Here is a 48745-nt window from a genome sequence, read left to right as displayed (position 1 = left end):
ATCAGCATGAAGCAGCCGGTGCCGTAGGTGTTCTTGGCCATGCCAGCGGTAAAGCAGGCCTGGCCGAAGAGCGCGCTTTGCTGGTCGCCCGCCACGCCGCCGATGGCGATGGCGCCGCCCAGCAGCGGCGCGTCGGTGGCGCCGAAGCCGCTGGCCGATGGCAGCACCTCGGGCATCAGCGCGCGCGGGATGCGCAAAAGCTGCAGCAGATCGTCGTCCCACTGGTTGGTGTGCACGTTGAACAGCATGGTGCGGCTGGCGTTGCTCACGTCGGTGACATGGCGGCGGCCGCCGGTCAGCTGCCAGATGAGCCAGCTGTCCACGGTGCCGAAGGCCAGCTCGCCGGCCTCAGCCGCGTCGCGCGCGCCGGGCACGTTGTCCAGCAGCCACTGCAGCTTGGTGGCCGAGAAGTACGCGTCGATCAGCAGGCCCGTCTTGGCCTGGATGGCGGCCGCGTGGCCCTGGCTTCGCAGCTGCGCGCAGGCGGGCTCGGCGCGCCGGTCCTGCCAGACGATGGCGTGGTGCACGGGCTGGCCGGTGCGGCGGTTCCACAGCACGGTGGTTTCGCGCTGGTTGGTGATGCCCAGGGCGCGCACGTCCCGCGCGGTGATGCCGGCCTGGCGCAGCGCGTCCTGCGCGGTGGCGAGCTGCGTGCGCCAGATTTCGCGCGGGTCGTGCTCCACCCAGCCGGGGCGGGGGTAGAGCTGCGCCAGCTCGCGCTGCGCCTGGGCCACGATGCGGCCGCGTTCGTCGAACACGATGCTGCGCGAGCTGGAGGTGCCTTGGTCGAGGGCGAGCAGGTAAGTCATGGCGGGCAAGCATAGGCCAAGTGGCTGGCGGTGTAGGCGTGGACAATACCCGCCATGACTGCCGATATCCCCACCCCTCTTGTCACTTCGCGTGCGCAGTTGCTGCAGCAGCTGGCGCGCCCGGTCGTTCATGACCTTGCGGTCATCGGCGGCGGTGCCACCGGCCTGGGCGTGGCGCTGGATGCGGCGGCGCGCGGGTTTTCGGTAGTGCTGCTGGAGTCGCACGACTTTGCCAAGGGCACATCATCGCGCGCCACCAAACTGGTGCACGGCGGCGTGCGCTACCTGGCGCAGGGCAACATCGCGCTGGTGCGCGAGGCGCTGCACGAACGCACCACGCTGCTGCGCAACGCGCCGCACCTGGCGCAGCCGCTCGCGTTCGTCATGCCTTCCTACAAGGTGTGGGAGACGCCGTTCTACGGCACGGGCCTGAAGATGTACGACGCCCTGGCGGGCCAGGCCGGGCTGGGGCATACGGAATTTCTGGGACGCATGGAAACCCTGCGCTGCCTGCCCACGGCGGTGGCAGAGGGCCTTAAAGGCGGCGTCAAATACTGGGACGGCCAGTTTGACGATGCCCGGCTGGCGCTGGCGCTGGCACGCACGGCGGCCCGCCTGGGCGCGCTGGTCATCAACTATTGCCCCGTGAGCGGCCTGCTCTATGACGCAGGCAAGGTGGCGGGTGTGGTGTGCGCTGATGCCGAGACCGGCACGCCCTATGAGGTGCGCGCGCGCTGCGTGGTCAACGCCACGGGTGTCTGGGTGGACGAGCTGCGCCAGCGCGACGGGCAGGACTGCGGCCAGCCGGTGCGGCCCATGGTGGCGCCCAGCCAGGGCGTGCATATCGTGGTGGATCGGGATTTTTTGCCCTCCGACCATGCGCTGATGGTGCCCAAGACAGCCGACGGGCGCGTGTTGTTCGCCGTGCCATGGCTGGGCAAGCTGATTTTGGGCACCACAGACAGCCCCCGCCAGGATCTGGCACGCGAGCCCGTGGCCCTGCGCGAAGAAGTGAGCTTTATCCTGGGCGAGTCGGCGCGCTATCTGCGCCGCGCGCCCCGGGCGGCTGACGTGCGCAGCATCTGGGTGGGCTTGCGCCCGCTGGTCAAACCCCAGGACGACGACAGCGCCAGCACCAAGAGCATCAGCCGCGAGCACACGGTGCTGACCAGCGGCAGCGGACTGGTCACGGTGACTGGCGGCAAATGGACCACCTACCGTGCCATGGCCGAGGATGTGCTGCGCCAATGCATGCATGATCGCCTGCTGCCGCACAAGCCCGCCGGCGTGACGGTGTCGCTGGCGCTGGTGGGTGCAGGCCGAATCCGGAACAACGGGGGGCTGAATGCGCCGCAGGGCCTGCACTCTTACGGAACCGAGGCACCCGTGGTCGCCAGCCTGCCGGGGGCGGACGCGGCGCTGGCGCCGGGTCTGTCCGAGGCCATGGTGCGCTTTGCCGCGCGCCACGAATATGCGCGCACGGTGGAGGATGTGCTGGCGCGCCGCGCCCGCGTGCTGTTCCTCGATGCACGCCTGGCTGCTTCGCTGGCTCCTCGCGTGGCGCAATTGCTTGCCGAGGAGCTGCCAGGCCACGACCCGCAACTGGAGCAGTTTCTGCAATTGGCCAACCAGTACGCCACCGTGCCCACGTGAGCAATGTGCTGACGTGTGCACAAACCTGTTGACGCGCGCAAATATTTTTGAGACACTTGCGGGCTTCGCGTTAATGGCGCGAAGTTTCTGCCCAGCGGGAAGCGCCGCAAATGGTTTGCGGTGTGGACGACGGGCCCAAGACTGACTGGCAGGTCGGCCACCTTGAGAAGTTTTTTTGAGGTATTCAACTGCTGGTGCAAGTTGGGAATATTGAAATGATCCAAACTGAATCTCGGTTAGACGTTGCCGACAATACCGGCGCGAAGTCCGTCCTGTGCATCAAGGTGCTGGGTGGCTCCAAGCGCCGTTATGCAAGTGTTGGCGACATCATCAAGGTGAGCGTGAAAGAAGCTGCACCCCGTGGTCGCGTCAAGAAAGGCGAGATCTACAGTGCCGTGGTTGTTCGTACGGCCAAGGGCATTCGCCGTGGCGATGGCTCGCTCGTCAAATTCGATGGCAATGCAGCAGTGTTGCTCAATGCCAAGCTGGAGCCGATCGGCACCCGCATCTTCGGCCCCGTGACGCGTGAATTGCGCACGGAGCGCTTCATGAAGATCGTGTCCCTGGCTCCTGAAGTTCTCTGAAGGACGCTCCATGAACAAGATCCGCAAGGGCGACGAAGTCATCGTGCTCACCGGGCGCGACAAGGGCAAGCGCGGCACAGTTGCGCTGCGCAAGGATGACTCTCATCTGGTCATCGAAGGCATCAACCTGGTCAAGAAGCATGTCAAGCCGAACCCCATGAAGGGTACGACGGGCGGCATTGTGGAAAAAGCCATGCCCATCCACCAATCCAACGTGGCCATCTTCAATGCCGCTACCGGCAAGGCTGATCGCGTGGGTATCAAGGTGCAGGCCGACGGTACGCGCGTTCGCGTGTTCAAGTCCAGCGGCGCCGAAATCAAGGCTGCCTAAGGAGTCCACATGGCACGACTGCAACAAATCTATCGCGACAAGATCGCTCCCGAACTGGTCAAGCAGTTCGGTTACACCTCGCCGATGCAGGTTCCGCGTCTGACCAAGATCACGCTCAACATGGGTGTGAGCGAGGCCGTGGCGGACAAGAAGGTCATGGACAATGCCGTGGCTGACCTGACCAAGATCGCCGGCCAAAAGCCTGTCGTCACCAAGGCCAAGAAGGCCATCGCCGGTTTCAAGATCCGTGAAGGCCAGGCCATCGGCTGCATGGTGACGCTGCGCGGCGCGCACATGTATGAGTTTCTGGATCGCTTCGTGACGATCGCACTGCCCCGCGTGCGTGACTTCCGTGGTATTTCCGGGCGTGCTTTTGACGGCCGTGGCAACTACAACATCGGCGTCAAAGAGCAGATCATTTTCCCTGAGATCGAGTACGACAAGGTGGATGCCTTGCGCGGCCTCAACATCAGCATCACCACGACGGCCAAGTCCGACGAAGAAGCCAAGGCGCTTCTCACGGCCTTCCGTTTCCCGTTCAAGAACTAAAGGCAGCGTATGGCTAAAGTAGCTTTGATCCAGCGCGAACTCAAGCGCGAAAAACTGGCCGCCAAGTACGCCGCCAAGTACGCGGAACTGAAGGCCATCGCAGGCGACGCCAAGCGTAGCGATGAAGAGCGTGAAGCCGCCCGTCTGGGATTGCAGAAATTGCCCCGCAATGCCAACCCCACGCGCCAGCGCAACCGTTGCGAGATCACCGGTCGTCCGCGTGGCACCTTCCGTCAATTCGGTCTGGGCCGCGCCAAGATCCGTGAACTGGCATTTGCCGGTGACATCCCCGGTGTCACCAAGGCCAGCTGGTAAGCAGGCAGGAGAGATACAACATGAGCATGAGTGATCCCATCGCTGACTTGCTGACCCGCATCCGAAACGCGCAAATGGTGTCTAAGGCCACCGTGGCAGTGCCTTCCTCCAAAGTGAAGGTTGCCATTGCACAAGTGTTGAAGGACGAGGGTTACATCGACGGCTTCGAAGTGAAGTCTGAAGATGGCAAGTCTGAACTCGTCATCACCCTGAAGTACTACGCCGGTCGTCCGGTTATCGAGCGCATCGAGCGTGTCAGCCGTCCTGGCCTGCGCGTGTACAAGGGTCGTGATTCCATTCCGCAAGTCATGAACGGCCTGGGCGTGGCAATTGTCACGACGCCCAAGGGTGTGATGACTGATCGCAAGGCGCGTGCTACCGGTGTCGGTGGTGAAGTGCTTTGCTATGTGGCTTAACGTGGCATTGAGGAGAAGACTGAAATGTCCCGTGTAGGTAAATCCCCGGTAAGCATCCCCGCAGGCGTGGATGTGTCCATCAAGGACGACCAGATCAGTGTCAAGGGTGCTGGCGGCGCGTTGTCGCTCGCGCAGAACCCGCTGGTGAAGGTGTCCAGCAACGAAGGCAAGCTGAGCTTCGAGCCGGTCAATGAATCGCGTGAAGCCAATGCCATGAGTGGCACGGTGCGCCAGTTGGTCAACAACATGGTGGTCGGTGTCAGCAAGGGCTTTGAAAAGAAGCTCACGCTCATCGGCGTGGGTTTCAAGGCGGCAGCCTCCGGCAACAAGCTGAACCTGGCCATCGGTTTTTCGCACCCCGTGAATTTTGAAATGCCCGCTGGCATCTCTGTGGCGACGCCCACTCCCACGGAAATCGTGATCAAGGGTGCTGACCGCCAGGTGGTGGGTCAGCTGGCTGCAGAGATTCGTGCCGTTCGTCCTCCCGAGCCTTACAAAGGCAAGGGCATCCGTTACTCGGATGAAAAAGTCACGATCAAAGAGACCAAGAAGAAGTAAGGAGCTGCAACATGTTGACCAAAAAAGAGCAGCGTCTTCGTCGGGCCCGTCAGACCCGTATCCGTATTGCCCAGCAAGGCATTGCGCGTCTGACGGTCAATCGTACGAATCTCCATATCTACGCCAGTGTGATCTCGGGCGATGGCAGCAAGGTGCTGGCCAGCGCTTCCACGGTCGAAGCCGACGTGCGCAAGTCGCTCGGTGGCTCCGGCAAGGGCGGCAACGCCGCTGCGGCCCAGATCATCGGCAAGCGTATCGCTGAGAAGGCGAAGGCTGCCGGTATCGAAAAGGTTGCATTTGATCGCGCAGGTTTTGCGTATCACGGCCGCGTGAAGGCCTTGGCTGACGCGGCCCGCGAAGCTGGCCTGCAGTTCTAAGCGGAGCGGATAAAAATGGCTAAATTTCAACCCAAAGTGCAAGACGAAGGTCGTGACGACGGTCTGCGCGAAAAAATGATCGCGGTCAACCGCGTGACCAAAGTCGTGAAGGGTGGCCGCATCTTGGGCTTCGCTGCACTGACGGTGGTTGGCGACGGTGATGGCCGAGTTGGCATGGGCAAGGGCAAGTCCAAGGAAGTGCCCGCAGCTGTGCAAAAAGCGATGGAAGAGGCGCGTCGCAACATGGTGAAGGTTTCGCTCAAGAGCGGCACCATTCACCACAATGTGACGGGGCACCATGGCGCTGCCGTGGTGATGATGGCACCGGCTCCCAAGGGTACCGGCATCATCGCTGGCGGTCCGATGCGTGCCGTGTTCGAGGTGATGGGCATTACCGATATCGTGGCCAAGAGCCATGGCTCGTCCAACCCCTACAACATGGTTCGCGCAACGTTTGACGCCCTGACCAATTCCACTACGCCAGCCGAAGTGGCAGCCAAGCGCGGCAAGTCGGTCGAAGACCTCTTTGCTGCCTGACAGAGAGGCGATCAATGACAACACAACAAACCATCAAGATTCAGCTGGTGCGCAGTCCTATTGGCACCAAGGAATCGCATCGCGCCACGGTTCGTGGTCTGGGACTTCGCAAGCTCAACAGCGTCAGCGAACTCAAGGACACGCCCGAGGTGCGCGGCATGATTAACAAGATCAGCTATCTGGTCAAAGTCCTCTGAGAGGTTGATGATGGAACTCAATAGCATCAAGCCCGCAGACGGCGCCAAGCACGCCAAGCGCCGCGTTGGTCGTGGCATTGGTTCTGGTCTGGGCAAGACAGCAGGCCGCGGGCACAAGGGGCAGAAGTCGCGCTCCGGCGGTTATCACAAGGTAGGTTTCGAAGGCGGTCAGATGCCTTTGCAGCGCCGTCTTCCCAAGCGCGGCTTCAAGTCGCATTTGCTGAAGTTCAATGCAGAGATCTCTCTTTCTGCGCTGGACAACCTTGGTCTGGCCGAGGTGGATGTGCTGACGCTGAAGAGCGCCGGGCTGATCAGCGAATTGGCGAAGGTGGTCAAGGTGATCAAGAGTGGCGAGATTTCCAAGGCAGTCAAGCTGTCGGGCATCTCCGCAACTGCTGGCGCTAAGGCTGCCATCGAGGCCGCCGGCGGTAGCCTGGCTTGATCTGGATCTGACGAAAGGTAACTGTGGCTACTAACGCAGCTCAACTGGCAAAAACTGGAAAGTTCGGCGATCTTCGCCGGCGTCTTGTCTTCTTGCTGCTCGCGTTGGTTGTATACCGCGTGGGGGCGCACATTCCCGTTCCGGGAATCGATCCTGCGCAGTTGCAGCAGCTGTTCAGTGGTCAGCAGGGTGGCATCCTGAATCTTTTCAACATGTTTTCGGGCGGGGCGCTTTCGCGCTTCACGGTCTTCGCTCTGGGGATCATGCCGTACATATCGGCATCGATCATCATGCAGTTGATGACCTACGTGGTTCCCACGTTCGAGCAGTTGAAAAAGGAAGGTGAAACCGGTCGCCGCAAGATCGCGCAATACACACGTTACGGAACGCTTGGCCTGGCCATATTCCAGTCGCTGGGCATCGCAGTGGCGCTGGAAAGCTCGGCGGGTCTGGTGCTGGAGCCTGGCTTTGGCTTCCGCATGACTGCGGTGTTCAGCTTGACGGCGGGCACCATGTTCCTGATGTGGCTGGGTGAGCAGATTACCGAGCGCGGGCTGGGCAACGGCATATCGATCCTGATCTTCGCAGGCATTGCCGCGGGGTTGCCGAGTTCGATTGGCGGGTTGCTGGAACTCGTGCGCACGGGTGCGATGAGCATTCTTGCAGCGATTTTCATCGTGATCGTCGTGGGGCTTGTCACCTACTTTGTGGTTTTTGTCGAGCGTGGTCAGCGCAAGATTCTTGTGAATTACGCACGCCGCCAGGTTGGCAACAAGGTGTATGGCGGGCAATCGTCCCATCTGCCGTTGAAGCTGAATATGGCTGGTGTAATTCCACCGATCTTTGCGTCGTCCATCATCTTGCTGCCTGCAACCATCGTGAACTGGTTCAGCGCCGGAGAGTCCATGCGCTGGCTGCGCGATATTTCGGCCGCGCTGACACCCGGACAGCCTGTGTACGTGATGTTCTATGCAGCCGCCATCGTGTTTTTCTGCTTCTTCTACACCGCGCTGGTTTTCAACAGCCGGGAGACGGCAGACAACCTGAAGAAGAGTGGGGCGTTCATCCCTGGTATCCGCCCTGGTGAGCACACGGCGCGCTACATCGACAAGATTCTGGTGCGCCTGACATTGGCTGGTGCCGTTTACATCACGTTTGTCTGTTTGCTGCCAGAGTTCCTGATCCTGAAGTACAACGTGCCGTTCTATTTTGGTGGCACTTCGTTGTTGATCATTGTGGTGGTCACGATGGACTTCATGGCCCAGGTGCAGAACTACATGATGTCGCAGCAGTATGAATCGCTGCTCAAGAAGGCCAACTTCAAGGCGACACCAGGTACCTGACTCCGATGACTCTCTGGTGAATGCGCTATAGTTGCGGGTTCGCCAGAGAAGCAACGGCTTTTTTGATGCCCTTCGATCCATCGCGGGCACGTTTATTGTGTTCCGTGCAGTGGGCCGGAACGATTGGACAAGTTTAGGAGAATGCAATGAGAGTTTCGGCTTCGGTGAAGAAAATTTGCCGCAACTGCAAAATCATCCGCCGCAAGGGCGTTGTGCGCGTGATCTGCACAGATCAGCGCCACAAGCAGCGCCAAGGTTGATTGGGAAATTTAGAGGACGCATATGGCTCGTATCGCTGGTATTAACATCCCGCCCCATCAGCATGCCGAGATCGGCCTGACGGCTATCTATGGTATTGGGCGCACCCGTGCTCGCAAGATTTGCGAAGCGTGCGGAATCGCGTATTCCAAGAAGGTCAAGGAACTGACCGACGCTGATCTGGAGAAGATTCGCGACCAAATCGCTCAGTTCACCATTGAAGGTGATCTGCGCCGTGAAACAACGATGAATATCAAGCGTTTGATGGACATCGGTTGCTATCGTGGTTTCCGCCATCGTCGCGGTCTGCCGATGCGTGGTCAGCGCACACGCACGAATGCACGTACCCGCAAGGGCCCGCGCAAAGGTGCAGCTGCACTGAAAAAGTAAGATTGAAAGATCAATATGGCTAAGTCTCCCGCCAATAACGCGGCGCAACGCGTGCGCAAGAAGGTTCGCAAGAACGTGTCCGATGGTATCGCCCACGTGCATGCATCCTTCAACAATACAATCATCACCATCACCGATCGCCAAGGTAACGCGCTGTCCTGGGCATCTTCGGGGGGTCAAGGCTTCAAGGGTTCGCGCAAGTCGACACCGTTTGCTGCTCAGGTGGCTTCTGAAGTGGCGGGTCGCGCCGCCATTGAACAGGGCATCAAGAACCTGGACGTCGAGATCAAGGGCCCCGGTCCGGGCCGCGAGTCCTCGGTGCGCGCCCTTGGTGCTCTGGGCATTCGCATTACATCCATCTCGGATGTGACGCCTGTGCCCCACAACGGCTGCCGCCCTCAGAAGCGTCGCCGCATCTAAATCTTTTCATAAGCCCACCGCCACCGATCGCCTTGTGCGATGGTGGCTCCCGCATTTCAATGCGGAAGAAGACAATTCAAGGAAATACAAGTGGCACGTTATCTCGGCCCCAAGGCCAAACTCTCCCGCCGCGAAGGCACGGATCTGTTCCTCAAGAGCGCACGTCGCTCGATTGCTGACAAAGCCAAGTTTGACTCCAAGCCTGGTCAGCATGGGCGCACCTCTGGCGCCCGCACGTCTGACTACGGTCTGCAACTGCGTGAAAAGCAGAAGGTCAAGCGCATGTACGGCGTGCTGGAAAAGCAGTTCCGTCGTTACTTCGAGGCAGCTGAGCGCCGCAAGGGCAACACTGGCGCCAACCTGCTGTCGCTGCTCGAATCCCGCCTGGACAATGTTGTCTATCGCATGGGTTTCGGCTCTACGCGTGCAGAAGCGCGCCAGCTGGTGTCCCACAAGGCCATCACCGTCAATGGTCAATGCGTCAACATCGCTTCGTACCTGGTGAAAGCTGGTGACGTTGTCGCCGTGCGTGAAAAGTCCAAGAAACAGGCGCGCATTGTCGAGGCTCTGCAATTGGCCCAGCAGGTGGGCATGCCCGCCTGGGTCGAGGTGAGTGCTGACAAGGTCGAAGGCGTTTTCAAGCAAGTGCCAGATCGTGACCAGTTTGGTGCAGACATCAACGAATCTCTGATCGTTGAGTTGTATTCGCGTTAATCCATAGTCGTCACCCTAGCTAATTCGTTCCTGAACCGCGGGTATCGCGGTTTAGGTGCTTCATCAGCCTTACCGGTGTAACGAGCTGGGGGCATTGAGAGGAAGTCTGCATGCAAACCAATTTGCTGAAACCCAAGGCAATCAATGTCGAACAGCTTGGTTACAACCGAGCTAAAGTCGAACTGGAGCCGTTCGAGCGTGGCTATGGCCACACGCTTGGCAACGCCATTCGGCGTGTCTTGCTCTCGTCCATGGTGGGTTACGCAGCAACCGAGGTGACCATTGCCGGTGTGTTGCACGAGTATTCGTCGATCGACGGAATCCAGGAAGATGTTGTCAACATCCTGCTGAATCTGAAGGGGGTTGTGTTCAAGCTTCACAACCGTGACGAGGTCACATTGAGCTTGCGCAAGGACGGTGAGGGTGTCGTTACGGCGCGTGATATTCAAACGCCCCACGATGTCGAGATTGTCAACCCTGACCACGTGATTGCGCACCTGTCTGCCGGTGGCAAGCTGGATATGCAGATCAAGGTGGAGAAAGGTCGCGGTTACGTGCCAGGCAACATGCGGCGCTTCGCTGACGAGGCTACAAAGTCCATTGGTCGTATCGTGCTAGATGCGTCTTTTTCTCCGGTCAAGCGCGTCAGCTACACCGTTGAAAGCGCTCGCGTAGAGCAGCGCACCGACCTGGACAAGCTGGTGTTGGAGATTGAAACCAACGGCGCCATCTCTGCTGAAGAGGCGGTGCGTGAGTCCACCAAGATCCTGATCGAGCAGCTGGCAGTGTTTGCACAGATTGATGCCGGTGGGATCCTGGAACCTCAGGCTGGCCGGCCTGGGCAGGCCAGTGGTGCCACCTTTGATCCGATCTTGCTGCGGCCGGTGGATGAGCTTGAGCTCACGGTGCGCTCTGCGAACTGCCTCAAGGCAGAGAACATCTATTACATCGGTGATCTGATCCAGCGCACCGAGAACGAACTGCTCAAGACCCCCAACCTGGGTCGCAAGTCGCTCAACGAGATCAAGGAAGTTTTGGCTTCACGCGGTCTCACGCTGGGTATGAAGCTTGAGAACTGGCCGCCGGCCGGGCTCGATAAGCGTTAAGTTTCAAGTTTCGGCTCTTCTCATGAGAGTCAGTGCCTCGGGCAGTACCTGATACGGCTGCCCGATTTAATTATTCAAAAAGGAAAGCACCATGCGCCACGGACACGGCCTTCGCAAACTCAATCGCACCAGCTCGCACCGCCTTGCGATGCTGCAAAACATGATGAACTCGCTCATCGAGCACGAGGCCATCAAGACCACTCTGCCCAAAGCCAAAGAGCTGCGCCGCGTGATCGAGCCCATGATCACCCTGGCCAAGGAAGACTCGGTGGCTAACCGTCGCCTGGCCTTCAATCGCCTGCGTGATCGCGACAGCGTTACCAAGCTGTTCAATGAACTGGGTCCGCGCTTCAAGACCCGTCCTGGTGGCTACACACGCATCCTGAAAATGGGTTTCCGTGTAGGCGACAATGCGCCGATGGCTTTCGTTGAATTGGTGGATCGTCCCGCTGAATCTCAAGCTGCTGACACAGAAGCTTAAAAATACTGTATAATTCTTCTCTTACCGCGCGATGGAGCAGTCTGGTAGCTCGTTGGGCTCATAACCCAAAGGTCGGAGGTTCAAATCCTTCTCGCGCAACCAAATATCAGGCGCAATGCTTGGAAAAAAAGCCCACGTTTGTGCAAGCCCCTCTCTTCCCGTGTTGCTTTTCGCCTCACCAGAAGTTAGGTCTTAGCCCAGGATAGGCACCCCGCAAACACCCTCTTCGGAGGGTGTTTCTCTTTGTAAAGCATCGGCTAAGATGACCCTACTAACCGGGAGCTTTACATGAAGATTGGGGTCTTGTCCGTCGCAGTTGCCGCCATGGCCCTGCTGACTGCCTGCGGTGAAAAGAACACGGATGCACCGTCACCAGTAGCCCAAACAACCGCTGCGCCGACACCTCCAACGCCTTCCCCCGAAGAGAAGGAAAAAGAGACGCTGGCCGGATGCACGGCCCGCACCATCAGCATTGAACCCCCAAGCATCGAAGCCTTGGAAGGTCTTCAAGGCCAGATGCGATGCATCGAAAACTTCCTGGACAACTACAAGAACACGGCCCACTGGCAAAAGGCGTACGCCGACCGGGCCAAGGCCATGGAAGATTCCATGGTGGTCATCAATGCACTGAACAGCCCTCCCACGGGCAACGGTGATGGCGACATGACCAACGCTCAACGGATGTTGATGGACCGTGAGAAGTTCAAAAAGCTCAAATCGGAGAACTATTACTTCGTGAAAAGAGCTATCGAGGAAATCACCATTTCAATTCACCATGCTCTATTCCGAGAGCTTCGGGAAGGTGGAATGCAAATGGGCAATCCTCAGCAAAAGATTGAAGAATCAAATCGCATGGCCAAACAAACCGGGGTTTGGGGGTCAAACGTTGATGAAGTTCGGGAAGGTGGGCAATTTGTCATAACAAGTTGGGTGGCAAATAAAACCCCTATGTTCATCATTGAAGGTTATGGTGCCACTTCTGTCATCATCAAGATTGAGGATAGATACTTTGATGACAATGGGGCATTCTCTGAGAAGTGCAGAGTCTATTTGGGCGTGACTCGAAAAAAACTCTCCTATGACTGCCCTCAATATTTGTCGGGAACCATGGGCCGGGAAGTCCTTGATGCCATGAAAGAGCTTATCAAGGAAGATATGGCATTGAAGGCAAGTCGGGCCAATTGATGATGAGTTGATGACAAAAAAACGACCCGAAGGGAGCCAGCAGGCTCCCTTTTTTCTTTGGCATTCAATGATTAGACTTGGTGCCATTGCACGGCCTGCAAAGCATTTGGCAATTGGATGCAATGGTTTTACCACCCTTGGACCAAGGAACAATGTGGTCCGCCGCCATGGCATCGAAATCAAATAGTTTGGTGCATTTAGGACAAGTTGCTGTACGGGTGCCTGCAACAATTTGCCGTTCGAAAGCTTCGGTTTTGTCTTTGTCGGTAAATGCACGAAGACTCAATGCACTTACTTTATCACCCTTGCTCAACACATATTCATAGATACCACTTTTTTTGGTGACCTCTTCATCAGCTATTAGCACCTTGATTTCTTTTTCTAAGTCTTTACTGTTATATGTATTTAAGTGATAGGTATCGTATAGACACCCCCAATCCAACCCCTGCATTTCTTTTCGATAAACGGTAAATGTACGCTCAATCCAGTCAATAATTTTTACAAAATATTGCTGCAATTCATCAGCATCTTTGTCGTGCTGGTGCTTGCCCATGTATTCTTCTATTTTTCCCTTGTTTATCCATTTCAAGACTGTTTCAAGGTATTCCTGACGAATAGCGGAGCCTTTGAGATACTTACCACCCTTCTGATACGCAACACAATTATCTTTGCTGAAATAATCTTTGGCATCGGATAGCCAAGGCCCAGTGTAAACTGCATTGCGCAACTCTTGGTCGGTCAATCGTTCCCCCGCGATGTTGATGGTACGAAACCAAGCTAATTTTTCAGAGGGTGCTCCCTCGCAGAAATAAATCATCAGGTCGTAATCCAAGATGGCATCTTGTTTGTCTTGGGGTAAATTGTGGAAATACACTTCATCGACCGAGAAATTTCCGGATATATATTCGCAGATGCTTATGGTGCGCTGCTGGCCATCCAAAACTTCATAGGTTTCGTCAATCTTATTGCCACCATCGGGTTGTGATGTATTTTTATTGACGACCCAATACATTACATTTAAAGGAAAACCATTACGCACTGTTTGAATGACCGCAATTTTCTGCGGGTCTTTATAAACGAATTCGCGCTGATATGCTGGGCGAATATCCAGTAAACCACCGTATCCCCTGACGCCCTGGTTTTTTAAGTCTTTGTATTGATTTGTAAGGTCTCGGATTTTTATTTGTTTGAGTTGAATTTTCATGTCACACTTTCTTTTTGATAATTATTCTTGCGTATGGTGCGCGAAGAGTGCCGTTGTCGGATAAGACCATACCTACAAATTTTTTATGTTGGTCATCCAGATATCTCTCTTGCCCTTGAACAAATGCATCGTCGATAACTCGCTTATCATTGGCGAGGCCTACGATTAAAAACTGCTGTGGATTGTACTTTTCCAAAAATGTGATTGGCACCCCCATTTCATCGTCATAATCCATGGGAATTTCAGCTACTTTACCCACTTCAATAGCGTTATAGTTATCGTACTTGGGGTATTCCGAGGTGCCATATTTTTTCCATAGACGTATTTTTTGCAGGCGATTGGCATGCATTAAATTGGTGTACCAACAGATGTTGCCGAACTTCTTCTCTTCACCCTGTGGGGTAGAGAATACCTTTGGTTTTGAAATACCGAGCCAAACATCATTGTTCATGATGAGGCGAAATATCTCTTTGTAGGTGATAGCATTCTGAGAGCCAATCACCAAGAATGATTTCTTCATCTTGGCAAGCAATCCAATGTATTCTCGGAAGAGAGAAAATGGAGGATTGGTGCACACAATGTCCGCCTGATGAAGCAAAGCAATACACTCTTCACTACGAAAATCTCCATCACCTTTTAATGTTGTTCGAGTGATTTGAGTATTTCCATCCTCACCCAGGATGCATTCTTCCATGTAAGCCGGGTCGGAACTGATGTCTTTGCTGTAATGGGTAGTGATGACCTTTTTTAGGCCCAGGTGTTTGAAATTAAGCGTGAAATATTTGTAGAAGCTTGACCAGTTAGGGTCATCGCAATTGCAATAGACTATTTTGCCTTTGACGTGCGTCTTGTAATGACGCAACTCATTTTCTACGTCACTCAGCTTGGTATAAAACTCATCGTTCTTTACTTTCTTGGCTGCATGTAAATTTGTATTTCGATTGACTCCCATATTTGTTTTCTTTTCATTTGGTTTAATACCAAATTGCCAGAAAACTTTTTGATGTCAATTAAATACGGGATATTTATTGAAATGTTCTTAATAAATGCTATACCTTGTATAGAAAGAACATTTATATGTCAGAGAAACAAAAATCGAAAAACGTAAAGCTTGATGAAGAGTTATCACATCAATTGGAAGTCTTGTGCAAACTGCTTCACACCAATTTTTCCAGCAAAACCAAGGAACTCTTGGTGGAGTGGAAAATCAATGAACTCGATAGACTTAAAGACAAAGCGCCTGAGTTGTACGAGGCTTACCAAGAGGGGATCAAGAACCCCGTTTCCAATACTTAATGCCTCTTCGTTTCACTCGGATTTGGTATGAAAAATGGGTGCGCTATTCAGCGGCACCCATAAAAACAGTTTCTAAGAAGCTATTGCATTCACTCAAACTTCGGTATTAACATTGGTGCTTTCAATGACACGGTAACCGCATGGCAAAAGCAAGTAAGGCATGGATTCCAAATACCTATAATGGTATTCAATACAATACATGCAAGAACCCACGGTGTGAGAGCTATGGCCTGAGCCCAGAGCAACACCCACAAGCCTATCGAATTACCTATGGGGGCAAGGCGTTGCCTTTGCTCCAATGTGTCAAATGTGGTGAGGTTCCACCCATTAAGAGCAATCAAGGGATTGATGAAGAGGTAAAGCGCCTTATTGCCCATTGCATGGGTGAAAAGCCGCTTTCTTGCTTGAATGAGGAATGCTCCAATCATGGGGTGCCAGTTGGCACCAAAAAGGCATACCGTTCATTTGGCAAGACCGCCAGCGGTACACAAAGGTATCGTTGCAATGGATGCGGTAAAACGGTATCCAAGCCCAAGGCTTCAAGTCGTCAGCGTGAGACTTACCACAACATCGACATATTCAAGATGCTCGTCAACAAAGTGCCTTTGAGCCGTATTGTTGATATGTTGGGTATTTCTTGGTCCCTGCTGTACCATCGAATCGACTACATTCATTCCCAATGTATGGCGTTTGCTGGGAATCGTGAAAGCAAACTTGCCACCATGGACATTGAGCGGCTCAATATTTCCATTGACCGCCAAGAACACGTTATCAACTGGTCCGAGCGCAAAGACAAGAGAAATATTGTGCTCAGTGCAATCACCAGCGTAGACAATACAAGCCATTACGTCTTTGGAGTGCATCCAAATTTCGATGGCTCTGTGGATAGAGATTCCATCGAAGCATTGGCGCAAAAGAATGGTGATGCCGATTTGGCCGCTCCATTGCGTGGCACCACACGCTATTGGACACAAGCGGACTACACCAATGCAGTCAATAATAAGGCGTTCAAATTGTTGGGCTCTGGTGACCTAATGTCCAGAGTCAAGACCAAATACGCAAAATTAGAACGCCGTGAAGACGTTGAAAATTTTGACGAGAAGACCAATGATGAGCAATTGCCAGACTATGGCATGCAAATTCATGCGGAATACACCATGATTGCCCACTTCTATTATTTGAAGGCATTGATGCCGATGGCAAAGAAGTGGCGTTTCTTTCTTGACCAAGAATCGGGAATTCGGGCCGCTTGCTTGGCCGTATTCAAGGATGAAGTCAAAGCACATAAGGCCGAAGCCTTTTATGTGTCCATCAATAAGAGAATGACCATTGATGAAAAGCGCCAAGCCACCGGGGCGGCAAAAGCGCTTCTGAAAGAACGTAAAGCAGACTTCCCCGGTAAAACCGATGCTGAAATCAAATTGGAGTTGTTGAAAGAAGCAATTGCCAATGTGAGTCACATTGGAAAATGGCAAGACAAATGGGTAAAGCATCCTTTGCCTGATATGTCGGAGCCTGAGAAGGCAATGTGCTGGATTACGGAACACAATACCTTTGATGAAGACCATGTGGCATGGCTCCACAACAAAGCCACCCTTCACGGGGTGGATAGCTTCTTTGAGAAGGTGCGCAGGCGCATTTCCCTGTTTGAACGGGCTATGCGTTCATCGGCCAATGATGGCCGTAGCTGGAATGGGTACAGCGCCTACAACCCGGCCATGGTGGGGAAGCTGTTGGACATCTTCCGGGTGGTCCACAACTACATCGACGTTCGGAAGAAGGATGGCGTGACCACTACGGCGGCGATGCGCCTTGGACTAGCTAACGCCCCACTGTCCTACAAGGATGTTCTGTATTTTGAATAAGAGTTCATGCCGGGGGCATGGACTCCACGAATGAGGGCCACGCGCCCATGAAAAAAGGGAGCCTGCTGGCTCCCTTTGCTTTGCCCTTCACGGCCTACTTTTTTGTAGGCTGGTTCAAGTCCTACTCATCGAGGGAAGCTTTGAAAAAAGCAACACGGGAAGAGAGGGGCTTGACGTTTGTGGGCTTTTTTGTTTTTAAAACTCGCCCGGATGCGATGTGCACCACCATTGGCGGACGCTAGCCCATCAAGCCGACGCCTATAAGGTTTCCCACCCTCACCCCCAATCCAATGGCTTGAGCCTGGCTTTGACGGGATGCGCGCGCCAGTGAAGCCTGTGCGCTGCCCGATGATCAGGTCAGCGCGCCACGCGCATCCACCCGGATGATGCGTTCCACCACACCGTTGAGCAACCCGCCGCGCACGCCGATCAGATGGTCATGCAGGTTGACGGTGGGGTCGCAGTGGCCCGGTACCAGCCAGAGCATGCGGCCCAGGGCAGGCAGGCGGGACTGGGGTCCGGCGTGGTACAGGATGCCGTGTTCGTCGCCGCCGTTGGCGTAGCGCAGCGCGAGTTCAGGCGGCAGGCCCCAGACCAGCGGCATACCAGAGTCGATGGCGTGGCTTTTGTGGCCGGCGTCGCACACGGCGTGGCTGCCCTCGCGCACCGAGATGACCTGAGTCTTGACGAACAGCGCATGCTCGAATTGAGGCTGCGCGCTCTCGCGTTCGTTGCGTGAGTAGTCCGCATCCATGAACAAAAAAGAGCCAGGCTGCAGTTCGCCATATACGCCGCTCGCGGCTTCGTGCACCAATGTGCCGGTGCCCGATCCTGTGACCAGCGGCACAGGCAGGCCCGCAGATTCGATCAGCGCACGCGTGTCGGCAACTGCCTGCACTGCGCGGGCGATGGCCTGGCGCCGATCAACCGCAGTGCGCAGGTGCTGGGCACCGCCGTGGTAGGCCTGCAGGCCCGCAAACTGCAGGCGTGGCTGCGTTGCCACGGTTTGCGCCAGTGCCAGCGCGGCAGGGCCCGGCGCCACTCCGCAGCGGCCCTGCCCGACGTCGATTTCCACAAATACGTTGATGCCGGCGTCGCTGCCCGCCACGCGCATGGCCTCGGCCAGTCGGGCAACGCCTTCGTCGCTGTCCACTGCGACGGCCAGCCGCCCGCCGCGTGCGGCCAGCTGTGCAGCCAGGCGCGCGGCGCGCAGCAGCTTGGTGGCACCCAGTACTTGGTTGCTGATGTACAGATTGACCACGCCTCCCGCGGCCAGCGCTTCGGCCTCGGACACCTTTTGCACGCAGTGTCCGCGTGCGCCGGCTCGTTCCAGACGCAGGGCAATCTCTGAGCTCTTGTGCAGCTTGGCGTGGGGGCGCCAGCGCACCTGGTGCTTGTGCGCAAACTCGGCCATGCGCTGGATGTTGCGCTCCATCGCGTCCAGGTCAATGACCAGTGCGGGGGTGTCGATCAAGTCCACCCGCTGACCAAGGGTGGCGCGCAGGTGTTCGGGCAAAAGATCAGGAATCGATTTCATCGCGGCTGGCGTTCTCCAGGTGTTGTGTATCGGCCCAACCTACAAGCGCAAGGCCGTTTCCCTCGCTCCATAGCAGGCGGTTGATGGCGGCGTTGGTCAACTGCCAGGTGCGTGGCGCCTGCAGATCCAGCCGCGTGGCCAAGCGGTACAGCACGTCCAGGACGCCGCCGTGGGCTACCAGCACGATTTGCTCGCCGAGATGGCGTGCGGCGATGGTGCCCACTGTATGTTCGATGCGATCGCGCAGCATGAGTAGCGACTCGCCGCCTGCGGGCGAAAAGTGGGGGTCGCGCTTGCGCCAGCGCAGGGCGAGATCGGGTTCATCTAGCTCTATTTGCTGAAAAGTGCGTCCCTGCAGGTGGCCAAAGCTGCGCTCGCGCAGGCCGGACGTGGGGGTGAGCGGCGCTCTTGTAGTGCGGGCCACGGCCAGGGCAGTGGCGTAGGCGCGCTGCAGGTCGCTGCTGTAGATAGCGGTGATGGGCTCGCCCGCCAGCGCCTGCCCCACCTGCCTGGCCTGCCACAGCCCGGTGTCGTTGAGCGGAATGTCCAGATGGCCCTGGATGCGTGCGTCCACGTTCCAGGCGGTTTCACCGTGGCGAATGGCAATGATGCGAGTGGCGTGCATGGTGCGCGCAGGGGTGACGGTCAGATCAGGGAGCGGGCGTTGTCCAGCACGAAGTCGCAGGCCTTTTCCTTGAGGTCGCCTTTGAGACGATCCAGGTTGAACTGCTTGCCGCCAGAGCCCGTGACGATGCCCGACAGGCCGCTCAGATAGCCCTCGTCGCGGGGTTCGGGTTGGGCTTTGCCAAGGCCCATCTTGCCCAGCAGTTGCTGCTTGACCTGTGCGGCCTTGTCGGCGTTCAGGTAATTGTTCTTCATGCAGTAGGTAATGACGCCGGCCGCGTTGCTCGGTGTGGCCGATGCCGTGAGACCCATGGCCGACAGGGAGGACAGACCCGCCCCGCTGCCCATCATGCCGCCCAAGGCGGACGAGTTGTTGCTGCCGGTGGCGCCGCGCAGGGCATCACCCAGGCCGCCAGCTTGCACGCTGATGCCGACAGCGCACAGGCAGGCAAACAGACTGACGGGCAGCAGGCGGTGTCGAATGGCGTGGTGCATGGTGAATCCTTTCAGGCGGCCGGTGCGCGCAAGGGTGGTTGGACAGGACGGCAGCAAATGGTAGCTGGCATCGGTGGTTCAGCGTTGCGGTGTGATCTCGGTGCGCACCTTGCGCGGTCCTGCCGGCGGGCGCGGAAAGCCGCTGAGTGCCTGGCTGAACAGGACGCCGTAGATGGCCGGGTCGTCCGTCCACACATCTTCATAGACAGCCGATGTCTCGTACACCACCTGCTGCGTGGCGGCGTCGCGCAGCACCACACTGACCTTGCGGTGGTAAAGGGTGGGCGGGCCGTCCATCATCCAGCCCATGCCCATGTTCCAGCGCCCGCCGTAGCCCAGGCCCCAGCCGAAGCGGCCGTAAAACGGATCGGGCGAGTAATAAGGCCAGTCATGGGGCCGGGTGTAGCCGCCCTCGGCGCCCAGTTGCGCCACGAGACGAGGGTGGGCGTCGTCGCGCCGCAGGCCCACGCGCGTCAGCGCCTGCTCGGCCAGGGCCTCAATGGTGGCGAAGGTGGCCGCCTGCGCCTGTTGCGAGGGTAGTCGCTCGAAGCGGTAGGTGGGTGGGTGGGGCAGGGCGCTGAGGGTGGAGTAGCTGCTGACGTCGCTTTCCACCAGCCGTGGGCCGGCGCAGCCGACCAGCAGCGCGGCCGCGGCGCTCAGGGCAAGGGTGCAGAGTTGGCGCATCAAGACCATGGCGATGTCTCCTGGGGCAGCATGCCCCCTGTGCCTGCAATGGTACGGCGCCCGCAGGTGCCGCGTTCAGCGCGGTTCAGCCGAACTGCACCACCTGCAGGCCCGGCAGCGCGGGCGCAGCGGGGAACTCCTCATGATCGAAGGCCATGTCGCCGTTCGGGTCGGCAATGCCGGTGGCCTTGGCGTTCTTGAAGTCGTGCAGCTTGGGATCCATCAGGTGCGTGGTCACCACATGGCCCATGGCACGCAGCATGCTCTCGATACGGCCAGGAAATTTTTTGTCCCATTCGCGCAGCATCTCGTTGACGGCCACGCGCTGCAGCCCGTCCTGGCTGCCGCACAGGTTGCAGGGAATGATGGGGAACTGCTGGTACTGCGCCCAGCGCGCGGTGTCCTTTTCGGGCACGTAGCACAGCGGTCGGATCACCACATGCTTGCCGTCGTCGCTCACCAGCTTGGGCGGCATGCCCTTCATGCGGCCGCCGTAGAACATATTGAGCATCAGCGTGGCGACGATGTCGTCGCGGTGATGGCCCAGGGCCAGTTTGGTACAGCCAAGCCGGTCGGCCACCGAATACAAAATCGCCCGGCGCAGGCGCGAGCACAGGCTGCAGGTGGTCTTGCCTTCGGGCACCACACGCTTGACGACGCTGTAGGTGTCCTGGTTCTCGATGTGGTACTCCACGCCGATACTCTTGAAGTACTCCGGCAGCACATGCTCGGGAAAGCCGGGCTGCTTCTGGTCCAGGTTCACGGCCACCAGCTCGAACTTGACCGGCGCGCGCCTTTGCAGCTTGCGCAGGATGTCCAGCAGCGTGTAGCTGTCCTTGCCGCCGGACATGCAGACCATGATGCGGTCGCCTTCCTCGATCATGTTGAAGTCGGTGATGGCGCGGCCCACCTCGCGGCACAGGCGCTTTTCCAGCTTGACCTGCTCGCGTTCAATCTTGCGGGTGTCGCCCGCGGGTTCTTCGCCCACCCAGTCGGCGGTGGCGGGCGGGGTGGTGAGGGCGGCTTCTGTGATGGTGTTCATGGGGTTACCACTGTCCTGTCTCGACGCGAATGGCGACTTCGCAGTCATCAAAAATTTCCAGCTTGGCGATCTTCACGCGCACGCCCAGCACGCCGGGCAGCTGCATCAGCCGGTGGGCCAGCTTGCCGATCAGGCTCTCCAGCAGGTTCACATGCTCGGCCGTGCACTCGTCGATGATGATCTGGCGCACCTTGCGGTAGTCCAGCACGTGCTGGATGTCGTCGTCGCGCGGCGCCAGGGGCTGGGTGCCCAGGCTCAGCTCGGCGTCCACCTGGATGGGCTGGGGCGCATTCTTTTCATGCGCGAGGATGCCCAGGTTGGCATCAAAGCGCAAACCGGTGAGCGTGAGGATCTGTGTGCCTGCGGCGTTGTACATGGTGGGGTGGCGCGGTGCGCGCGCCTACATCAACGAGAAGTCGCGCTCGAAGCGCATCAGGTGCTGGCCGCCGTCCACCAGCAGCGTGGTGCCGGTGAGGGACCGGTTGTCCAGCGCGAACTTCACGCTGGCGGCCACGTCCTCGGCCGTGGACGAGCGGCCCAGCGGGCTCAGTGCGTGCATGCGCTCGAAGCGCTCGCCCATCAGCAGATGGCTGGTGAGGGTGAGCCCCGGCGCCACGCCCACCACGCGCACCCGCGGGGCCAGCGCCATGGCCAGCATGGTGCCGGCGGCTTCCAGCGCGGCCTTGGAGAGCGTGTAGCTCAAAAAGTCAGGGTTCTGGTTCCACAGCTTCTGATCCAGCAGGTTCACCACCGCGCCTTGCACGTCGGCTTCGCCCGCAGCGGCACGTTGCTCCAGGTGGGCATGCAGCGCCTGCGCCAGTAGCACGGGGGCGCCCGCATTGCTGCGCAGGTGCTGCTCCAGCAATGCGTAGCTGAAGCTGGCTGCGGTGTCGTGCTCGAACAGCGAGGCGCTGTTGACCACCGCATCCACCGCGCCGAAGTGCGCCACCGCGCGCGGCAATAGTGCGCGCACGGCAGCTTCATCGGCAAAATCAGCATCAAAATGTGAGCTAGCGCCCGACAGTTCTGCGCAAGCAGCTACAGTTTCAAGAGCATCTTGCTGCGACGCGCGGTAATGCACTGCCACCTGCCAGCCGCCAGCCGCCAGCGCCAGCGCAATGCTGCGGCCCAGGCGCCGGGCGGCGCCAGTCACCAGCACGGTGCGGGGGCGGGGGGATGAAGCCATTGGGGGACAATCGCGCGTGTGAAAAAAGAACCCGCAAGTTTAACGACCGCCCTGCAGACCCACATTGCCAAGGCCATTGCCGATGCCGGAGGCTGGTTGGGTTTTGACCAGTTCATGGCGCTGGCGCTGTACACGCCGGGCCTGGGCTACTACGCGGGCGACCTGCCAAAGTTCGGCGCCATGCCCTCCAGCGGCAGCGACTTTGTCACTGCGCCCGAGCTGTCGCCCGTCTTCGGCCGCGTGCTGGCACGCCAGGTGGGCGAGGCGCTGGACGCCACCGCCACCGACGAGCTCTGGGAGTTTGGTGCCGGCAGCGGCGCGCTGGCCGCGCAGCTGCTGGGCGCGTTGGGCGACCGCGTGCGGCGCTACACCATCGTGGACCTGTCGGGCAGCCTGCGCGCGCGCCAGCAGGCCACGCTGGCGGCCTGGAGCGACCGCGTGCACTGGGCCGACCGCCTGCCCGACCAGATGCACGGCGTGGTGGTGGGCAACGAGGTGCTGGACGCCATGCCCGTGCAGCTGCTGCAGCGCCGCGCGGGCCTGTGGCACGAGCGCGGCGTGGCCCTGGACGAGTCGGGCCGCGGCTTTGCGTGGCAAGACCGCCCCACGCCGCTGCGCCCGCCGGTGGAGATCGACGGCCCGCACGACTACCTGACGGAGATCCACCCCCAGGGCGAGGCCTTCATGCGCACGCTGGCCCGGCACCTGGTGCGCGGCGCGGCCTTTCTGATCGACTACGGCTTTGGCGAGGACGAGTACTACCACCCCCAGCGCCACATGGGCACGCTGGTGTGCCACCGCGGGCACCAGGTGGACTCCGACCCGCTGGCGGACGTGGGCCTCAAGGACATCACCGCGCACGTCAACTTCACCGCCATGGCCCTGGCGGCGCAGGATGCGGGCCTGCAAGTGCTGGGCTACACCACGCAGGCGCACTTTCTCATCAACTGCGGTCTGCTATCAGAACTGGAGCAGCTGCCGCAGGCGCAGCGAGCGCAAGCGGCTAAATTGATGATGGAGCACGAGATGGGCGAGCTGTTCAAGGTGCTTGCCGTGGGCGCAGGCGAGCCCTGGCAGCCCATGGGCTTTGCGCAGGGCGACCGCACGCATCGGTTGTGATTTGATGTAGATGTTTTGGTTTTAAGCAATCAAAAAAACAGTATTTTTAGAAATAACAGGCGACACCTACAGTGACTGCACGTCCTCACCAACCGCTGCACAGGAACTGTCACGATGTCCGCTTTGCTCAACGACCTGCCGTTGCAGGATTCGCAAGACTTTGAAATTCGCCCGTTGCAGGCCCCTTTGGGCGCCGAGGTGCTCGGGCTGGACCTGGCCCGGCCGCTGAGCGATGCGGACTTCGACCGCATCCTGCGCGCGCACTGGCAGCATGTGGTGCTGGTCTTTCGCAACCAGCGCATCACGCCCGCGCAGCAGGTTGCCTTCAGCCGCCGCTTCGGGCCGCTGCAGATTCATGTGCAGCGCAAATTCGGCCTGCCGGATCACCCCGAGGTATTGGTGGTCTCCAACATCCGCGACGAGAACGGCGAACCCACCGGGCTGGGCGATGCGGGCTCGCTGTGGCACTCTGACCTGTCGTACAAGGACAAGCCCAGCCTGGGCTCGTTGCTGCACGCGCAAGAGCTGCCGAAAGTGGGGGGCGACACGCTGTTTGCCGACCAGTACGCCGCCTACGACGCGCTGCCCGAGGCCACCAGGCAGCGCATCGCCCACCTGCGCGCCGAGCACAGCTACCTGGCGCGCTACGAAGAGCTGCGCCAGCGCAACCCCTGGCGCCCCCGGCTGACGCCCGAGCAGATCGCCGAGGTGGCGCCGGCCGTGCACCCCGTGGTGCGCACCCACCCGGCCACGGGGCGCAAGGCGCTATTCGTGAGTGAGCACTTCACCACGCGCATTCTGGATCTGCCGCAGGACGAGAGCCGCGCGCTGCTGCAGGAGCTGTTTGCCGCCAGCGTGCGGCCCGAGTTCATCTACCGCCACCAGTGGCAGCCGCACGACATGGTGTTCTGGGACAACCGCGCGGTGCTGCACCTGGCTGCCGGCACGCCAGACACCGAGCGCCGCAAGCTCTACCGCACCACGGTGGAGGGCGACACGCCCCGCTGATTCCGCCGCCGCCGCCGCTTCGCGCACTCACCAATTGATAGCTATTGGCGCTTGCTGGACAAGCGCCAGGGCCACTTTTGCCTGAAAAAGGACAGAACCTATGACGAACATCTCTTGCACGCCACCCGTACCGCAGTCGCACAGCCCGGTGCGCGTGCCCCTGCGCCATTTTTTACGTCGTTTCCTGCGTCGCGCCTCCCGCCGTGCCGCCGTGCTCTGCTCGGCCGCCGGCCTGCTGCTGGGCGGGCACGGCGCAGCCCAGGCGGCCGAGGGGCAACTGCGCATCGCTCAGCAGTTTGGAGTCGTTTACCTGCTGCTGAACGTGGCGCAGGACCAGAAGCTCATCGAAAAGCACGGTAAGGCTGCCGGCGTGGACATCAAGGTGGACTTCGTCAAGCTCTCGGGCGGTGCCGTGATCAACGACGCGCTGCTGGCCGGCAACATCGACATTGCTGGCGCTGGCGTGGCGCCGCTGTTCACGCTGTGGGACCGCACACGCGGCCGCCAGAACGTGAAGGGCGTGGCGTCGCTGGGCAACTTTCCGTACTACCTGGTAAGCAACAACCCGGCGGTCAAGACCATTGCCGACTTGACAGACAAAGACCGCATCGCGCTGCCGGCCGTGGGCGTGTCGGTGCAGTCGCGCATCCTGCAATTGGCTTCGGCCCAGCGCTGGGGCGAGCAGGCCTTCAACCGCCTGGACAGGCTGCAGGTGGCGCTGCCGCACCCCGACGCGGCAGCGGCCATCATCAAGGGGGGCACCGAGATCACCACCCACTTCGCCAGCCCGCCTTTTCAGGACCAGGAGCTGGCCGCCAACCCGGCCGCGCACATCGTGCTCAAGTCCTACGACGTGCTGGGCGGGCCGGCATCGGCCACGGTGCTCTACACCACCGAAAAATTCCGCAACGAAAGCCCCAAGACCTACCGCGCGCTGCTGGACGCGCTGGACGAGGCGGCGCGCCTTGCGGCGACGCAGCCCGAGCTGGCAGCCGACATCTACCTGCGCACCGCTGGCGGCAACACCGACCGCCAACTCCTGCTGCAGGTGCTCAAGAACCCCGAGGTGCAGTTCCAGATTCGCCCGCAGAACACATTGGGCCTGGGGCAGTTCATGCACCGCGTGGGCGCGCTCAAGCACCAGCCCGTGGCGCTGAAGGACTACTTCTTCGACGACCCACGCATTGCGGGAGGCAACTGATGCGCACCGCATTCCAGGGTGAAGTGAACGGCGCGTCCGCCTGGGCCGGCCAGGTGGGCTTGCGGCCTGCGGGCGAACCCGGCGTCTCGTCTGCTGCGGCAGCGATCGGCACGGCACCGGTTTCGCGGCCCGCGCCACTGCTGCAGGTGCAGGGCGTGAGCATCGACTACCGCACGCACGATCGCGTGGTGCGTGCTACGCATCGCGTGTCGTTCGACGTGCATGCGGGCGAGCGCTATGTGCTGCTGGGCGCGTCGGGCTGCGGCAAGTCCACGCTGCTCAAGACTGTTGCCGGGTTCATCGCGCCCGCCGAGGGGGTGGTGCGTCTGCAGGGCCAGGCGGTCGCCGCGCCGGGGCCCGACCGCGTGGTGGTGTTCCAGGAGTTCGACCAGCTGCCGCCCTGGAAGACCGTGCGCGAGAACGTGATGTTTCCGCTGCTGGCCTCGCGCCGCGCCACGCGCGCCGAGGCAGCCGAACGCGCTGCGCTCTACCTGGACAAGGTGGGCCTGGCACGGTTTGCCGACGCGCACCCGCACCAGTTGTCGGGAGGCATGAAGCAGCGCGTGGCCATTGCCCGCGCGCTGGCCATGCAGCCCCAGGTACTGCTGATGGACGAGCCCTTCGCGGCGCTGGACGCGCTCACCCGCCGGCGCATGCAGGAAGAGCTGCTGGCGCTGTGGGACGAGTTGCGCTTCACGCTGGTGTTCGTCACCCATTCCATCGAAGAAGCGCTGGTGGTGGGCAGCCGCATCGCCATTCTCTCGCCGCACCCCGGGCGCCTGCGCGCCGAGATCAACTGCCAGCAGTACGGGCTGCACAGCGCGGGCAGTGCCGACTTCCAGGCCACCGCGCAGCGGGTGCATGCGCTGCTGTTCGACGAGCCCGCCGACGATGCCCCGCAAACGCCTGTCCCGCCGACCTTCGCCTGAGCCGTGCCCATGAGCCTTCCGACCTCCTCCACCCCCGCAGCGCCCTTCGCGCTGCACCCGCCCGTGCGCCCCGAAGTGCTGCACACCCTGCCTGCCCTCGGCAGCGTGGCGCCCGCGCATCCGCTGCCGCTGGGCCGCCGCCTCTGGCAGCAGGGCGCGCTGCGCAAGGCGCTGATCCTGGCCGTGCTGGCGCTGCTGTGGGAAGTCGTTGCGCGCTGGCAGGACAACGACTTGCTGCTGCCCACCTTCTTGCAGACCGCGCAGGCCTTCGCCCAGGGCGTGGCTTCGGGCGAGCTGCTGCACAAGACGGCGCTGTCGCTGGCCGTGCTGCTCAAGGGCTACCTCGCAGGCATAGCGGCCGCCTTCCTCCTCACCACGCTGGCCGTGTCCACGCAGCTGGGGCGCGACCTGCTGTCCACGCTCACGGCCATGTTCAACCCGCTGCCGGCGATCGCGCTGCTGCCGCTGGCGCTGCTGTGGTTCGGCCTGGGCCAGGGCAGCCTGGTGTTCGTGCTGGTGCATTCCGTGCTGTGGCCGCTGGCGCTCAACACCTACGCAGGCTTTCAGGGCGTGCCCGACACGCTGCGCATGGCCGGGCGCAACTACGGCCTGAAGGGCCTGCGCTACGTGCTGCAGCTGCTGGTGCCTGCGGCGCTGCCGTCCATCCTGTCGGGGCTCAAGATCGGCTGGGCCTTTGCCTGGCGCACGCTGATCGCGGCGGAACTGGTGTTCGGTGCGTCTTCGGGGCAGGGCGGCCTGGGCTGGTACATCTTTCAGAACCGCAATGAGCTCTACACAGACAAGGTCTTCGCGGGCCTGGCCATGGTGATCGCCATCGGCCTGGTGGTGGAGAACGTGGTTTTTCACACGCTGGAGCGCCTGACGGTGCGGCGCTGGGGCTTGCAGCGCTGAGTGGCCGCAAAAGCGATTCACACCCCCACTTTCCTTTTCACACCGAAAAAGACAAAGAAAGCTCCCCATGCATTCCCTGCCGCCATCTCCATCGGCCCCGTTGCGCATTGGCCGCCGCAGCTTCACCACCCTCGCCGCCGCTAGCCTGGCCTTTCCGGCCCTGGCATCGAGCCCCGCGCGCCTGCGTATCGTCGATCAGTTCGGCCTGACCTCGCTGCTGTGGCATGTGGCGCGGGCCCAGCAATTCATCGAGCAGCAGGCGCGCGCCGAGGGCGTCACGCTGCAGATCGAATGGTCGCGCATGTCTGGCGGCAGCGCCGTCAACGATGCACTGCTGTCCGGCGCCGTGGATGTCGCCCACATCGGCGTGGGGCCTTCCCTGCTGCTGTGGGATCGCAGCCACGGACGCCAGAACTTCAAGGCCTTTGCAGCGCTGGGCACCATGCCCCAGTACCTGCTGAGCAACCGGCCGCAGGTCCACAGCATCCGCGACCTGACCGACAAGGATCGCATCGCCGTCGTCTCGACGGCATCGCAGCAGGCGCGCACCCTGCAGATGGCCGCCGCGCAAGCCTTCGGTGCCGAACAATCCGGCCGCTTCGACAGCTTGCTGGTCACCATGCCGCACACCGAAGCCCTGGCTGCCCTGGCCTCGGGCAAGGGCGGCATCACCGCGCATTTTTCCAATGCGCCGTTCCAGTACGCCCAGCTCAAACAGCCCGGCGTGCGCCGCATCCTCAGCTCTTACGAGGTCTTTGGCGGCCCCAGTTCGAGCGTGCTCGCCGTCACTTGCGACAAGTTCCGGCGCGAGAACCCGGCCGTGTACCGCGCGCTGCAGCGGGCCCTGAAGCAGGCTTCGCAGTTCGTGGCGGCCCACCCGCGCGAGGCCAGCGAGATCTACCTCAGGGCCGAGTCCTCCAACGCACCGGCCGGGGAAGTGCTTGCCTTTCTGAACGACCCGGAGATCGACTACGACGTAGTGCCCCGCAACACCGAGCGCCTGGCCAAGTTCATGCACCAGGCCAAGGTGCTCAAGAACGAGCCCCGTTCCTGGAAAGACTATTTCTTCGACGACCTGCACCAGTTGCAGGGCAGCTGAATCCCACCGCAACCTACCTGGATTTCCATGACCAACGCAGTTCTGAACCGCCCCGAAGCCGCGCACTTGCGGGTCGCACCCGCCGCGCTTGACGTTCGCCCCCTGACCGGTCACATCGGCGCCGAGATCCACGGCCTGGACCTGACCCGTGCTTTGTCGCCCGACACCGTCGCGGCCATCCAGGCCGCGCTGTGGCAGTGGAAGGTGGTGTTCTTGCGCGACCAGCCGCTGACGCACGCCCAGCATGTGGCCCTGGCGAGCCAGTTCGGCCAGCCGACGCTGGGCCATCCGGTCTACGGCTATGTCGAAGGCCACCCGCAGGTGTATTCGGTAGCGCGCAACCGCTTCACTGATCGCCATGCGGGCGAACAGCTGATTCGCCCATGGACCGGCTGGCACACCGATGTGACGGCTGCCGTGAATCCGCCGGCCGCCTCCATCCTGCGCGGCGTGGTCATCCCGCCTTACGGCGGCGACACGCAATGGACTAACCTGGAAAAAGCCTATGAAGGACTTTCGCCGACGCTGCGCGCATTTGTGGACACATTGCGCGGCATCCACCAGTTCGTGCCGCCCGAGGGGCAGCAGGCCACGGACGAGTTCCTGCGCCGTAACCGGGCCCGCCCGCTGATCAGCGAACACCCGCTGGTGCGTTTGCACCCGGTCACCGGTCGGCGCTCGCTGTACGTGAGCCCGTTGTTCTTGCAGAGCATCATCGGGCTGTCGCCGCGCGAAAGTCGCGCTTTGCTGGATCTGCTGTTCGAACACATCGTGCGGCCCGAATACACGGTGCGGTTCCGCTGGGAAGAGGGCAGCATCGCGTTCTGGGACAACAACGCCACCGCCCACCTGGCGCCGCGCGACATCTACGACCTGGATTTCGACCGCCAGCTCTACCGCGTCACGCTCAAGGGCAACGTGCCCGTCGGCGTGGATGGCCGCCCTTCGAGGGCCCTTGAAGGCGAGCCGCTGGAGGCCTACGAGTAAGGCCTGCGCGCAAGCGGCCGCGCGCCTACACTCTTGCCATGCTGCGCTGGCTTCTCGTCGTCTTCCTTGCCCTGGTACTCATCAACGGGCTCACGCCCTGGCTGCGCCGCCTGGGGCTGGGGCGACTGCCGGGAGATTTCCAGTTTCGGCTGTTCGGGCGTGACTGGTTCATCCCGCTGGCCAGCACGCTGCTGCTGAGCTTTGTGCTGAGCCTGGCGGTCAAGTGGCTGTGATGGGTGGCCGGTTGAGTCTGCTTTGGCCTGGTTGAAATCAATGCCCCTGGCCGCAGGTGATGCGGTGTTGCCGCACTACCGGAGTCCACTGCCATGACCACGCCCGACGCCCTGCACATCGTCTGCCCCCACTGCCACACCACCAACCGCGTGCAAGCTGCGCAGATGGGCAGCGCGCCCGACTGCGGCAGCTGCCACAGGCCGCTGTTTGCAGGCCAGCCTGTGGCGCTGGATGCAGCCAGCTTCGACAAGCATCTGGGGCGCAGCCACATCCCCGTGCTGGTGGACTTCTGGGCGCCCTGGTGCGGCCCCTGCCGGCAGATGGCGCCCGCCTTTGCCCAGGCCGCGAGTCAGCTGGAGCCTGGCGTGCGCCTGGCCAAACTGGATACCGAGGCACACCCCGCCATCGCATCGCGCTACGGTATTCGCAGCATTCCCACCATGATTTTGTTCAAGGGCGGTCAAGAGGCGGCGCGCATCTCCGGCGCCCTGGGCGCGGGCGACATCGTGCGCTGGGTGCGCTCGGTGGCCTAAGAAGACGCTGTCAGGTACCGTCTGCGGACACCAGCCCCGGCCAGGCCGCTACGGCCTGCACCCGGGCGGCGTGGATCAGTTCACCCACTTTTTGGCCTGTAACGCCCGATTCAGCTGCGCGAGCAGCTATTACATTAGTAGCAACCGACTGCACTGCGGCCAGTGCCTGCAGCAAGCGCGGGCGCTGGGGGTAGGGTGCCTCTTCAAAGTGCAGCCGCCCGCGTGCGTCGCATTCGCAAGCCAGCAAAATTTCGTCAAACCGCGCGGGTTTGCGGATGCCGTCGCAGCGCTCGATCAGCCGCACCAGCGCGGCGGCGCCCAGGTCGGCGCTGCGGTGGATGTTGCCGTGCTCGCGCGCCACCACGTCGGCCAGCTCGCGGCAGTCCACCGGCACGCGCAGGCGCTCGCACAGGCCTTTGAGCAGCTTGGCGCTGCGTTGCTCGTGGCCGATGTGGCGCGGCAGCACGTCGGGCGGCGTGGTGCCCTTGCCCAGGTCGTGCGTCAGGCAGGCAAAGCGCACGCCCAGTGGCGCGGCCAGGCGCGCGGCCATGTCCAGCACCATCATCAGGTGCACGCCGGTGTCCACCTCGGGGTGGTGGTCGGCGCGCTGGGGCACGCCCCACAGGCGATCCACCTCGGGCAGGATGACGGCCAGCGCGCCGCACTCGCGCAGCACATCGAACATGCGCGAGGGCCGCGCCTCCATCAGCCCGCGCGACAGTTCTTGCCACACGCGCTCGGGCACCAGGTGGTCGGCCTCGCCGTCGTGCACCATCTCGCGCATCAGCTGCATCGTCTCGGGCGCCACCGTGAAGTCGGTGAAGCGCGCCGCAAAGCGGGCCACGCGCAGGATGCGCACCGGGTCTTCGCGGAAGGATCCGGTCACATGACGCAGCACGCGTGCCTGCAGGTCGCGTGCGCCGCCATAGGGGTCAAATAGGTCTTGCGCGCCCGCCCAGTCTGCGCTGGCAGCTATGGCATTGATAGTGAGGTCGCGCCGCGACAGGTCTTGCTCCAGCGTCACGTCGGGCGATGTCTGCACCACAAAGCCGCGGTAGCCGCGCCCGCTTTTGCGCTCGGTGCGCGCCAGGGCGTATTCCTCGCGCGTGTCGGGGTGCAAAAAGACGGGAAAGTCACGCCCCACGGGCAGAAAGCCACGCGCCACCATGTCCTCGGGCGTGGCGCCCACGACGACCCAGTCGTGGTCATTGACAGGGCGGCCCAAAAGGCGGTCGCGCACCGCGCCGCCGACCATGTAGATGTCCATGGGCGGCAAGTGTAGGCGCAGGCGGGCGTCGGGTTGTGCCCCGCCGCGGGAGGCTACACAGGCCAGACCACCCCGTTGTCGTTCAGGATGGCGTCCAGCGGCAGGTCGTGCGCATCGGGCTCGAAGTCGTCCAGATAGCCGTGCGTGAAGCCCAGCCCCACGGTGGTGGGGCGCGGTTGCAGTGTGGCCAGGGTGCGGTCGTAGAAGCCCCCGCCGTAGCCCAGGCGATAGCCGCCCGGACCGTAGCCCACGCAGGGCACAAACAACAGCGTGGGGTGGATCAGCTCGGTGTCTTTGGGCTTGGGGATGCCGTAGGCGTCTTCTTCCATCGGGCAGCCGGGGTGCCAGGCATGAAAAGTGAGGGTTTTGTGCACCTTGTCCACCACGGGCAACCCGATGCGGCGCAACTGGGGTTCATCGAGCAGCTCGCCGTCTTCCTTCCAGCGGTGCAGCGCGGGCAGCGGGTCAAACTCGCCCTTGATGGGCCAGTACGCGCCGATGATGGTGTCAGGCCGATCCACCAGCCAGATGCGCATCACCCGTTGCAGCAGGTCGGCGCGCTGCAGGCGGTCGGGCAGGTTCAGGCGTTGTTCTACCAATGCGCGGCGCAGGGCTGCTTTGTCCATCACATAATCCCTTCATGCTTTGGATGAAGATTCTGACACCGCTGATCACCGTGGCCGCGCTGGCCACGGCCGCGCCGTGGGCGGGTGCACAAAACCGCGGCGACGACACCATCCTTGAAATGCAGCAGGCCTTTCGCAAGGGCGACAAGCCCCGGCTGGCTGCGCTGCTGCCCGCCGCGCGCGGCCATACGCTGGAGCCCTGGGCCGCCTACTGGGAGCTGCGCGCGCGCCTGGAGCAGGCCCAGCCGGCCGAGGTCACCGCCTTTTTGCAGCGCTGGGCCGGCACCTACCAGGAAGACCGCCTGCGCAACGACTGGCTGCTGCTGCTGGGCCAGCGCCGCGACTGGGACCGGTTTGCCGAATTCCACCCACAGTTCCGCATGGGCGACGACCGCGAGGTGCACTGCTACGCGCTGGCCATCGACCAGGTCAAGGGCCAGGCTGGTCAGGGCGCGGGCGCCGAGGTGCTGCGCCACTGGTACGCCCTGCGCGACGTGGACGACGGCTGCTCGCACGCCGCCTCCGAGATGCTGGCCGCCAGGCAGATCAAGCCTCTGGACGTATGGCGCAAGGCGCGCCTGGGCGCCGAGGCCAACCGCCTGCGCGTGGTGCGCAAGGCGGTGGAGATCGTCGCGCCCGACGCGCTGGAGCAACTGCGCCAGGTGCTGGACTCGCCCGCCAAATACCTGGCTGGCCGTGCCACGGCGGCCGGCCGCGCGCGCCAGGAGCTCGTCGTGCTGGCGCTGATCCGCATGGCGATGAGCGATACCGCTGGCGCCGCCGGTTTGCTGGACGGCAAATGGGGCGTGCACCTGTCGGCCGAAGAGCGCAACTGGCTGTGGGGCCTGATCGGCAAGCAGGCGGCGACGGCGCTTTCACCCGATGCGCTGGGCTACTACGCCAACGTGACCCGCGACGCCGACCTGACCGATGACATGCTGGGCTGGCGCGTGCGCGCCGCGCTGCGCGCCGGGCAATGGAAGCTGGTGTCCCGCAGCATCGATGCCATGAGCCCCGCCGCCCGAAGCGACAGCGCCTGGACATACTGGAAGGCGCGCGCCCTGATGGCGCAGCGCCCCAGCGATCACGACCGCGCCGCCGCGCGCCAGCTGTACGAGCGCATTGCCGGCACCACCGGCTTTTACGAGCAGCTGGCGCTGGAAGAGCTGGGCGCGCGCGTGGCGCCGCCGCCCGCGCCCGCGCCGCTGACCGACGAGGAAAGAGCCGCCGCGCGCGCCAACCCGGGTCTGAGCCGCGGGTTGTACGCCATCGCGCTGGGCCTGCGCAGCGAAGGCGTGCGCGAGTGGAACTACACCACCAACCTGCACCAGCCCGGCGGCATGGGCGAGCGCGAACTGCTGGCCGCTGCCGATCTGGCCTGCCAGCGCGAGGTGTGGGACCGCTGCATCAACACCAGCGAACGCACCAAGGGCGCCATCGACATGGCGCAGCGCTTTCCCATGCCTCACCAGGGCGCCGTGGTGCAGCGTGCGCAGGACATCGGGCTGGACCCGGCCTACGTCTATGGCCTGATCCGCCAGGAAAGCCGCTTCATCACGGATGCGCGCTCGGGCGTGGGCGCCTCGGGCCTGATGCAGGTCATGCCCGCCACCGCCCGCTGGACGGCGCGCAAGATCGGGCTGACCGACTTCACCCCCAGCCAGATCAACGACCGCGACGTCAACATCACCATCGGCACCGCCTACCTCAAACTGGCGCTGGACGACTTCGACGGCTCCATGCCCCTGGCCGCAGCCGCCTACAACGCCGGTCCCGGCCGCCCGCGCAACTGGCGCAACGGCCCGGTGCTGGACGCCGCCATCTGGGCCGAAAACGTGCCCTTCAGCGAGACACGCGACTACGTCAAGAAAGTGCTGGCCAACACGGTGAACTACGCCGCGCTGCTCACCGGCCAGCCCCAGTCGCTCAAGAGCCGCCTGGGCACCGTGGGCCCGCGCGACATGCGCGAGCCTGCGCCGAACAAGGATTTGCCCTGAGGGTGAAGAGCAGACGGCGCAGGTGAAGGCGCAGATTTCAAGCGGCTCGACAGGCCGCCTCTGCGCAGTCAGTGATGGTTTTAATCAAAAATAATAGCTGCTGACGCTTGCTATAAAAAGGCTGGAAGCCTTTTTATTGGTAATCACAACAAACTCGCCTGCAGCGATGCGCTGGCCAGTGGGCGCAGCCGGGCATAGTCCAACAGCTCGGCCAGGTGTGCGCCCTTAGCCTGCCACTCGTACACCACGTCCTCGGCCAGCAGCACGTAATGCCAGGGCAGGCCCTGGCGGTGCTCGGGTGCCAGGGCGTTGATGCGCTCGCACCACGCGATGGCTGCTTTCAGTTTGCGCTGCACGTTCGGGTGAATGGCCTGCTGCTGCGCCTTGGTTTCCACCAGAAAAATTGCGCTGGTCGTGCGCACCAGAAAGTCCGGCGAATAGAACGCCGGCAGGCCGTCGTCTTTCACGTAGCGCAGGCGGGCAAAGTGGTGGCGGTTTTCGCTGATCTTGCAAAACGCCAGCACCTGGCTGTCGGCCTGCGCCCAGTGGATGAAAGCGCGCTCCAGCCCGCCACTGCGCGCGGGCCAGCCCAGGTGGGTGTAGATGCACTTGCTCACTTCCACAGAATGGGCCTCGCGCAGCATCAGCCGTGGCACCTCACTCAGGTAGCGCGCGTGTACCTCGGTGTGGCCGCTGGTGTGCTGCTCTTCGGATTCGAGCAGCGCCACGGCAAACACCTTGGTGATGTGCTCCACCACCGGCTGCAGCAGCAACAGGCGCCAGTTCTCGTCTTCCAGCGGGTTGAACGCGCTGCCAAACAGCCGCGTCCAGATGTAGTCGTCCAGCCAGCCGGTCAAATCGGCGGTGTTGACCTGCAAGTAGGGCTTGGCCAGGTGCGTGGCAATCTTGTTGCCCTTAGGCAGCGGTTCACTCAAGGCCTGGCTGATGCGCCGCGTCAGCCGTGCCAAATAGTCGTTGTAGCCGCCCACGTTCATCACCGCGCCATCGACGCGGTAGTCGCCAAACAGCGTGGCGCTTTGCAGGTCTTGCGAGATGAAGGTGTCGCCGTTGCCCAGCAAGCCGCGCAAGGCGTCTGCCGACATCGCGGTGAAAGCGGGCAGCGCCAGCACGTCGATGGCGGCGTGGCCGCGCAGCTCGTCCGCCTCGCGCAGGATGAACGGGATGCCAAAGTCAAATGCCTCGAAGCCCTCGCGCAACTCGGCGGCCATCACGTCGCCGGTGGCGCTGGCGCTGTCCATGGCTTCGCTGGTGGTGCCCGCCAGCCCTTCTTTCAACAGCTCGTCGTAAAACGACTGGAACGCCGGGTGCTCGACGATGGAGAGCACGTCCAGCAAGCTGCCTGGCTCTTGTCCGGCCTGGATGCGCTCGCGGTTCTCGCGCTTGATGTCGGCATAGTCCGGGCCGCGCCACATCAGCCGCAGGCCCCGGCCAATGGTTTGCTCCAGCAGGATTTGCGCTTGTGAGGAGCGCAGCGGCACGATGACGCAGATGTGGTTCACGTCAAAACCTTCGCGCAGCATCAGCACGCTGACGATGACGCGCGGCGTGGCGTGCTTGTCCACGCTGAACAGCCGCTCGCGCACCGGTGCCCAGTCTTTTTCGCCCAGCTCGGCTTTTTTGCCGGAGTCAATCGTCATCACCTCGTCTGGCTGCAAGCCTTCTTGCTCTTGCAGAAACTGCGCCACCAAGGGCGAGACCGTGGTGTCCTCGCACACCACCAGCATCTTGGGGTGGCGCGCGGGGTCGATGGCGGCAAAGTCGGCTTCGAGCTTGCGCAACTTTTGCAGCCCGGCGCGCAGCATCACGCGCTGGCCTTCGCTCAGGGCGGGGTTGCCCGCCTCGTCGCGCTCGGCTTTGAACTCCAGCGGCAGCGCGCCAATCTCTTTGCGCCTGTCCAGCACCAGCGACTTGACCAGCCCGGCGCGCATGGCCGACTGCAAATCAAAGTCGGTGACGATATGGGCAAAGTACAGCTTCTTTTTGTTCTTGCCACTGCCCACGTCGTTGTACGGCGTGGCCGAAAAATCCACCTGCACAAAGCGTCGGCCCTTGCTGACAGCGATGCGGCTCAGGCTCTTTTGCCACTCCACTTCCGTCACTTCGCCCTCGCGCTTGAACTCATGGATGTGGTGCGCCTCGTCGTTGAACACCATCAGCTCAGGCAGCGCCGCCAGAAACTCCAGCACATTGCCGCGCGCATAGCGGCGGTCGAGCACGTCCAGGCTGTTGCCGGTGGCGCGGCCCGGCGCCAGGGGCAGCACGGCGTTGATGACCTGCTGCGGCTCCAGCGGTGCGCCGGGCGCTTGCACATCTTCCACGTCGTCCGCCACGTCGCCATCGGCCAGCAAATGCCAGTTGGTGATGGCGATCATGCCGTTGCCTGTGGCCTTCAGGCCGATCTCGCCCTTGCCACACACATTGCCGCGCACAAAGGCAAACACCGCCTCGCGGTGCGCCTCGGGGATGAACAGGTCGGCAAACTGCGCCATGTCGGAAGTGGCGAAATCTCTTGCCCCGCTTGCGCTGCCTGCTATCAGTTTTCCGCAAAACGCATCCAGCAGCCGCTCGTACACAATCAGCCCGGGTGCCACCACCATGAACTGCCGCGTAAAGCGCGCATCGTCCCGCCCCTCGGCCAGGGCGGCGTTTTTGTTCAGCAGTTGCCAAATCAGCAGTGCCTGCAACACCCAGGTTTTGCCCGTGCCGGTGGCCATCTTGAAGCAGTATTTGGGGTGCGCGTGTTTGGCTGCCGACACCTCCGCCAGCCGGTTGCCGGCCAGCAGCGCATCGGGCGCCACCTGCTGGTACAAGTCCAGCAGCGATGCCGCACCCAGCACCTCGTGCGCCACGATGGCATTCAAGATGGCCTGCTTTTGCCCGGCGTGAAAGTTCAGCCCGCTGCGCGAGGCCACCATGTCCTCGCCAAACCACCACCGCAGCAAATCGGCTGTGGTGGGCGTGACCAGTTCCAGTAGATCGGCGGCGCCATGCTCCAGGCCCAGGCAGAGCTGCTGGGTGCGTGCGGTCAGGCTGCTGGCCAGAGCCATGGGGGATTCATCACGCATTGGCAGCTCCCGGCTGCGGTGCTAACGCATGCGTAGGAACCACACCCCGCACCTGTGTCAGATGCGTGGTCAGATCCTGAATATCGCGTCGGAGTTGTTTGGGGGTTCTCATGGTGGTGTTCCCTGCGGGTTGAATGTGAGGGCTCGTGATCGGACGGAAAGCGGCAGCCATGCATCGGTAGTTTGTATACATGTTGTATACAATGACGCATGATCCGCAGTTTTCAGCACAAAGGACTTGAGGCGTTTTTTTGCAGCGGCAGCAAGGCAGGCATTCGCCCCGACCATGCGCAGCGGCTGCAGTTGCAACTGGGCTCGCTGGACCAGGCCACGCAGCCGCAAGACATGGCCGTGCCGGGCTGGAAGCTGCATCCGCTCAAAGGCGATCTGGCCGGGCATTGGGCCGTGACCGTCAATGGCAACTGGCGTCTGACCTTCCGTTTTGTGGGTACAGACGCCGAACTGGTGGATTACCAGGACTACCACTGAAGGAGGTGCCCCATGGGCCGCATGCATAACCCCCCCCATCCCGGCGCAGTGCTGCAGGAGTGGCTGGCCGAGGTCAGCGTCACGCAGGCAGCTGCGCAGCTGGGCGTGACCCGCGCCTACCTGTCGCGCATCCTGCACGGGCATGCCGACATTTCTGCCGACATGGCGCTGCGCTTGTCGGACTTGCTGGGCACCAGTGCAGAAATGTGGCTGGGCATGCAAAGCGCCTATGACTTGTGGCAGGCGGCACAGCAGCCGCGCCCGGTGGTGCAGCGCATGGTGGTGGCAGCGTAAGCCAACGCCGTCAGCCTGCCTGCAATGCCTGATTGCGCAGTTGCCTGAGCGCAAAGCCTGAAGAAGCTGCATGCAACTAGTCGTTTCCTACGGCAGCGGCTGCACCGACAAACGAACCCGGTTCTTGAAGTAGTGCAAACCATGCATCCAGAAACTGTTCGAACGCATCGACGGAGATCAGGAGCACGTTCCACCCATCTTTCCGACCGCAACTGTCACACCAGTGGTCTTTTGAAAAGAAGGCGAGCTTCTCAATCTCGTTCGCACCATCCGGCACATCGACAATGTTGTTATGTGCCAAGGCATTTCGCAAAATGCCAAGGGCAAAACGCGTGTCGTGCTTTTCTGTATTGAGCGTGGCATGCCCCATACCCGATCGGGCAGCGTCCTTGATGTCGCGCAGCTCCTTGCACTGCATGAGCGATGCACCTGCCAGACCGGGACACTCAGAAATTGGTTTTTTCAAAAATTCGTTGCACGCCTTCAGAGAAGTTTTGTATTGCGCCTGCCTGCGACCGTGAAATGCCGGATGGTCATCCCAATTGCTTTTGTTGCCTGCCCTCTCGTATCGGAGATTCTCAAAAGGCATGGCAAAACCGGTAGCAGCTGTCATCAGCATTGCCGTCACTCGCAAATCCTTTTCTTCCTTTTTTTGAGCCGCTTTGGCTCGTTTCCAAATTTCATAGACCCTGGATGGCAGGTCTTGGTAAATGTCCCGGTACATCGTCATGCCGCCACCTCCACTGTCGCAACCACCTCCGCCTCGAACCCAAACACATCCACTACGCGCACGCACACCTTGCGCGGGCCGCTGTGTGCGGGCACGGTCACGCTGGCCTGCGTGACCACGCGCAGCGCGTCGGCATCGTTGGCGGTGTTGCCCCGGTAGTCCTGCCACACCGAGCGGAACACCTGGCCGTCGTAGTCGGGGTCAATCGCCCAGTATTCGATCAGCGCCAACGGCTCGGCGTTGGCCACAGCCTGCAGCTTGGCGCGGTTGGCATCGTCGAGGTTGATGGCCTCGGGCGAGAGCAGTACATAGTTTTTCAGGCGCACGCTCAGGGTTTCTTCGCTGCCCTGCGCGCTCCGCTGTACCGGATGAATGGTGAGGTATTGCAAGCTGGAAAAGCGCACCTGCCCGCGCAGTTTGTCGATGCCGCCTTTCTTTTTCAGCCTGTCCATCAGGTCGGGCGGAATCACCAGCACTTCCAGCCGGTCGTCATTCAGCGCGGTGATGGCCTCGCCAATGCTGGGCTCAAAGTTCCAGCCCAGCACCACCACGCGATCCCAGCCGCCCAGCAGGTTGTCGCGCTGGGCAATGGCTTTCTTCAGGGTGGCGGTGCCGGTGAGCTTGTTGGGCGAATCGGCCAGCACCAGCGTTTTGCTGCCGCGCCTGCCGTTCAGCTCCATGCCGGCAATCTGGCCCAGGTTGCGCTGCGGGTTGGCCTCGGGCGGCAGCGGCAGTGCGCCGTAGAGTGACAGCACGATCTGCGACAAATCGCCAATGCGGAAATCGCGCCCCAGCGTGGCCTTGGCGGCTTCGATCTGGTAGTCGCCAATGGCCTGGTACAAAAATGGCTTGGCCTCCAGGTCGATCAGGCGCTTGCGCATGATCATGCAGGCGGGTTTTCCAATGTCGGATGTGATCCAGCGACGCTGCGTCCTCTCGGCAACCGCTGCGGTGGTGCCAGATCCGCCAAAGAAGTCAATGACTAAACCGCCTTGTGGACACGACACCTCAAGAATTCGATCCAGTAGTTTGGATGGCTTTTGCGTGGCGTAGTCAGTGCGCTCAAGTGCTTGTGAATGCAAAAACTGAATGTCTGTCCACACGTCTGGAGCGACCGTGTCTTTGGCATCGATGTACACGATTCGTCCGTAACGACTCGGGTCGATTTGCCCGAGCGAAATCAACTGATCCACTTTTTCTCTGTCGTAGACCAGCAACTGACGGATCTTTCCGTCTTTGGAGTCCACTACGTTGACGTTGTAGCCCTTCTCTATGACCGCCTGCTGGCTCTCGGTTGCGTCTACAGACGTCTTGCCAAAGAAGTAGTTGTCCGTCTTTGAATAGAAGAAAAGGCTGTCATGCATGGCCTGATATCGATTGCTGCCAGCCGTCCAACGCCGGTAGTGCCAGATGACCTCATTCCTGAAGTTCGACTTACCAAACACCTCATCCATCACCAGCTTCACGTAGTGCCCGACGTGCCAGTCCAGGTGCACATAAATCGAGCCCGTATCCGCCAGCAGCTCCCGCATCAGGATCAGGCGCGGCGTGATCATGGCCAGGTAGGACGCGGTGCCGTCGCTCCAGGTGTCGGAATACGCGAACTGCTCGATCACCGTGGGCTTTTGCTCCAGCTCCACGCCCGGTAGCGTGACCTTGGTGCGGTAGTCGGCCTTGGAGTCAAACGGCGGGTCGATGTAGATCAAATCCACCTTGCCGCGCAGGCTGGGCTGCTCGTCATCGCCCGCCAGCAGCGCGGCCATGGCCAGCAGGTTGTCGCCGTAGATCAGGCGGTTGGCCCAGGGTGGTCTTTCGGCAAGCTCAGGGCGAACGGTGGGGGCAGTGGGCGCGGCGCCCAGCGTGGCCTGCGCGCTGGTCAGCAGCCTGGCTTGGCCCGGCGCAAACACTTCCTGCTGCGCGCTGCGCCGCTGCTGCGTCACCCAGTCTTGCGCGGCGCTGTCCTTGGCGGGCAACACCACCTCGCGCGTTTGCAGGCGCACGCGCTGGCGGCTTTCCATGCTTTCGAGGATCTTTTCGGCTTGCTTGCGTCCGTTGGCGACGATTTCGGGGAGTTGTTCGAGCAGGGATTTGGGCATGACTTGCGGTACGTGGCGTGCGTTTGGGCAGGCTTTTGCAACCAAAAGTTGAATGAAAAATTCAATCAATCGTACAACACGTAGTTCAATACAAATTCAACCAAAATTTAATGTTCCAGCATGGATCAGAAGCTGGAATTTGCTGAGCGGTTGCAGGCTGCGATGCGCGCCGCAGGGCTTGAGCCGCGCCCGGCGGTGCTGCTCAACCTGTTCAATGCCAACTACTGGGGTCGATCCGTGACGTTTCAGGCGGTGTCGCGCTGGCTGCGGGGTGAGTCGATTCCGGGGCAGGACAAGCTGATCACGCTGGCTGAGGTGCTCAAGGTGGAGCCCGAGGTGCTGCGCTTCGGTGAGGCGGTGCGCAAGTCTGTACAGGCCCGCCGCCAGCGCTGGGACGAGGGCGTGGGCTACCTGGAGCGCGAGACGTTTGATGCTTTTTTGCAGTTGCCTGCCCCGCAACGCAAGCTGATCCGCGAGGTCATCCTGACCTTTGCGCAGGTGCATGGCGTCGACGCGCCTGCGGCTACCGACAAGCCGCTGCGCCACGCCTCCGGCGGTCGCGAAAAGAAGGCTTAATTATTCAAAAACAATAGCTACCCACGCTTGCTGTACAAGGGCTGGGCGCTGTTTTTATACAAAATGGGTACAACCTGCTGCGGGCTTGGCGCTGGCCCGGGGTGGGCCTGGTTGTGGTCGAGTGGTGAGGCGCGCCGCTTCAGGCGGCGATGTTGATCATGCTGCCTATGCGTTGGCCCATGCCGTTGAGCGCCGTCGCGCCGGTGGGGCGAGCGGTAGTTGCGATGCCGATGACTGCGGCAGAGGCGGTGTAGGCGATGGGTTGCACGGTCACGGGGCTGGCACTGGCACTGGCACTGGCACTGGCACTGGCACCGGTGCCAGTAGTGCTGGCAGCGGCGCCAGCGCCCTCGGCTGGCGTGGCCTTGCTGGCGGCCAGCACGCCCTGGCCAAAGCTCAGCATGTCTTGGCGCGCTTTGTCGGCGCCGGTTCGGGCCTGGTTGGCCTGGGCGTCCACGGCGCGGGCGTTGGCTTCGGCCAGATCCACTTTCTGCCAGGCCTGGCGGGCCTGCATTTGCAGGGCTTCGGCGGCTTGTTGCGCCTGCTCGGCTGCACGCCGCAGTTGTGGCGACACGGCCTGCTGAAAGCCGGAGCGTGCGGCGCTGGCGGAGGGTGAGATGGCAGGCATGGTGCATGACAGCCCGGGGAGTGAGTCCGGGCCGCTCCTGTGTTAGGCCATGAGCGACAGGGCTTGCTGCGGCAACTGCTGGTTGGCCTGCGCCAGCTCGGCCGCGCCGGTTTGTTGCAGCGTTTTGTAGGCGTTGATATCGCGCTCGCCCGCCATGGTGCGGCCCTGGGTACTGTTGGACGACGATTGCGCGCCGCCGGTCTGGTTGACCACGTTCAGGCTCATGGTGGAGCGCGCCGCCCCTGGCGCGGTGATGCCGCCCAGGGCATTGGCGTAGTCGCTGGTGCGGGTGTTTTCTTGCGACGGCAGCGGCCCGCGCATGTTTTGCTGCAGGCCCACGGTGGCCTGCCAGGCAGGTGCGGCCACTTCGTTGGCCTGCTGCCCGGCGCGGTCTTGGGCGGTTCCCGGTGTGCGTTGCTCGGTGACTTGGCGTGTTTCGGCCTGCAGATTGCTTTGCTCGCGCGCAAACCCGGTGGGGCTGCTCATGCCATCGGCTTCCGCGCGCAGGCGCTGGCTGGTCTGTGCGGCGGCGGCGATGTCGCCGGAGTTATCGCCGGTGTTTGCCGGCGGTCTGGCTACCGGCTGCATGGGGGGTTGTTGTGTGCGGCTGGCTGCCTGCGCCAAAAAACCACTATCAATACGTAAAGCCATGATCACTCTCCTTCAGAGCTCTCAAAAACCAAAAACAGGAGGCAATGGGCCAAACAAGTGGGTTAGTCGGTGGCTTTTGGTGCCTTGGGTTAACCGGGGCTGTGTTAAGGGGTTGCTTGGCATCACTTTAGGTCTGCGCCGGGCCAGTGTCAAACCTTGTTGGCCGCGCGGCCGACCCGCCAGACTGCGAGCGGGCCATCTACCCCTCAGACCCGCAGGGATCGCTCAATGTCGGTGAGCTTGTAGCGCGCCAGGGCCAGGTTGCCGCGGGTCTTGTCGAGCACCAGGTACAGAAACAGGCCGGGGTGATTGGGGATCAGGCGGATCAGGTGGTATTGGTCCGGCAGGGTGATCAGGATGTCTTCGATGCCCTTGCGCAGCCCCAGCGAGTCGATGGTCTTGAGCTTGGCCTGCACCACCTGGGAGTTTCCGGCCGCGGCCAGGTCCAGGTTCATGCCGCCGCCGGCCTGTGCCAGGCACATGCCGCTGCGGTAGTCCACCAGCGCCGCGGCCAGTGCGCCGTCGATCGTCATGGTGGTGCTCATCATTTCTTTGAGGTTGGAAGTCATCGAATGGGGTGTCTCGGTTGGGGTGGGATGGGTGGGGGCCAGAAGATTGAGTTTGCCCAGCTGCTCCATCAGGATGAACCAGAGGGTTTGCGGCGCGCTGTCGGGCAGCTGCAAGACCAGCGCCGGCAGGCCTGCGCCTTGCATAGCGCTTTGGATGGCCATGTTTTCCATCACCGCACTGGGCAGCAGAAAAATCCAGACGGCAGGGGTGGTGGCGATGGCGCGGTGCGTCAGCACGTCGCGCAGCATGCTCAGCGAGCCAGGGCCCACCAGCAGGGCGACGGTCTCGGGGGCTGGGTGAACCGTGCCCAGGTCTTGCGGCTGGCGGGGGCGGTGCCAGTCGATGCGCGGGGCCGCGGTATTGCCGCCCAGCAGTATCTGCGGCCAATGGTGCTGGGTGGGCGCTGCCGGGGCGCCCAACTGCGCCAGCGCGTGCAGCCCGATGCTGGCCGTGAGGTCGATGACGGATACGGTGGGGTGGTTTTCTGGCATCCAGGTGGACGCGCCAGCGTTGGCGCCGTGTAGGTGGGGAGGGGTTGTGCAGCGGCTCCCCAGGCGCGTGGCGCGACCCGGGGAGGGCGCGCATTCTGACACGGCTTACAAGGCGTTACTTTTGCCCGAAAAATAGCCCTGCCATCACCAGCCCTGTTGCCACGATGCCCCAGCGCAGCACGGGTGCCGGAATGCGCCGCGCCAGCCGCGCACCGCCGTAGCCGCCCAGGGTGGCGGCCAGCATCATCACCAGGGCCTGCGGCCATTGCACGATGCCGCCTGCCGCATAGATGGCTACGGCAATCGCGGTGAGCAGGGCCGACACCAGGTTCTTCATGCCGTTCATGGCGTTGAGCTGGGTCTGCCCCAGCAGCCCGAACAGCGCCAGCAGCAAGATGCCCAGCCCGCCATTGAAATAGCCGCCGTAGGCCGCCACCCCCAGCATGCCCAGGGCCGCACGGGTGACCGACGGCTGTCCGTGGCTGGTGGACCCGGCCCACTGCCGCAGCTGCGGCCCGAAGGCAAACAGCGCCGTGGCCGCCAGCAGCAGCCAGGGCACCACGCGCCTGAAGGTGGCGTCCGGCGTGACCAGCAGCAGCGCGGCGCCCGCCGCACCGCCGACGATCGACAGCGCGATCACCGCGCGGACCGACAGTCCTGGCGGCGGCTGCATGTCTTCGCGAAAGCCCCAGGCGCCCGCCATGTAGCCCGGCAGCAGCGCCACGGTGCCGGTGGCGTTGGCGGCCACGGGGGGCACGCCGGCAAAGACCAGCGCGGGCAGCGTCAGAAAGCTGCCGCCGCCAGCGACGGCATTGAGCGCGCCGGCCACAAAGGCGGCTGCCAGCAGCAGGGCCAGATGGTCGAAGGAGGTGGTCCAGCCCAGGATGTCCATGTGCAGTGTGTTTCCGTGTCGTTTTATGCGGCGTAGGGGTCGGCAAACCCCAGTTCTTGCAGGATGGCGGTTTCGTACGCTTCCATCTCCTGCGCGTCCTGTTCGCTGGTTTCGTGGTCCCAGCCCTGGGCGTGCAGCGTGCCGTGCACCAGCAGGTGGGCGTAATGCTCTTGCAGCGTCTTGCTTTGTTCGCGCGCCTCGCGCTCGACCACGGGGGCGCACAGCACCAGGTCGGCCACGGCCACGGGCTCTTGCTGGTAGTCGAAGGTGAGCACGTTGGTGGCGTAGTCCTTGTGGCGAAACTCGCGGTTCAGGCGCTGGCCTTCTTCTGCGCCCACGATGCGCACGGTGATCTCGGCATCCACGGCCAGCGCGTGGCGAACCCAGCGCGCCACCTTGTGGCGGGGCAGGGCGGCGCGGTGCGCGGTGGCTGCGGCATCGCGCGCAAACTGCAGGGACAGGGTCAGTTGGTTTAAAGCCATTTTGGCCTCCAGCGCTTGTAAATCAAGCGCAAGTAGCTATTAAATCAGGAGCTTTTGGCGGGTCTGAAGGCTACTCACCCGCGCCGCGGCGGCTGCGCTGCGCGTCGTAGGCATCGACGATGCGCGCCACCAGCGGGTGGCGCACCACATCGGCGCTGGTAAAGCGCGTGACGGCGATGCCCTGCACGCGCTTGAGCACGCGCTCGGCATCGATCAGGCCGCTCAGGGCGCCCTTGGGCAGGTCGATCTGGCTCACGTCGCCCGTGACCACCGCCTTGGCGCCAAAGCCGATGCGCGTCAAAAACATCTTCATCTGCTCGGGCGTGGTGTTTTGCGCCTCGTCCAGGATGACGAAGGCGTTGTTCAGCGTGCGCCCGCGCATGAAGGCCAGCGGCGCGATCTCCAGCGCGTTGCGCTCGAAGGCCTTTTGCACCTTGTCGTAGCCCATCAGCTCGTACAGCGCGTCGTACAGCGGGCGCAGGTACGGGTCCACCTTCTGCGCCAGGTCGCCGGGCAGAAAGCCCAGGCGCTCGCCAGCCTCGACGGCCGGGCGCGTCAGCACGATGCGCTGCACGCTGCTGCGCTCCAGCGCATCCACCGCGCAGGCCACGGCCAGGTAGGTCTTGCCGGTGCCGGCCGGGCCGATGCCAAAGGTGATGTCGTGCGTGGCGATGTTGTGCAGATACGTGGCCTGCATGGGCGTGCGCGCGCGCAGGTCGGCGCGGCGGGTGGTCAACTGGATGGCGCTGCCCTCGTCATCGCCGCGCATGCCGGGGTCGCCCGCCAGCATGAGTTGCAGGTGGTCTTCGGCGATGGGGCGCTCCGCCATTTCATAGAGGGCCTGCAGCAGCTCCATGGCCTGCGTCGCGCGGGCCTTGGGGCCGTCCACCTTGAATTGCTCGTGCCGGTGGGCAATGCTGACCTGCAGCGCCACCTCGATGGTGCGCAGATGGGCGTCCGCAGGGCCGCACAGGTGGGTCAGGCGCGTATTGTTGTGGGGAGTGAAAGTGTGGCGCAGGATCACGCTGATAATTCCGATCGAAATTCTGCGCGGGGTGGTCCAGCGCGGCAAAGGATGTCGATGATAGGCAAATTGACCGGCACGCTGCTGGAGAAGAACCCCCCCGAGTTGCTGGTGGACTGCCACGGCGTGGGCTACGAGGTGCAGGTGAGCATGAGCACCTTCTACAACCTGCCCGCCGTGGGCGAGCAGGTGAGCCTGCTGACGCAGTTCATCGTGCGCGAGGATGCGCAGCTGCTGTACGGCTTTGGCACGGCGCAAGAGCGCGCCGCATTTCGCGAGCTCATCAAGATCAGCGGCGTGGGCCCGCGCACGGCCTTGTCCATCCTGTCGGGCATGAGCGTGGCCGACCTGGCGCAGGCGGTGTCGCTGCAGGAGGCTGGGCGCCTGATCAAGGTGCCGGGCATCGGCAAGAAGACGGCCGAGCGGCTGCTGCTGGAGCTCAAGGGCAAGCTGGGCGCGGACATGGACGCGCGGGCCCACGCGGCCAACGACAACCAGGTGGACATATTGCAGGCGCTGCTGGCGCTGGGCTACAACGACAAGGAAGCCGCAGCGGCGCTCAAGGCGCTGCCGGCGGATGTGGGAGTAAGCGAGGGGATCAAGCTGGCGCTGAAGTCCCTGTCCAAGTAAACCCGTCGGCCCTGGAGGCCGCGTTCTATCTAAGCTGGAGGTATTCACCATGAACCCACCCCGAATCGGCAGGACGGGCCTGCCCCTGGCCCTGGCCATGGCACTTGCACTGACCGCCTGTGGCGGCGGCAGTGACGACGGTGGTAGCAACGGCGGCAATAACGGCGGCGGTGTGCCCGTGACGCCGGTGTGGGGTGACCGTATCGAGCCCTACGACCCCAGCGCAGGCCTGTTCAAGAGGGCTGCGCAGGCCGACGACGCAACAAGCGGCGCGCAGGCCAGTGCCGCCGCCACCCGCACCGTGGCGCTGGGCGCGCTGGGTGTGCAGGTGCCCACCAAGGCTGCCCCCGGCCCGGGCGCGCGCATCCAGGTTGGCCAGGCGCGCGGCGTGGCAGCCACCGCCAGTGCGGCGGCCACGGCAGCGTTGCTGAACTGGCAGCCCACGGCGCACGGAACCCAGGTTGCCGCACTGCGCTTTGTGGCCGACGGCGCGCGCGGCGTGCGCCTGGGCGTGCAGGTGCGCGCGCTGCCCGATGGCGCGGTGCTGCGCTTTTATGCGGCGCCGGGCGGCGAAGTGGTGCAGGTGGATGCCCAGGCGCTGCGCGCCCTGGCCGAGCGCAACGTGCAGGCAGGCGCCACCGACGCGGCTGCGCGCACCTACTGGAGCCCCGACTTCGGCGGCCCGCAGACCACGCTGGAGGTGGAGATTCCCGCCGGCGCGCAGCGCAGCGCCGTCGATCTGGCCGTGCCGCGGCTGTCGCACTTCACGATGACGGCCGACGAGGCAGAAACCGCCCTGGTGCCCAAGATCGGTGAGGCGGGCGGCTGCAATGTCGATGTGATGTGCCGGCCCGAATACATCGATCAGAGCCGCTCCGTGGCGCGCATGAACTTTGTCAGCGATGACGGCGGCACCTTCATCTGCAACGGCACCATGCTCAATGACGCTGCCTCCAGCGGCACGCCGTACTTTTTGAGCGCCAGCCACTGCATCGCCACGCAGCAGGAGGCATCCTCGCTGATCACCGAATGGTTTTACCGCGCCACCAGTTGCCGCGGCCTGCAGACGAACCCCGGCGCCACTCGCCTCACCCGCGGGGCCACGCTGCTGTACGCGTCGGCCGGCACTGACGTGGCCTTCATGCGGCTGAACGACCGTGCGCCCGCGGGCATCGTGTATGCGGGCTCGTACTTTGGTGGCGTGGCCACGGGCACCGCGCTGGCGGGCGTGCACCATCCGCAGGGTGATCTGCAGAAGGTCAGCCTGGGCACAATGCAGCGCTACAGCCTGTGCAACAACGGCACCTGCTTCAATAGTGATGCCCAGGAAGGCAACTTTCTGGCCCTGAACTGGCAGGAAGGCACCACCGAGATGGGCAGCAGCGGGTCGGCCGTCTTCATCACGATTGGCGATCGCCGCTACGTGGTGGGCCAGCTGTTTGGCGGCACTGCCAGCTGCACCGCCCGCAACGGCGTGGACTACTACGGCCGCTTTGACACCAGCTACCGCGCCGCCCTGCAGCGCTGGCTGAATCCGGGGGCGACCAGGTAGCAAAACCGGCGGCGCACGGGTGAGACAATGCGCCGCGCTTTCTG

The 48745-nt window shown here is 62.1% G+C and carries 58 protein-coding genes and 1 tRNA gene; 38 read left to right on the top strand and 21 right to left on the bottom strand.

Features of this window, described 5'->3' with window-relative positions; translation table 11 throughout:
- Window positions 1-809 (bottom strand): FGGY family carbohydrate kinase (locus tag AB7E35_RS09385; protein WP_428167462.1); only part of this gene is annotated, 809 nt, incomplete at its 3' end.
- Window positions 810-863: 54 nt separating this feature from the next.
- Here AB7E35_RS09385 and AB7E35_RS09380 point away from each other — a divergent pair.
- The 20 genes from AB7E35_RS09380 to AB7E35_RS09285 all read left to right on the top strand — a co-directional run bounded on the left by AB7E35_RS09380 (window position 864) and on the right by AB7E35_RS09285 (window position 12665).
- A complete protein-coding gene (locus AB7E35_RS09380) occupies window positions 864-2462 on the top strand; it encodes an FAD-dependent oxidoreductase (RefSeq protein ID WP_428167461.1) in 1599 nt (532 codons plus the stop codon).
- Window positions 2463-2677: 215 nt separating this feature from the next.
- On the top strand, window positions 2678-3046 hold the full coding sequence (rplN, locus tag AB7E35_RS09375; RefSeq protein ID WP_047350286.1) for a 50S ribosomal protein L14: 369 nt from the start codon (window positions 2678-2680) through the stop codon (window positions 3044-3046).
- 10 nt (window positions 3047-3056) lie between these two features.
- The gene (gene rplX, locus AB7E35_RS09370; RefSeq protein ID WP_428163017.1) at window positions 3057-3377 is read left to right on the top strand and encodes a 50S ribosomal protein L24; all 321 of its coding nucleotides are present in this window, start codon (window positions 3057-3059) and stop codon (window positions 3375-3377) included.
- A gap of 9 nt (window positions 3378-3386) precedes the next feature.
- Window positions 3387-3926, top strand: a complete 540-nt coding sequence (rplE, locus tag AB7E35_RS09365) for a 50S ribosomal protein L5 (protein ID WP_428163018.1) — start codon at window positions 3387-3389, stop codon at window positions 3924-3926.
- Between the two features lie 9 nt (window positions 3927-3935).
- Window positions 3936-4241: a 30S ribosomal protein S14 gene (rpsN, locus tag AB7E35_RS09360; protein WP_011803856.1), complete on the top strand. Its 306-nt coding sequence runs from the start codon at window positions 3936-3938 to the stop codon at window positions 4239-4241.
- Between the two features lie 20 nt (window positions 4242-4261).
- Window positions 4262-4657, top strand: a complete 396-nt coding sequence (gene rpsH, locus AB7E35_RS09355; protein WP_428163019.1) for a 30S ribosomal protein S8 — start codon at window positions 4262-4264, stop codon at window positions 4655-4657.
- A 24-nt stretch (window positions 4658-4681) separates the two neighbouring features.
- On the top strand, window positions 4682-5215 hold the full coding sequence (gene rplF, locus AB7E35_RS09350; RefSeq protein ID WP_428163020.1) for a 50S ribosomal protein L6: 534 nt from the start codon (window positions 4682-4684) through the stop codon (window positions 5213-5215).
- Between the two features lie 11 nt (window positions 5216-5226).
- Window positions 5227-5592: a 50S ribosomal protein L18 gene (rplR, locus tag AB7E35_RS09345; RefSeq protein WP_428163021.1), complete on the top strand. Its 366-nt coding sequence runs from the start codon at window positions 5227-5229 to the stop codon at window positions 5590-5592.
- A gap of 15 nt (window positions 5593-5607) precedes the next feature.
- Window positions 5608-6129: a 30S ribosomal protein S5 gene (rpsE, locus tag AB7E35_RS09340; protein WP_428163022.1), complete on the top strand. Its 522-nt coding sequence runs from the start codon at window positions 5608-5610 to the stop codon at window positions 6127-6129.
- Between the two features lie 14 nt (window positions 6130-6143).
- Window positions 6144-6326, top strand: a complete 183-nt coding sequence (gene rpmD, locus AB7E35_RS09335; RefSeq protein WP_013520738.1) for a 50S ribosomal protein L30 — start codon at window positions 6144-6146, stop codon at window positions 6324-6326.
- A gap of 10 nt (window positions 6327-6336) precedes the next feature.
- Window positions 6337-6768 (top strand): 50S ribosomal protein L15, encoded by a 432-nt coding sequence (rplO, locus tag AB7E35_RS09330; RefSeq protein WP_428163023.1) that lies wholly within the window; start codon window positions 6337-6339, stop codon window positions 6766-6768.
- 23 nt (window positions 6769-6791) lie between these two features.
- Window positions 6792-8111, top strand: a complete 1320-nt coding sequence (gene secY / locus AB7E35_RS09325) for a preprotein translocase subunit SecY (protein WP_428163024.1) — start codon at window positions 6792-6794, stop codon at window positions 8109-8111.
- A gap of 146 nt (window positions 8112-8257) precedes the next feature.
- Entirely contained in the window at window positions 8258-8371 is a 114-nt protein-coding gene (gene rpmJ / locus AB7E35_RS09320; protein WP_003050535.1) for a 50S ribosomal protein L36, read from the top strand.
- Window positions 8372-8393: 22 nt separating this feature from the next.
- The gene (gene rpsM / locus AB7E35_RS09315; protein ID WP_020227961.1) at window positions 8394-8759 is read left to right on the top strand and encodes a 30S ribosomal protein S13; all 366 of its coding nucleotides are present in this window, start codon (window positions 8394-8396) and stop codon (window positions 8757-8759) included.
- Window positions 8760-8774: 15 nt separating this feature from the next.
- Window positions 8775-9179 (top strand): 30S ribosomal protein S11, encoded by a 405-nt coding sequence (gene rpsK / locus AB7E35_RS09310; RefSeq protein WP_011793799.1) that lies wholly within the window; start codon window positions 8775-8777, stop codon window positions 9177-9179.
- 90 nt (window positions 9180-9269) lie between these two features.
- Window positions 9270-9893, top strand: a complete 624-nt coding sequence (rpsD, locus tag AB7E35_RS09305) for a 30S ribosomal protein S4 (protein WP_428163042.1) — start codon at window positions 9270-9272, stop codon at window positions 9891-9893.
- A gap of 110 nt (window positions 9894-10003) precedes the next feature.
- Window positions 10004-10999, top strand: a complete 996-nt coding sequence (locus AB7E35_RS09300; RefSeq protein WP_428163025.1) for a DNA-directed RNA polymerase subunit alpha — start codon at window positions 10004-10006, stop codon at window positions 10997-10999.
- A gap of 91 nt (window positions 11000-11090) precedes the next feature.
- Window positions 11091-11480, top strand: a complete 390-nt coding sequence (rplQ, locus tag AB7E35_RS09295) for a 50S ribosomal protein L17 (RefSeq protein ID WP_428163026.1) — start codon at window positions 11091-11093, stop codon at window positions 11478-11480.
- A gap of 25 nt (window positions 11481-11505) precedes the next feature.
- Window positions 11506-11582 (top strand) — tRNA-Met (locus AB7E35_RS09290).
- 186 nt (window positions 11583-11768) lie between these two features.
- Window positions 11769-12665, top strand: coding sequence for a hypothetical protein (locus tag AB7E35_RS09285; RefSeq protein ID WP_428167460.1), 897 nt, complete (start codon window positions 11769-11771; stop codon window positions 12663-12665).
- Between the two features lie 64 nt (window positions 12666-12729).
- On the opposite strand, the gene AB7E35_RS09280 is transcribed toward AB7E35_RS09285, so the two are convergent.
- Both AB7E35_RS09280 and AB7E35_RS09275 read right to left on the bottom strand, forming a co-directional pair.
- Window positions 12730-13869: an HNH endonuclease family protein gene (locus AB7E35_RS09280; protein ID WP_428167459.1), complete on the bottom strand. Its 1140-nt coding sequence runs from the start codon at window positions 13867-13869 to the stop codon at window positions 12730-12732.
- A 1-nt stretch (window position 13870) separates the two neighbouring features.
- Window positions 13871-14821, bottom strand: a complete 951-nt coding sequence (locus AB7E35_RS09275) for an adenine-specific methyltransferase EcoRI family protein (RefSeq protein ID WP_428167458.1) — start codon at window positions 14819-14821, stop codon at window positions 13871-13873.
- Window positions 14822-14946: 125 nt separating this feature from the next.
- On the opposite strand from AB7E35_RS09275, the gene AB7E35_RS09270 reads away from it, so the two are divergent.
- The 3 genes from AB7E35_RS09270 (at window position 14947) to AB7E35_RS09260 (ending at window position 17272) form a co-directional block, all read left to right on the top strand.
- Window positions 14947-15165 (top strand): hypothetical protein, encoded by a 219-nt coding sequence (locus tag AB7E35_RS09270; protein ID WP_428167457.1) that lies wholly within the window; start codon window positions 14947-14949, stop codon window positions 15163-15165.
- A gap of 140 nt (window positions 15166-15305) precedes the next feature.
- Window positions 15306-17030 carry a hypothetical protein gene (locus AB7E35_RS09265; RefSeq protein ID WP_428167456.1) on the top strand — a complete coding sequence of 575 codons (1725 nt, stop codon included), beginning with the start codon at window positions 15306-15308 and terminating at the stop codon, window positions 17028-17030.
- A gap of 17 nt (window positions 17031-17047) precedes the next feature.
- Complete coding sequence (locus tag AB7E35_RS09260) at window positions 17048-17272, top strand: hypothetical protein (protein WP_428167455.1); 225 nt, start codon at window positions 17048-17050, stop codon at window positions 17270-17272.
- 110 nt (window positions 17273-17382) lie between these two features.
- Here AB7E35_RS09260 and AB7E35_RS09255 read toward each other — a convergent pair whose 3' ends face one another.
- The 7 genes from AB7E35_RS09255 to AB7E35_RS09225 form a co-directional block, all read right to left on the bottom strand.
- Window positions 17383-18567: a DSD1 family PLP-dependent enzyme gene (locus tag AB7E35_RS09255; protein WP_428163027.1), complete on the bottom strand. Its 1185-nt coding sequence runs from the start codon at window positions 18565-18567 to the stop codon at window positions 17383-17385.
- Window positions 18551-19192 (bottom strand): histidine phosphatase family protein, encoded by a 642-nt coding sequence (locus AB7E35_RS09250; RefSeq protein ID WP_428163028.1) that lies wholly within the window; start codon window positions 19190-19192, stop codon window positions 18551-18553. Before AB7E35_RS09250 ends, AB7E35_RS09255 begins: the two co-directional genes overlap by 17 nt.
- Window positions 19193-19212: 20 nt before the next feature.
- Window positions 19213-19686: a DUF2501 domain-containing protein gene (locus AB7E35_RS09245; RefSeq protein WP_428163029.1), complete on the bottom strand. Its 474-nt coding sequence runs from the start codon at window positions 19684-19686 to the stop codon at window positions 19213-19215.
- A 78-nt stretch (window positions 19687-19764) separates the two neighbouring features.
- Window positions 19765-20379 carry a DUF4136 domain-containing protein gene (locus tag AB7E35_RS09240; RefSeq protein ID WP_428167454.1) on the bottom strand — a complete coding sequence of 205 codons (615 nt, stop codon included), beginning with the start codon at window positions 20377-20379 and terminating at the stop codon, window positions 19765-19767.
- A 76-nt stretch (window positions 20380-20455) separates the two neighbouring features.
- Entirely contained in the window at window positions 20456-21412 is a 957-nt protein-coding gene (gene ttcA, locus AB7E35_RS09235) for a tRNA 2-thiocytidine(32) synthetase TtcA (RefSeq protein WP_428167453.1), read from the bottom strand.
- Window positions 21413-21416: 4 nt separating this feature from the next.
- A complete protein-coding gene (locus tag AB7E35_RS09230) occupies window positions 21417-21788 on the bottom strand; it encodes a dihydroneopterin aldolase (protein ID WP_428163032.1) in 372 nt (123 codons plus the stop codon).
- Window positions 21789-21812: 24 nt separating this feature from the next.
- Window positions 21813-22598, bottom strand: coding sequence for an SDR family oxidoreductase (locus tag AB7E35_RS09225; RefSeq protein ID WP_428167452.1), 786 nt, complete (start codon window positions 22596-22598; stop codon window positions 21813-21815).
- Between the two features lie 9 nt (window positions 22599-22607).
- Between AB7E35_RS09225 and AB7E35_RS09220 the strand changes: the two genes are divergently transcribed.
- The 9 genes from AB7E35_RS09220 to trxC all read left to right on the top strand — a co-directional run bounded on the left by AB7E35_RS09220 (window position 22608) and on the right by trxC (window position 30620).
- Window positions 22608-23717: a class I SAM-dependent methyltransferase gene (locus AB7E35_RS09220; RefSeq protein ID WP_428167463.1), complete on the top strand. Its 1110-nt coding sequence runs from the start codon at window positions 22608-22610 to the stop codon at window positions 23715-23717.
- Between the two features lie 114 nt (window positions 23718-23831).
- Entirely contained in the window at window positions 23832-24725 is an 894-nt protein-coding gene (locus AB7E35_RS09215; protein WP_428163035.1) for a TauD/TfdA dioxygenase family protein, read from the top strand.
- 100 nt (window positions 24726-24825) lie between these two features.
- A complete protein-coding gene (locus AB7E35_RS09210) occupies window positions 24826-25926 on the top strand; it encodes an ABC transporter substrate-binding protein (protein WP_428163036.1) in 1101 nt (366 codons plus the stop codon).
- The gene (locus tag AB7E35_RS09205; RefSeq protein ID WP_428167451.1) at window positions 25926-26855 is read left to right on the top strand and encodes an ABC transporter ATP-binding protein; all 930 of its coding nucleotides are present in this window, start codon (window positions 25926-25928) and stop codon (window positions 26853-26855) included. Before AB7E35_RS09210 ends, AB7E35_RS09205 begins: the two co-directional genes overlap by 1 nt.
- 9 nt (window positions 26856-26864) lie before the next feature.
- Window positions 26865-27767, top strand: coding sequence for an ABC transporter permease (locus tag AB7E35_RS09200; RefSeq protein WP_428163038.1), 903 nt, complete (start codon window positions 26865-26867; stop codon window positions 27765-27767).
- A gap of 67 nt (window positions 27768-27834) precedes the next feature.
- On the top strand, window positions 27835-28866 hold the full coding sequence (locus AB7E35_RS09195; RefSeq protein WP_428167450.1) for an ABC transporter substrate-binding protein: 1032 nt from the start codon (window positions 27835-27837) through the stop codon (window positions 28864-28866).
- A gap of 27 nt (window positions 28867-28893) precedes the next feature.
- A complete protein-coding gene (locus tag AB7E35_RS09190; RefSeq protein WP_428167449.1) occupies window positions 28894-29853 on the top strand; it encodes a TauD/TfdA dioxygenase family protein in 960 nt (319 codons plus the stop codon).
- A 38-nt stretch (window positions 29854-29891) separates the two neighbouring features.
- Complete coding sequence (locus tag AB7E35_RS09185) at window positions 29892-30086, top strand: DUF2905 domain-containing protein (protein WP_428161974.1); 195 nt, start codon at window positions 29892-29894, stop codon at window positions 30084-30086.
- 93 nt (window positions 30087-30179) lie between these two features.
- Window positions 30180-30620 (top strand): thioredoxin TrxC, encoded by a 441-nt coding sequence (gene trxC / locus AB7E35_RS09180; protein WP_428161973.1) that lies wholly within the window; start codon window positions 30180-30182, stop codon window positions 30618-30620.
- A 10-nt stretch (window positions 30621-30630) separates the two neighbouring features.
- Here trxC and AB7E35_RS09175 read toward each other — a convergent pair whose 3' ends face one another.
- Both AB7E35_RS09175 and AB7E35_RS09170 read right to left on the bottom strand, forming a co-directional pair.
- Complete coding sequence (locus AB7E35_RS09175; RefSeq protein ID WP_428161972.1) at window positions 30631-31887, bottom strand: multifunctional CCA addition/repair protein; 1257 nt, start codon at window positions 31885-31887, stop codon at window positions 30631-30633.
- A 53-nt stretch (window positions 31888-31940) separates the two neighbouring features.
- Window positions 31941-32513, bottom strand: a complete 573-nt coding sequence (locus AB7E35_RS09170; protein WP_428161971.1) for a 5-formyltetrahydrofolate cyclo-ligase — start codon at window positions 32511-32513, stop codon at window positions 31941-31943.
- A 14-nt stretch (window positions 32514-32527) separates the two neighbouring features.
- Between AB7E35_RS09170 and AB7E35_RS09165 the strand changes: the two genes are divergently transcribed.
- Complete coding sequence (locus AB7E35_RS09165) at window positions 32528-34510, top strand: transglycosylase SLT domain-containing protein (protein ID WP_428161970.1); 1983 nt, start codon at window positions 32528-32530, stop codon at window positions 34508-34510.
- 143 nt (window positions 34511-34653) lie between these two features.
- Here AB7E35_RS09165 and AB7E35_RS09160 read toward each other — a convergent pair whose 3' ends face one another.
- The gene (locus AB7E35_RS09160; protein WP_428167448.1) at window positions 34654-37596 is read right to left on the bottom strand and encodes a DEAD/DEAH box helicase family protein; all 2943 of its coding nucleotides are present in this window, start codon (window positions 37594-37596) and stop codon (window positions 34654-34656) included.
- Between the two features lie 210 nt (window positions 37597-37806).
- On the opposite strand from AB7E35_RS09160, the gene AB7E35_RS09155 reads away from it, so the two are divergent.
- Together AB7E35_RS09155 and AB7E35_RS09150 are read left to right on the top strand one after the other, a co-directional pair.
- Window positions 37807-38085, top strand: coding sequence for a type II toxin-antitoxin system RelE/ParE family toxin (locus AB7E35_RS09155; protein ID WP_428161968.1), 279 nt, complete (start codon window positions 37807-37809; stop codon window positions 38083-38085).
- A 12-nt stretch (window positions 38086-38097) separates the two neighbouring features.
- A complete protein-coding gene (locus AB7E35_RS09150) occupies window positions 38098-38379 on the top strand; it encodes a HigA family addiction module antitoxin (RefSeq protein WP_428161967.1) in 282 nt (93 codons plus the stop codon).
- Window positions 38380-38455: 76 nt separating this feature from the next.
- On the opposite strand, the gene AB7E35_RS09145 is transcribed toward AB7E35_RS09150, so the two are convergent.
- Both AB7E35_RS09145 and AB7E35_RS09140 read right to left on the bottom strand, forming a co-directional pair.
- A complete protein-coding gene (locus tag AB7E35_RS09145; protein ID WP_428161966.1) occupies window positions 38456-39109 on the bottom strand; it encodes a hypothetical protein in 654 nt (217 codons plus the stop codon).
- Window positions 39106-41205, bottom strand: coding sequence for a site-specific DNA-methyltransferase (locus AB7E35_RS09140; RefSeq protein ID WP_428167447.1), 2100 nt, complete (start codon window positions 41203-41205; stop codon window positions 39106-39108). The genes AB7E35_RS09145 and AB7E35_RS09140 overlap by 4 nt, the downstream gene beginning before the upstream one ends.
- Before the next feature lie 120 nt (window positions 41206-41325).
- On the opposite strand from AB7E35_RS09140, the gene AB7E35_RS09135 reads away from it, so the two are divergent.
- Entirely contained in the window at window positions 41326-41781 is a 456-nt protein-coding gene (locus tag AB7E35_RS09135; protein WP_428161964.1) for a helix-turn-helix domain-containing protein, read from the top strand.
- A gap of 139 nt (window positions 41782-41920) precedes the next feature.
- On the opposite strand, the gene AB7E35_RS09130 is transcribed toward AB7E35_RS09135, so the two are convergent.
- From AB7E35_RS09130 to AB7E35_RS09105, 6 genes are all read right to left on the bottom strand, one after another.
- The gene (locus tag AB7E35_RS09130; RefSeq protein WP_428167446.1) at window positions 41921-42409 is read right to left on the bottom strand and encodes a hypothetical protein; all 489 of its coding nucleotides are present in this window, start codon (window positions 42407-42409) and stop codon (window positions 41921-41923) included.
- A 42-nt stretch (window positions 42410-42451) separates the two neighbouring features.
- The gene (locus AB7E35_RS09125) at window positions 42452-43060 is read right to left on the bottom strand and encodes a hypothetical protein (protein WP_428167445.1); all 609 of its coding nucleotides are present in this window, start codon (window positions 43058-43060) and stop codon (window positions 42452-42454) included.
- A 206-nt stretch (window positions 43061-43266) separates the two neighbouring features.
- Entirely contained in the window at window positions 43267-44121 is an 855-nt protein-coding gene (locus tag AB7E35_RS09120; RefSeq protein WP_428161961.1) for a hypothetical protein, read from the bottom strand.
- 115 nt (window positions 44122-44236) lie between these two features.
- Window positions 44237-45013 (bottom strand): sulfite exporter TauE/SafE family protein, encoded by a 777-nt coding sequence (locus AB7E35_RS09115; RefSeq protein WP_428167444.1) that lies wholly within the window; start codon window positions 45011-45013, stop codon window positions 44237-44239.
- A 23-nt stretch (window positions 45014-45036) separates the two neighbouring features.
- A complete protein-coding gene (gene ybeY, locus AB7E35_RS09110; protein WP_428161959.1) occupies window positions 45037-45495 on the bottom strand; it encodes an rRNA maturation RNase YbeY in 459 nt (152 codons plus the stop codon).
- 70 nt (window positions 45496-45565) lie between these two features.
- Window positions 45566-46519, bottom strand: coding sequence for a PhoH family protein (locus AB7E35_RS09105; protein ID WP_428161958.1), 954 nt, complete (start codon window positions 46517-46519; stop codon window positions 45566-45568).
- A gap of 57 nt (window positions 46520-46576) precedes the next feature.
- Here AB7E35_RS09105 and ruvA point away from each other — a divergent pair, with 57 nt between their 5' ends.
- Both ruvA and AB7E35_RS09095 read left to right on the top strand, forming a co-directional pair.
- Window positions 46577-47149, top strand: coding sequence for a Holliday junction branch migration protein RuvA (gene ruvA, locus AB7E35_RS09100; RefSeq protein ID WP_428161957.1), 573 nt, complete (start codon window positions 46577-46579; stop codon window positions 47147-47149).
- A gap of 49 nt (window positions 47150-47198) precedes the next feature.
- Complete coding sequence (locus AB7E35_RS09095; protein ID WP_428167443.1) at window positions 47199-48701, top strand: trypsin-like serine peptidase; 1503 nt, start codon at window positions 47199-47201, stop codon at window positions 48699-48701.
- Window positions 48702-48745: the final 44 nt, after the last annotated feature.

This window comes from Diaphorobacter sp. (assembly GCF_050251835.1).
GTDB lineage: Bacteria > Pseudomonadota > Gammaproteobacteria > Burkholderiales > Burkholderiaceae_C > JBFXIE01.
The sequence above is the reverse complement of the archived record's forward strand: the minus strand, read 5'-3'. Positions and strand labels throughout refer to the sequence as shown.

Coding starts and splice junctions, on each gene's coding strand:
- AB7E35_RS09380 (WP_428167461.1), top strand. CDS start 864: ATGACTGCCGATATCCCCACCCCTCTTGTCACTTCGCGTGCGCAGTTG.
- rplN (WP_047350286.1), top strand. CDS start 2,678: ATGATCCAAACTGAATCTCGGTTAGACGTTGCCGACAATACCGGCGCG.
- rplX (WP_428163017.1), top strand. CDS start 3,057: ATGAACAAGATCCGCAAGGGCGACGAAGTCATCGTGCTCACCGGGCGC.
- rplE (WP_428163018.1), top strand. CDS start 3,387: ATGGCACGACTGCAACAAATCTATCGCGACAAGATCGCTCCCGAACTG.
- rpsN (WP_011803856.1), top strand. CDS start 3,936: ATGGCTAAAGTAGCTTTGATCCAGCGCGAACTCAAGCGCGAAAAACTG.
- rpsH (WP_428163019.1), top strand. CDS start 4,262: ATGAGCATGAGTGATCCCATCGCTGACTTGCTGACCCGCATCCGAAAC.
- rplF (WP_428163020.1), top strand. CDS start 4,682: ATGTCCCGTGTAGGTAAATCCCCGGTAAGCATCCCCGCAGGCGTGGAT.
- rplR (WP_428163021.1), top strand. CDS start 5,227: ATGTTGACCAAAAAAGAGCAGCGTCTTCGTCGGGCCCGTCAGACCCGT.
- rpsE (WP_428163022.1), top strand. CDS start 5,608: ATGGCTAAATTTCAACCCAAAGTGCAAGACGAAGGTCGTGACGACGGT.
- rpmD (WP_013520738.1), top strand. CDS start 6,144: ATGACAACACAACAAACCATCAAGATTCAGCTGGTGCGCAGTCCTATT.
- rplO (WP_428163023.1), top strand. CDS start 6,337: ATGGAACTCAATAGCATCAAGCCCGCAGACGGCGCCAAGCACGCCAAG.
- rpmJ (WP_003050535.1), top strand. CDS start 8,258: ATGAGAGTTTCGGCTTCGGTGAAGAAAATTTGCCGCAACTGCAAAATC.
- rpsM (WP_020227961.1), top strand. CDS start 8,394: ATGGCTCGTATCGCTGGTATTAACATCCCGCCCCATCAGCATGCCGAG.
- rpsK (WP_011793799.1), top strand. CDS start 8,775: ATGGCTAAGTCTCCCGCCAATAACGCGGCGCAACGCGTGCGCAAGAAG.
- AB7E35_RS09300 (WP_428163025.1), top strand. CDS start 10,004: ATGCAAACCAATTTGCTGAAACCCAAGGCAATCAATGTCGAACAGCTT.
- rplQ (WP_428163026.1), top strand. CDS start 11,091: ATGCGCCACGGACACGGCCTTCGCAAACTCAATCGCACCAGCTCGCAC.
- AB7E35_RS09285 (WP_428167460.1), top strand. CDS start 11,769: ATGAAGATTGGGGTCTTGTCCGTCGCAGTTGCCGCCATGGCCCTGCTG.
- AB7E35_RS09280 (WP_428167459.1), bottom strand. CDS start 13,869: ATGAAAATTCAACTCAAACAAATAAAAATCCGAGACCTTACAAATCAA.
- AB7E35_RS09275 (WP_428167458.1), bottom strand. CDS start 14,821: ATGGGAGTCAATCGAAATACAAATTTACATGCAGCCAAGAAAGTAAAG.
- AB7E35_RS09270 (WP_428167457.1), top strand. CDS start 14,947: ATGTCAGAGAAACAAAAATCGAAAAACGTAAAGCTTGATGAAGAGTTA.
- AB7E35_RS09265 (WP_428167456.1), top strand. CDS start 15,306: ATGGCAAAAGCAAGTAAGGCATGGATTCCAAATACCTATAATGGTATT.
- AB7E35_RS09260 (WP_428167455.1), top strand. CDS start 17,048: ATGGACTCCACGAATGAGGGCCACGCGCCCATGAAAAAAGGGAGCCTG.
- AB7E35_RS09255 (WP_428163027.1), bottom strand. CDS start 18,567: ATGAAATCGATTCCTGATCTTTTGCCCGAACACCTGCGCGCCACCCTT.
- AB7E35_RS09250 (WP_428163028.1), bottom strand. CDS start 19,192: ATGCACGCCACTCGCATCATTGCCATTCGCCACGGTGAAACCGCCTGG.
- AB7E35_RS09245 (WP_428163029.1), bottom strand. CDS start 19,686: ATGCACCACGCCATTCGACACCGCCTGCTGCCCGTCAGTCTGTTTGCC.
- AB7E35_RS09240 (WP_428167454.1), bottom strand. CDS start 20,379: ATGGTCTTGATGCGCCAACTCTGCACCCTTGCCCTGAGCGCCGCGGCC.
- ttcA (WP_428167453.1), bottom strand. CDS start 21,412: ATGAACACCATCACAGAAGCCGCCCTCACCACCCCGCCCGCCACCGCC.
- AB7E35_RS09230 (WP_428163032.1), bottom strand. CDS start 21,788: ATGTACAACGCCGCAGGCACACAGATCCTCACGCTCACCGGTTTGCGC.
- AB7E35_RS09225 (WP_428167452.1), bottom strand. CDS start 22,598: ATGGCTTCATCCCCCCGCCCCCGCACCGTGCTGGTGACTGGCGCCGCC.
- AB7E35_RS09215 (WP_428163035.1), top strand. CDS start 23,832: ATGTCCGCTTTGCTCAACGACCTGCCGTTGCAGGATTCGCAAGACTTT.
- AB7E35_RS09210 (WP_428163036.1), top strand. CDS start 24,826: ATGACGAACATCTCTTGCACGCCACCCGTACCGCAGTCGCACAGCCCG.
- AB7E35_RS09205 (WP_428167451.1), top strand. CDS start 25,926: ATGCGCACCGCATTCCAGGGTGAAGTGAACGGCGCGTCCGCCTGGGCC.
- AB7E35_RS09200 (WP_428163038.1), top strand. CDS start 26,865: ATGAGCCTTCCGACCTCCTCCACCCCCGCAGCGCCCTTCGCGCTGCAC.
- AB7E35_RS09195 (WP_428167450.1), top strand. CDS start 27,835: ATGCATTCCCTGCCGCCATCTCCATCGGCCCCGTTGCGCATTGGCCGC.
- AB7E35_RS09190 (WP_428167449.1), top strand. CDS start 28,894: ATGACCAACGCAGTTCTGAACCGCCCCGAAGCCGCGCACTTGCGGGTC.
- AB7E35_RS09185 (WP_428161974.1), top strand. CDS start 29,892: ATGCTGCGCTGGCTTCTCGTCGTCTTCCTTGCCCTGGTACTCATCAAC.
- trxC (WP_428161973.1), top strand. CDS start 30,180: ATGACCACGCCCGACGCCCTGCACATCGTCTGCCCCCACTGCCACACC.
- AB7E35_RS09175 (WP_428161972.1), bottom strand. CDS start 31,887: ATGGACATCTACATGGTCGGCGGCGCGGTGCGCGACCGCCTTTTGGGC.
- AB7E35_RS09170 (WP_428161971.1), bottom strand. CDS start 32,513: ATGGACAAAGCAGCCCTGCGCCGCGCATTGGTAGAACAACGCCTGAAC.
- AB7E35_RS09165 (WP_428161970.1), top strand. CDS start 32,528: ATGCTTTGGATGAAGATTCTGACACCGCTGATCACCGTGGCCGCGCTG.
- AB7E35_RS09160 (WP_428167448.1), bottom strand. CDS start 37,596: ATGCGTGATGAATCCCCCATGGCTCTGGCCAGCAGCCTGACCGCACGC.
- AB7E35_RS09155 (WP_428161968.1), top strand. CDS start 37,807: ATGATCCGCAGTTTTCAGCACAAAGGACTTGAGGCGTTTTTTTGCAGC.
- AB7E35_RS09150 (WP_428161967.1), top strand. CDS start 38,098: ATGGGCCGCATGCATAACCCCCCCCATCCCGGCGCAGTGCTGCAGGAG.
- AB7E35_RS09145 (WP_428161966.1), bottom strand. CDS start 39,109: ATGACGATGTACCGGGACATTTACCAAGACCTGCCATCCAGGGTCTAT.
- AB7E35_RS09140 (WP_428167447.1), bottom strand. CDS start 41,205: ATGCCCAAATCCCTGCTCGAACAACTCCCCGAAATCGTCGCCAACGGA.
- AB7E35_RS09135 (WP_428161964.1), top strand. CDS start 41,326: ATGGATCAGAAGCTGGAATTTGCTGAGCGGTTGCAGGCTGCGATGCGC.
- AB7E35_RS09130 (WP_428167446.1), bottom strand. CDS start 42,409: ATGCCTGCCATCTCACCCTCCGCCAGCGCCGCACGCTCCGGCTTTCAG.
- AB7E35_RS09125 (WP_428167445.1), bottom strand. CDS start 43,060: ATGGCTTTACGTATTGATAGTGGTTTTTTGGCGCAGGCAGCCAGCCGC.
- AB7E35_RS09120 (WP_428161961.1), bottom strand. CDS start 44,121: ATGCCAGAAAACCACCCCACCGTATCCGTCATCGACCTCACGGCCAGC.
- AB7E35_RS09115 (WP_428167444.1), bottom strand. CDS start 45,013: ATGGACATCCTGGGCTGGACCACCTCCTTCGACCATCTGGCCCTGCTG.
- ybeY (WP_428161959.1), bottom strand. CDS start 45,495: ATGGCTTTAAACCAACTGACCCTGTCCCTGCAGTTTGCGCGCGATGCC.
- ruvA (WP_428161957.1), top strand. CDS start 46,577: ATGATAGGCAAATTGACCGGCACGCTGCTGGAGAAGAACCCCCCCGAG.
- AB7E35_RS09095 (WP_428167443.1), top strand. CDS start 47,199: ATGAACCCACCCCGAATCGGCAGGACGGGCCTGCCCCTGGCCCTGGCC.